This window comes from Aquabacterium sp., from assembly GCF_049317225.1.
Lineage (GTDB): Bacteria > Pseudomonadota > Gammaproteobacteria > Burkholderiales > Burkholderiaceae_C > Aquabacterium.
Window position 1 is genome coordinate 1 of record NZ_JBMOIR010000019.1, and the last position, 54,955, is coordinate 54,955.

Here is a 54,955-nt window from a genome sequence, read left to right on the forward strand (position 1 = left end):
CGTGAAGGCGGTCGTACCGTCGGCGCCGGCGTCGTTGCCAAGATCATCGAGTAATTGACATGACACGGCCTGCTGGGCTTCGGTCCGGCAGGCGTCATCGTTCTTTAATTTAAGGAAGTGTGTCATGGCACAACAAAAGATCCGCATCCGCCTGAAGGCTTTCGACTACAAGCTGATCGACCAATCGTCGGCTGAAATCGTCGAAACCGCCAAGCGCACCGGCGCCATCGTCAAGGGTCCCGTGCCCCTGCCGACCCGCCTGCAACGTTTCGACATCCTGCGTTCGCCGCACGTCAACAAGACTTCGCGCGACCAGTTCGAAATCCGTACGCACCAACGTCTGATGGACATCGTCGATCCTACCGACAAGACCGTTGACGCTCTGATGAAGCTGGACCTGCCTGCTGGCGTGGACGTCGAAATCAAGCTGCAATGAGATCGCTGAATCCGCAAGGATTCAACGTTTCCAGTGAAAACCGCCTTCGGGCGGTTTTTTCATGGGCGCACCACTTCGCGCTTGCGTTACCTGAGGTGCTTTGTTATGATCGCAGGCTTTCCCGCAATGGGAGGGTTTGTGCTTGCTTAATTTTTAAGCAGATCAAGCTTCTCGGAGTGGAAATCCCAAGGCAGTGGCTGGGACGTAAGTGTCAGCGGCTGCCGAAAGAGTCGGCCCGGCCAATCGTTGTCGGGCTTGTGTAAAAGGCCCCCAATTGTGGGGCTGGAGAAAAAACCATGAGTCTTAGCAATCGCCTCGGATTGCTGGGCCGCAAGGTTGGCATGATGCGCATCTACACAGACGACGGCGACGCCGTTCCTGTGACTGTGCTGGACGTGTCCAACAACCGCGTGTCCCAGGTCAAAACCGTTGAGACTGACGGCTACACTGCCCTCCAGGTGGTGTTCGGTGCGCGCAAAGCTTCGCGCGTGACCAAGCCTGAAGCCGGCCACATGGCCAAGGCTGGCGTGGAAGCGGGTGAAATCACCCGTGAATTCCGCGTGACGCCTGAAGTCGCCGCTGAATACGCAGCTGGTAGCGCCATCGCTCCTGCCGCTTTGTTCCAAGCTGGCCAACTGGTCGACGTGCAAGGCACCTCGATCGGTAAGGGCTACGCCGGCACCATCAAGCGCCACAACTTCGGTTCGCAGCGCGCTTCGCACGGTAACTCGCGTTCGCACAACGTTCCTGGCTCCATTTCGATGGCCCAGGATCCAGGTCGCGTGTTCCCAGGCAAGAAGATGACCGGTCACATGGGTGACGAGACCGTCACCACGCAGAACCTCGACATCGTGCGCGTTGACGAAGCTCGTCAACTGCTGCTGGTCAAGGGCGCTGTTCCGGGTTGCAAGGGTGGCTTCGTCACCGTGCGTCCGGCCGTGAAGGTCAAAGTCAAGAAAGGAGCCAACTGATGGCACAGCTCGAGCTCCTCAATGAGCAAGGTCAGGCTGCTTCCAAGGTTGAAGCTTCCGACACCGTGTTCGGCCGTGAGTACAACGAAGCTCTGATTCACCAGATCGTTGTCGCTTACCAAGCCAATGCTCGCCAAGGTACCCGCGCCCAGAAGGACCGCGAGACCGTCAAGCACACCACCAAGAAGCCCTGGCGCCAAAAGGGCACCGGCCGCGCTCGTGCTGGTATGTCTTCCTCGCCTCTGTGGCGTGGGGGTGGACGCATTTTCCCGAACAGCCCTGACGAAAACTTCACCCAGAAGATCAACAAGAAGATGTACCGCGCCGGTATGGCCGCCATCTTCTCGCAACTGGCTCGTGAAGGTCGCCTGGCCGTGGTGGATTCGATTGACGTCGAAGCCCCCAAGACCAAGCTGCTGGCTGCCAAGCTGAAGGCCATGAACCTGGACCACGTCCTGGTGATCGCTGACGAAGTCAACGAGAACCTGTTCCTGGCTGCACGCAACCTGCCCAACGTGCTGGTTGTTGAGCCCCGTTACGCCGATCCCCTGTCCCTGGTCTTCTACAAGAAGGTCGTGGTCACCAAGGGTGCGATCGCCAAGCTGCAGGAGATGTTCGCATGAGCACTCTGAAATTCGATGAAGCCCGCCTGCTGAAGGTGCTGGTCGCTCCGATCATTTCGGAAAAGGCCACCGCCGCTGCTGAAGAGCGTGGTCAAGTGATGTTCAAGGTGCTGCGCGACGCCACCAAGCCCGAGATCAAAGCCGCTGTTGAGCTGCTGTTCAAGGTTGAAGTGAAGTCTGTGCAAGTCCTGAACCAAAAGGGCAAAGTCAAGCGCTTCGGTGGCCGTCTGGGCCGTCGTGACCACGCCAAGAAGGCCTTCGTGGCTCTGAAGGACGGTCAAGAGCTGAACTTCTCTGGGGAGGCTGCGTAATCATGGCTGTCGTCAAACTGAAACCGACATCGCCTGGCCGTCGTGGCGTGGTGAAGGTCGTTCACAAACACCTGCACAAGGGCGCTCCTGAAGCTTCGCTGCTGGAACCCCAAAAGCAAAAAGCTGGCCGTAACAACAACGGTCACATCACGATGCGCCACAAGGGCGGTGGTCACAAGCACCACTACCGCGTGGTCGACTTCATCCGTAACAAGGATGGCATCCCTGCGAAGGTCGAGCGCATTGAATACGATCCGAACCGTACGGCTCACATCGCTCTGGTGTGCTATGCCGATGGCGAGCGTCGTTACATCATCGCTCCTCGTGGCCTGGAAGCTGGCGCAACCGTGATCAGCGGCTCCGAAGCCCCGATCAAGGCTGGTAACACGCTGCCCATCCGTAACATCCCCGTGGGCTCCACCATCCACAACATCGAACTGAAGCCTGGTAAGGGCGGTCAGATCGCTCGTTCGGCTGGTACGTCCGCTGTGCTGATGGCTCGCGAAGGCACCTACGCTCAGGTTCGCCTGCGCTCCGGTGAAGTCCGCAAAGTGCACATCGAATGCCGCGCCACCCTGGGTGAAGTGAGCAACGAAGAGCACAGCCTGCGTCAGTATGGTAAGGCCGGTGCAATCCGCTGGAAGGGCATTCGCCCAACCGTTCGTGGCGTGGCCATGAACCCTGTGGATCACCCGCACGGTGGTGGCGAAGGCCGCACTGGCGAAGGTCAAGTCCCTGTGTCGCCATGGAACACCATGACGAAGGGCTACCGTACCCGTAACAACAAGCGCACGCAGACCTTCATTGTGTCGCGTCGTAAAAAGTAAGAGGTAGGCTGAAATGGCTCGTTCTCTGAAAAAGGGTCCGTTCGTTGACCATCATCTGCTGGCCAAGGTTGAAAAGGCTGTCGAAACAAAAGACAAGAAGCCTGTCAAGACCTGGTCGCGTCGTTCCACCATCCTGCCTGAGTTCATCGGCCTGACCATTGCTGTGCACAACGGCAAGCAGCACGTGCCCGTGTACATCCAGGATCAGATGGTTGGCCACAAGCTCGGCGAGTTCGCCCTGACCCGTACGTTCAAGGGTCACCCAGGCGACAAGAAAGCCAAGAAATAAGGAGCAGCGACGATGGAAACCAAAGCAATCGTTCGCGGTGTTCGCCTGTCTGTCGACAAGGGTCGTCTGGTCGCTGACCTGATCCGCGGCAAGAAGGTGGACCAAGCCCTGAACATTCTGGAATTCACCCAGAAGAAGGCCGCTGGCATCATCAAGAAGGCTCTGGAGTCGGCAATCGCCAACGCCGAGCACAATGACGGTGCTGACATCGATGAACTGAAGGTCAAGACCATCTATGTGGAGCAAGGCACCACGTTGAAGCGTTTCACCGCCCGTGCTAAGGGCCGTGGCAACCGCATCAGCAAGCCGACCTGCCACATTTATGTGACCGTGGGCAACTAAGCGAGAGGCTGAAAATGGGACAGAAAATCCACCCAACCGGCTTCCGCCTGGCCGTCACCCGCAACTGGGCTTCGCGTTGGTACGCTACCAACCGTCAATTCGCCTCGATGCTGGCTGAAGACCTGGAAGTTCGTGAATTCCTGAAGAAGAAGCTCAAGAACGCGGCCGTGTCGCGCATCTTGATCGAGCGTCCCGCCAAGAGCGCACGCATCACCATCTTCTCGGCTCGTCCGGGCGTGGTGATCGGCAAGAAAGGCGAAGACATCGAAAACCTGAAGGCAGAACTGGCCAAGCGCCTGAACGTGCCTGTGTCGGTGAACATCGAAGAAGTGCGCAAGCCTGAAGTCGATGCTCAGCTGATCGCAGACTCGATCACGCAACAGCTGGAAAAGCGCATCATGTTCCGTCGCGCCATGAAGCGCGCGATGCAGAACGCCATGCGTCTGGGCGCTCAAGGTATCAAGATCATGTCGTCCGGTCGTCTGAACGGCATCGAAATCGCTCGTACCGAGTGGTATCGTGAAGGTCGCGTGCCTCTGCACACCCTGAAGGCCGACATCGACTACGGCACTTCCGAAGCTCACACCACCTACGGTGTGATCGGCGTGAAGGTGTGGGTCTACCGCGGTGACCGCCTGGCCAATGGCGAGGCTCCCGTGCTGAAGGGTGACGATCGCGAAGACGATCGTCGTAACCGTCGCGGTCCTCGCGGCGACCGTCCGAACGACCGTCGTGGTCCTCGTGGCGGCCGTGGCGCACCTGCTGATGGTAGCGACAAGTCCGCTGCTGTGGCTGCTGATGCCAAGCGCGTTCGCAAGGCTGCTCCCGCCGCCGAAGCGAAAGGAGAATAAACATGTTGCAACCTAATCGTCGCAAGTTCCGTAAGGAGCACAAAGGCCGTAACACGGGTGTTGCCACCCGCGGTGCCGATGTGTCCTTCGGCGATTTCGGCCTGAAGGCCACTGAGCGCGGTCGCATCACTGCTCGTCAGATCGAAGCTGCCCGCCGTGCGATTTCCCGTCACGTCAAGCGTGGTGGTCGCATCTTCATTCGCGTGTTCCCCGACAAGCCGATCTCTAACAAGCCGGCAGAAGTTCGTATGGGTAACGGTAAGGGTAACGTTGAGTACTACGTGGCTGAAATCACGCCCGGTAAGGTGCTCTACGAAATCCAAGGCGTGTCTGAAGAGCTCGCACGTGAAGCGTTCAAGCTGGCCGCTGCCAAGCTGCCACTGAGCACGACCTTCGTTGGCCGCCAGTTCGGCATCTAATTTAGGCGCTAAGGAGAAAGTTATGGCGAAAGCCTCTGAACTGCGCGCCAAAGATGTGGCCGCACTGGAAACTGAAATCAAGGACTTGCTGAAGTCGCACTTCAACCTGCGTATGCAGCGTGCCACCCAGCAGCTCAATGACCACTCGGCTCTGAAGAAGACTCGTCGCGACATCGCTCGCGCCAAGACGATTCTGACCGAGAAGAAAGGAGCCGCCCAATGACGGACGCTCAAACCAAAGTGACCCGTACCCTGGTGGGTAAGGTGGTCAGCGATGCCCGCGCCAAGACCGTGACGGTTCTGGTCGAGCGCCGCGTCAAGCACGAGCTCTACGGCAAGATCGTGGCCAAGTCCCGTAAGTATCACGCTCACGACGAGAACAACGAGTTCAAGATCGGTGACGTGGTCGAAATCACGGAAAGCCGCCCTCTGTCCAAGACCAAGAGCTGGGTTGTGACCCGTCTGGTCGAGAAGGCTCTGGCCGTCTGATTCTTGTGATCTGATTGCCATGCAGGCAGCGGGGTTTCGGCCCTGCCATCTGCTTCAAAAACCGGTTGTCCAGGATACTGGCAGCCGGTTTTTTTACGTCCCTACACAGGAGAGCTGCGCATGATCAAAGTTGGAGACAAGCTGCCCGCTTGCACGCTGTTTGAGTACATCGATGTCGAGACCGAGGGTTGCAGTCTGGGCCCGAATCCGGTGACCTTGCCGGATGCGCTCCAAGGCAAGACGATTGCGCTGTTTGGCTTGCCTGGTGCCTTCACACCCACTTGCTCAGCCCAGCATGCGCCAGGCTACATCGCTCAAGCCGAGGCTTTCAAGGCTGCCGGCGTGGATGAAATCTGGTGCGTGTCGGTCAACGACGCCTTCGTGATGGGTGCTTGGGGGCGTCAGTTGCAAGCAGCCGGTAAGGTTCGCATGCTGGCCGATGGCAGTGCGGATCTGGCCAAGGCCACCGGTCTGACGCTGGACCTGAGTGCAAAGGGCTTGGGGCTGCGCTCGGGCCGCTATGCCATGCTGGTCAAGGATGGTGTGGTCAAGATCTTGAACAACGAAGAGGGCGGCGGCTACGCGGTCAGCGACGCGGACACCCTGCTGAAACAGATCAAGGGATAAACGCGTCGCCGCTATCGATGTCGAGGGCGGCATCGATCACCGGGTGGATGCACGCAGGCGCACAGTTCATGAAGGGCTGTGCGCCTTTTTCATGCGTGATGCACATGGGCTGTGCGTGTCCGTGGGTGTCGAGGACCTTGGGGAGCCCGGGGGCCGGCCATTTCGACTTGGCACGATTTAAGCATGGCGAATCCCTGTAAACCTGACCGTTTGGTCAAGATTGCATTCAAGGAGATGCCGCGTGACCGAGAGCCCCACCCCCGATGTGCAAGCGGGACGTTTGCCCGCTGAGGCCTACGCCGAGCGATTCGGTGATGCCTGTCCACCCCTGACGCCTGGTCAGGCCGTGATCGAGGCCGAGCGATGCCTGTACTGCTACGACGCGCCCTGCCAGACTGCCTGCCCGACCGGGATCAATGTGCCCCAGTTCATCCGGCGGATCGCCGATGGCAACCTGAGGGGCGCCGCACGGACCATACTCGAGGCGAACCCCTTGGGCGGCATGTGCGCCCGCGTGTGCCCCACCGAAGAGCTGTGCGAAGCGGTGTGCGTGCGCCAGACCCATCAGGGCAAGGCGATCGAGATCGGGCGCTTGCAGCGCGTGGCGGTGGACGCGGTGATGCGTGAGGACGCCGCACCCTTGTTTCAGCGCGCCGCGCCCACGGGGCGAAAGGTGGCCGTGGTGGGGGCCGGTCCCGCAGGCCTGGCCTGTGCGTACACCTTGGCCCGTCAAGGTCACGGCGTGAGCTTGATGGACGCGCACGACAAGGCGGGGGGCCTCAATGAGTATGGCTTGGCGAGTTACAAGACCGCTGGTGGCTACGCGCAGCATGAGATTGACTGGCTGATGTCCATCGGCGGGATCACAGTCCAGACCAACTATGTGTTGCAGGACCCGGCCCAGTTGCAGGCCTTGCAGCACACACACGACGCAGTCTTTCTGGGCATCGGCTTGCGGGGCGTGCGCCAACTGGGGTTGCCAAAGGAGGCCCTGTTGGCGGGCGTGCATGACGCGGTGGCGTTCATTGCGGCCTTGCGTCAGTGCGACGACCTGTCGAAGTTGCCGGTGGGGCGACGGGTGGTGGTGATTGGGGGCGGCATGACGGCCGTGGATGCCGCGGTGCAGGCCAAATTGCTGGGCGCCGAGCAGGTCACGATGGTGTACCGCCGGGGGCCGGAGGCCATGTCGGCCTCGCAGGTGGAGCAAGCGTGGGCGCAGACGCATGGCGTGACCTTGCGCCACTGGATGGCGCCGACCGCGCTGCTGGGCGACACCCATGTGACCGGGGTGGCATTCGACGTGGCGACTCCTGGCCCGGACGGGCAGGTGCGAGCAACACGTACCGAGGTCATCGAGGCGGACATGGTGCTGAAAGCCATTGGCCAGCAATTGGAACCCTCGCCCTGGACCGCGTGCGGCCTGACCGTCGAAGGCGGACGCATCGTGACCGATGCCGCAGGCCGAACGGCCGTACCCGGTGTGTGGGCGGGGGGCGACTGCTGTGCGGGTGGTCGTGACCTCACGGTGGAGGCGGTGGAGGCAGGGAAACAAGCGGCCTTCTCCATTCATGCATTTTTGTCTTCGGAGTTCTGACCATGGCCGATCTGCGCAGCAATTTCGTGGGCATTCACAGCCCCAATCCCTTCTGGCTGGCATCGGCGCCACCCACCGACAAGGCCTACAACGTGGTGCGCGCCTTTGAGGCGGGCTGGGGCGGTGTGGTGTGGAAGACCTTGGGGGAAGACCCACCCGTGGTGAACGTGAGCGGGCCCCGATACAGCACCTTGATGAGCCCGGATCGCCGTGTCCTTGGCCTCAACAACATTGAGTTGATCACCGATCGGCCTTTGGATCTGAATCTGAAAGAGATCACCCAGGTGAAGAAGGACTGGCCGGACCGCGCCATGGTGGTGTCACTGATGGTGCCGTGTCAGGAAGCCTCATGGAAGCGGATTCTGCCCATGGTGGAGGACACCGGCGCCGATGGCATCGAGCTGAACTTCGGGTGTCCTCATGGCATGAGCGAGCGGGGCATGGGCGCCGCAGTGGGCCAGGTACCCGAGTACATCGAGATGGTGACCGCCTGGTGCAAGCACTACAGCAAGCTGCCGGTGATCGTGAAGCTGACGCCCAACATCACGGACATCCGCTTGCCCTCGCAGGCAGCCAAGCGGGGTGGTGCTGATGCGGTGTCCTTGATCAACACCATCAATTCGGTGATGGGCGTGGACCCGGACACTTTGACGATGATTCCGAGCACGGCCGGCATGGGATCGCACGGTGGCTACTGTGGTCCGGCGGTCAAACCGATCGCGTTGAACATGGTGGCCGAGATCGCTCGCACGGCGGAGACACGCGGGTTGCCGATCTCGGGCATTGGCGGGGTCACCACCTGGCGCGATGCGCTGGATTTCATGGCCTTGGGTGCGGGCACGGTGCAGGTGTGCACGGCTGCCATGGTCTACGGCTTCAAGATCGTGCAGGAGATGACCGACGGTTTGTCCAACTACATGGACGAGAAGGGCTTTACCTCGCTGGAACAGCTCATCGGCAAGGCCGTGCCCACGGTGACGGACTGGAAGTTCCTGAACCTCAACCATGTCAGCAAGGCCGTCATCGACCAGGACCAGTGCATCAGTTGCGGTCGTTGCCATGAAGTGTGTGAAGACACGTCGCACCAGGCCATCACGGCGACGAAGGATGGCGTGCGCCACTTCGAGGTCAAGGAAGACGAGTGCGTGGGGTGCAACCTGTGCGTGTCGGTCTGCCCGGTGGAGGGATGCATTTCGATGCGTGACTTGATGCCGGGTGAGATCGATCTGCGCACCGGAGAAGCGGTGAAGGCCGAGCCTTTGAACTGGACTGCGCACCCCAACAACCCCAGTGTGGCCGCATCGTGCGCCTGACGCCAACCGGAGCAAGCCATGTCAACGAGTGTCTGGATTCGAGGCGGTACGGTGGTCAATGCCGACCGCGAGCAGCGCGCCGATGTGCTGTGTGTGGATGGGCAGATTGCGGCAGTGGGCCATGAGCTGAGCGTGCCGGCGGGGGCCACTGTGATCGATGCGGGCGGGCAGTATGTGATGCCCGGCGGCATCGACCCGCACACTCACATGCAGCTGCCCTTCATGGGCACGGTGACGGCCGATGACTTCTTCACCGGGACGGCAGCGGGGCTGGCGGGCGGCACCACCAGCATCATCGACTTTGTGATTCCTGACCCGCAGCAGTCGCTGATCGAGGCATATCAGACCTGGCGGGGCTGGGCCGAGAAGGCCGCGGCCGACTACAGCTTCCACGTGGCCATAACGTGGTGGAGTGAGCAGGTCAAGGCGGACATGGCCACCTTGGTGCGCGAAGAGGGGGTCAACAGCTTCAAGCACTTCATGGCCTACAAGAACGCCATCATGGCCGATGACGAGACCCTGGTGAACAGCTTCCGTCAGGCGCTGGCTTTGGGCGCCATGCCCACGGTGCACGCCGAAAACGGTGAGTTGGTGTTCTTGCTGCAGCAGGAGATGAAGGCCCAAGGCCTGATGGGGCCGGAAGCGCACCCGCTGTCGCGCCCGCCAGCCGTGGAAGGCGAGGCAGCGCAACGCGCGATCGCGATCGCGGACGTGCTCAATGTGCCCATCTATGTGGTGCACGTGTCCTGCGCCGAGTCGGCGGAGGCCATTGCCCGCGCCCGTGCGAAGGGGCAACGGGTGTATGGCGAGGTGCTGGCCGGGCATCTGGTGGTGGACGACAGCGTCTACCGACACCCTGACTTTGCGGTGGCCGCGGCGCACGTGATGAGCCCCCCCTTCCGGTCGCCCGACCATCAGCAGGCGCTGTGGCGAGGGCTGCAAGCCGGCCACCTGCACACCACGGCCACGGATCACTGCACCTTCTGTGCGGCCCAGAAGGCAGCGGGGCGGCTGGACTTCAGCAAGATCCCGAATGGCACGGGCGGGGTGGAAGAGCGCCTCGCCGTCATCTGGGACGCGGGCGTGAACACGGGGCGGCTGACGCCGTCGGAGTTCGTGGCCATCACCTCGGCCAATGCGGCCAAGCTGTTCAATATCTATCCCCGCAAGGGATGCGTGGCCGTGGGGGGCGATGCGGACCTGGTGGTGTGGGACCCTGCAGCCACCAAGACCTTGTCGGTGAAGACGCAGCACTCGAAGGGCGACTACAACATCTTCGAAGGGCGTACGGTGACGGGCGTGCCCAGCCACACGCTCAGTGGGGGGCGGCTGGCCTATGTCTGCGGCGACTTGCGAGCGGAGCCCGGACAGGGCCGTTACGTCAAGCGCCCGGCCTTTGGCCCAGTGTTCGATGCCTTGTCACGCAAGGCCGCGATGCACGCACCTCAAGCGGTGTTGCGCTGAAGGGAGAGCCAACATGACCTTGTTGATCAATGAAGCACGCCTGTGGCAATCGCTGATGAGCCTGGCCGACATCGGGGGCACGCCCAAAGGCGGCGTCTGCCGCCTGGCCCTCACGGACCTTGACCGTCAGGGGCGTGACCTGGTGATTGGCTGGGCCCGTGAGGCAGGGATGAGCGTGACCATCGACCAGATCGGCAATGTCTTCATGCGCCGGCCAGGGCGCCGCGCCGACTTGCCGCCCATCATGACGGGCAGCCACATCGACACCCAGCCCACCGGGGGCAAGTTCGATGGCAACTATGGCGTGCTGGCGGGACTGGAGGTGGTGCGCACCCTCAATGATCACGGGATTGAAACCGAGGCCCCGATTGAGGTGGCGTTCTGGACCAATGAGGAGGGTTCACGCTTTGTGCCGGTGATGATGGGCTCGGGCGTGTTTGCCAAGGCGTTTTCATTGGAGACCGCCTATGCGGCACAGGACACAGAGGGCAAGACCGTTCGAGACGAACTGGCCCGCATCGGCTACATCGGGGACGAGGTGCCCGGCGAGCACCCGGTGGGCGCGTATTTCGAGGCGCACATCGAGCAAGGCCCGGTGCTGGAGGACCACGGCATCACCATCGGTGTGGTCGAGGCGGTGTTGGGCATCCGTTGGTACGACTGCACCGTGACGGGCATGGAGGCCCATGCCGGCCCCACCCCCATGGGCCTGCGGCGCGATGCCTTGCAGGTGGCCACACGCATCATGCAGGAGGTGGTGGCGGTGGCCATGCGCCATCAACCGCATGGGCGAGGCACCGTGGGCATGGTGCAGGTGCACCCCAACAGCCGCAATGTGATCCCTGGGCAGGTGAAGTTCTCGATGGACCTGCGCAACGTCAGCAACGAACTGTTGGGCCAGATGGATGCGGAGATCCGCGCCTACGCGGCCCAGGTGGCGCAGGACAGCGGCCTGACGGTGCAGGTGCAGGAGGTGTCGCACTATCCGGCGGTGCCGTTTGAGGCGGGCTGTGTGTCGGCGGTGCGCCAGGCGGCTCAGGCCTTGGGCTACTCGCACATGCCGTGCGTGTCTGGCGCTGGACATGATGCGGTGTATGTGGCGCGTCTGGCACCGGCCGGCATGATCTTTGTGCCGTGCAAGGACGGCATCAGCCACAACGAAATCGAATCGGCTGAGCCGGCCCACCTGGCTGCGGGATGCAATGTGCTCTTGCACGCCATGCTGGACCGGGCTGGCGTGGCGCGTGACTAGTCGTTGGGCAGACCGTAGGCCGCACGGGCCTTGAGGCACTGAGGGTCACCGGCCGTGACGAGCCGGCAAGGCTCGGGCCGGACCTCGTAGATGCCGCAGGCCACGTGCTGACCGACGTGACCTTGCAGCGCGGCGCAGTGAGGGTGCTTCGAGGAGGTGCCCTGCATGCAGCACAAATGCGCGTTGAGGGGTTCGGTCAGCTCGACCGGGATCGCGCCGCCACCATCTGTGGCTTCGGCCCAGTAAAAAGACACGCGGTAAGCCGCACAACAAGCGCCGCAGCGCTGACAGTCCAACATCAGAGAAGGCAGGTCGACAAGACAGAGCGCGAGTTTAGCGACTCAGGCCGCATCCGCGCAGGATCAGGCTGACGACGTGCTCGGTGGCCCGCTGGTGATCGACATCGCTCAGAGCCTCTTGTTGCATCACCGCCCGGATCTGGACGTCAAAGTCAGCGTAGGTTTGCGTGGCCGCCCAGATCGAAAAGAACAGGTGGGTGGTGTCCACGGTGGCCATGTGGCCGGCGGCAATCCAGCCGTCCAGCACACGGGCCTTGTCCATGACCTGCTGGCGCAGGTCGGTGCGCAGCAAATCGAGCACCACGGGTGCACCGTGCAAGAGCTCATTGGCAAAGACGCGCGAGGCATCGGGGCGGTCGTGTGCAAGCGCCATCTTCAACTCGATGTAATGCCGCAATGCCTGTGCGGGGTCGGCGTCGGGGGTGATGGCATCCAGCGGAGCCAGCCAGTCGTGCAGGACGGCATCCAGCACAGCGCGGTAGAGCTCACGCTTGTTGCCGAAGTAGTAGTGCAGATTGGCTTTGGGCAGGCCGGCTTCGTCGGCGATGTCGGCCATGGTGGCGCCTTCAAAGCCAGCCCGGGCAAAGACGCGTTCGGCAGCGCGCAGGATGGCCGCTTCGTTGAGTTGACGAATCTGCCGTTTGCTGGTGCCTGCGCTGCTGCTCATGCGCTCATTTTGCCGCTTGCTCCCACACGATGTGGGTCATGGCAGCCTTGCCGGGGTCCTTCTTGATGACCGGATCGCTGCCACCGGCCATCAGCACCTTGATCGTGCGCTCGTATGCGGCCGGATCCAGATAGCCCATCTTCGGCGTGTTGGCGTTGCTGATCAACTTGGCCACGTTTTCCATCTGGCGCTTTTGCACGGCAAGGCTGGCGCTGCCCGAGGTGTCATTGGCCACCACGATCTTGGCCGCTTCTTCAGGGTGCTTCACGGCCTCGTTCCAGCCCTTGAAGCTGGCCTTGAGGAACTTGGCCATCTTGGCGACAAAGGCTTTGTCACGCAGGTTGGGGGCCAGCACGTACAGGCCATCTTCCAGCGAGGCCACGCCCTGGTCCTGGTAGAAGAAGGTGACCAGATCGGATTCCTTCACCCCCGCGTCCACCACTTGCCAGTACTCGTTGTAGATCATGGTCGAGATGCAGGCCGCCTGGTTTTGCAGCAGCGGATCGACGTTGAAGCCTTGCTTGAGGATGGTGATGTCCTTGCCCGGTTTGTAGCCCAGTTTGCCCATCCAGCCCAGGAAGGGATATTCGTTGCCGCCGTACCAGACGCCCAGGGTCTTGCCCTTGAGATCCTTGGGACTGTGGACGCCACTGGCCTTCTTGCAGGTCAGCATCAGGCCGGACTTGTCGAAGACCTGCGCGATGTTGACCAGCGGCACGCCGTTTTCACGAGCGGCCAGGGCATCGGGCATCCAGTTCACGATGACGTCGGCCGACTTGCCGGCCAGCACCTGCACGGGCGACACATCGGTGCCACCGGGCTTGATGTTGACGTCCAGTCCAGCCTCCTTGTAGTAGCCCTTGGCCTGTGCCACGTAGTAGCCTGCGAATTGCGCCTGCGGCACCCATTTCAGTTGCAGGGTGACCTTTTCAGCGGCGTGCGCACCCACACTCAGTGCGGCAGCGGCCGACACCAGGGCCAGGCGGAAGGTGGAGGACAGCTTGCGGTTCATCGTGAGCTCCTGTGATCAAGGGTAGGACATGAACAAAAACATCGCCATCAGGCAGAACGCACCGAGGGGTGCCAGAAATTGACGCGTCGCTCCAGCCGACTCAGCGCGGCGTAGCCCAGCATGCCCACCGCACTGGCGACCACGATGGTGGCCCAGACCAGCGGCATGTTCATGCGGGAGGCCTCGGTCGAAATCCGAAAGCCCAGACCCACGGTGGGGGAGCCGAAGAACTCCGCCACGATGGCGCCAATCAAGGCCAGTGAGGCATTGACCTTCAGCGCATTGAAGATGAAAGGCAGGGCCACCGGCAGGCGCAGATCCAGCAAGGTGCGGCGGTAGCTGGCGGCGTAGGAGTACATGAGTTCGCGCTCCAGCTTGCCGGCGGCCTGCAGTCCGGCCAGGGTGTTGATCAAGGCCGGGAAGAAGGTCATCAGCACGATGACGGCGGCTTTGGAGGGCCAGTCAAAGCCGAACCACATCACGGCGATGGGGGCCACACCCACCAGCGGGATGGTGCTGGTGAGCGAGGCCACGGGCAGCAGCCCGCGCTGCAGGAAGGGCATCTTGTCGATGGCGATGCCCGTCAGGACGCCCAGGCCGCAGCCCAGCGTGTAGCCGATCAGCACGGACTTGCCCACGGTTTGCACGAGGTCGGCCCACAAGGTATCGGTCTGGGTCCACAGGGCGATGGCGATGGCAGAGGGTGGCGGCAGCAGCACGCGGGGCACGGCAAAGGCGGTGACGCCCAACTCCCACATCAGCAGGAGCCAGACCCCGAACAGGGCCGCGGTGAGGTGCGCGCTCCAGCGCAGCGATGACAGCGCGGCAAGACGCTGGATGGTGACCACGCACAGCAGCACCAAGGCCAAGGCACTCAGCCAGTAGCCTGCGCCCGGGACGGTGGTCTCGTCGTTCGGGGCCAGGGCAATGAGTCCGCCTGCGCCCATCAGTGCGACGATGATCAGGACACCGGTGATGCCGGTTGATCGGGTCGGCCACAAGGCCCGCAGTGCGGCGGCACTCAAGCACAGCCAGGTGCCTCCCTGCAGGGCCAGACCCCAGTCCGATGACGCTTGCCACCAGGCTTGTGGATGCCATTCGAAGTCGCCTGGATCGACCGACAGGATGGGGTAGGGCAGCGCCAGACAGAGCAAGGCCAGTGCGGCAACCGCCAACACGGCACCAGGAGCGGGAACGCGTGGGTTCATCACATGAGCCTCAACGGATGGACTGACGCTGACGCAAGGCCAGACGTTCCAGCGTGCTGACGGCGGCGGTCAGTGCCACGCCCAGCACGGCAGACATCAGCAGAGCCGACCAGATCTGAACGGTGTTGCCGTAATACGAGCTGGTCAACAGACGGGCGCCCAATCCCGCCTGGGCACCCGTGGGCAGTTCTGCCACGATGGCGCCGACCAGGCCCGCAGAGATGGCCACGCGCAGGGCCGGAAAGAGGAAGGGCAGCGACGCGGGAAAGCGCAGCATCCACAGCGTTTGCATGCGATTGGCTGCATAGGTGTAGAGCAACTCTTTCTCGATGCTTTGGGGCGCGCGTAGCCCCTGCACCATCGCCACGGTGACCGGGAAGAAGCACAGGTACATCGAGATCACGGCTTTGGGCAGGGTACCGGTCAGGCCCAAGCTGCCCAGCACCACCAGCACAATCGGTGCAATGGCCAGCACCGGCACGGTTTGCGATGCCACGATCCAGGGCATCACCGCCTTCTCCAACGTGGGGGCGTGCACGATCCCGATGGCGAGCAACAAGCCCAGCAGGGTGCCCATGCCGAAGCCGAGCAGTGTGGCTTCGGCCGTGGTGGCGGTGTGCATGAGCAGACTGCGTGGGCTGTCGGCTGGCCAGTCCCAGATGCTGTGCCACATGTCGGCGGCGATCTGATGCGGGGCGGGGAGAACCGGCCGCTGCATGGACCAGGTCGTACTGATCAAATCCTGCCAGCGCCAGGGAGCCGTCGGACCACCCAGCACACGCTCGATGGCGCCGGGTGCATTCAGTGCAACCGCGCCCAGGTACCAGCCGCCCAACAGTACGGCCAGCACCACGCCTACCGGCAGCACGTGGTGCCACACGGCCCGAATGTTGAATACAGAGGAGGATGAGGTCGATGACATGGCTCGCTCACCCCATCAGTGATGGCCGTCAGCCAAAGCTTCGCGCACCTCATGTGCCAACGCCATGAACTCGGGAGTGTCGCGCATGGACAGGTCGCGATCGGGTGGCAAGGTGGAGTCGATGACCTTGACGATGCGTCCGGGGCGAGGGGACATGACCACAATGCGGGACGACAGGTACACCGCTTCGGCGATCGAGTGGGTCACGAAAATGACCGTGCGTTGTTCGCGGCGCCACAACTGCTGGAGTTGGGCGTTGAGGTCATCGCGGGTGATCTCGTCAAGGGCCCCAAACGGCTCGTCCATCATCAGCAGCTTGGGCTCGAAGCCCAGCGCCCGGGCAATCGACACCCGTTGCTGCATCCCGCCTGACAGTTGCCAGGGGTACTTCTTTTCGAACTGAGACAGACCCACGCGAGCCAGTTGGGTGCGTGCGATCTCGCGAGCGGTCTCGGGCGGGGTGCCCTGAATCTCCAGGGGCAGCATCACGTTGGACAGCACCGTGCGCCACGGCAGCAAGGCCGCCGCCTGGAAGACGTAGCCGTAGGCACGCGCCAGGCGGGCATCGTGCGGCGTCAGCCCATTGACCAGCACGGTGCCGGAGGTGATGGGCTCCAGATCGGCGATCACCCGCAGCAAGGTGGTTTTGCCGCAGCCCGACGGGCCAATCAGCGAGATGAACTCGCCTTGACGGATATCGAGGTTGATCTCGTGCAGCGCGCGCACCGGCGCGTCCGGCGCCGGATAGATCACGCTGGCGTTCTGGACCTGAACGACAGGTTTGCCCAGAACCAGCGAGGACGGTGGTTCGGACAGATCGGCAAGCATCTCGGGTGCATTCATGGGGACAGCAGAAAGTTGACCGGCTGGTCAGGTTTGCTTGTCCACTCTCATGCGAGTTCTGTGCCAGATGCGTGAGTGCGACCCATCAGGGGCGTTGGCGCGCGGCACGCACCAGGAAATCTCTCAGACGTGGGTCATCGGCGTGCGCCACATTGAAGCGGAACCACTGGGTCGGTTGTTGATCCAGGCGGAAGTAATCGCCGGGGGCCAGCGCAATGCCCTCGGCCACCGCCGCTTGGGCGAGTGCGCGGGCATGGTGCGTGGTTTTGCTCGGACTTGGGGCATCCGGCCAGCCGGCGCACACATACAGACCACTGTCGGGCACGGCCAGGGGCTGCAGACCGATGTCCATGAGGGACTCGACCACGCGCTCGCGCGCGGCAGCCAGTCGGTGGCGGATGCGCTCCAGATAGCGCCGGTGGGCCGGATCGGCCAGCACGCGGGCGGCTGCGCGTTCGTTGATCTCGGATGTGGTCAGGCCGCACGTCATCTTCACACGGGCCAGCGGCTGCACCAGTGCAGGCGGGCAGGCCACATAGCCCACGCGAATGGCCGGGGCAATCGTTTTGGAAAACCCGCCCAGCACCAGCACGCGGTTCAGTCCGTCGAGACCGCCCAGTGAGGGTGCATGGGGGCCATCGAGGTCCCGGAAGATGTCGTCTTCAATCAGCCAGAAGTCGTGCCGTTCGGCCAGGGCCAGCAGCTTGTGCAATTGCTGCAGTCGCAAGGTGGTGGACAGCGGGTTCTGCCCCACCGTGGTCACGAACATGGCTTTGGGGCGATGCAGCGCCGCCAGTCTGGCCACCTCGGCCAGATCCAGTCCCTGCGCGGTGCGTGGAACGCCAATGGGGCGCAGACCATGACAGCGCAACTGGGCATGCAGATTCCAGTAGCCGGGGTCTTCCACCAGCACGGCGTCGCCGGGTTGCATCAGGCCCATCATCACCAGCTCGAAGCCGTGGGTGACCCCGTGGGTCAGGATGATCTGGTCGGCATGCACAGGGCCCAGCCGGTCGGACAGATCCTGGGCCAGCCACTGACGCAATCCGGCGTAACCCAAGGGGTGGCCATAGCTGGCGAGGTGCTCGCCGGCGATGCGGGTGGCCTGTCGCAGCGCGGCATGGAAGTCGTTTTCGGCATACCAGCTCAAAGGCAGCCAGCCACAGCCTGCCGCCAGCAAGTCACGTCCTTGCGCAAACATGTTCAGACTGAGCCAGTCGTCGCTGATGTGGGTGGGCAGTTGCAGGTCGGCCTGGGCGCGTTCCTTTGCCAGCCGGGAAGACTGAACGTAGTAGCCCGCCCCCTTGCGAGCGGACAGCACCTGTTTGCCCACCAGGGCCGTGTAAGCCTCGGCCACGGTGAAGGTGCTGATGCCCAGCCGGGTGGCCAGAACCCGGACGGACGGCAGGCGGGTGCCTGCGCGCAATTCGCCTTGTTGCACGGCCCGCTCCAGCGCCTGGGTGATGCGGGTGACGAGGCTGGCACTGCGCCGAGGGGCGTCGCCGCGGGTGGCCCGATCCTGCAACGCCAAGGTCAGTTGCTGAAGCCAGTCATGGCCGGAGGCCGCGGGGGCGGTCGAAGGGATGCGGGTGTGAGGCATGTTGAAACTGTACAGATGAAAGGCTCTGTACGGTTGGTGTAAACATGCAAGTCGTTTGCCAGCTTGCCGGTGTACCGTGTCGGTGCACGGGCCATCGGCCCCCTAGGATGAAAGCATGAGCTTCAATCCCGCCACCGAAACTGCTGATCCGGCCACACTGGCAGGCCTGCCTGCCGCCTGGTTGCCCTTCACCCCCAACCGCTATTTCAAGCAGCACCCCAAGATCGTGGTGGGCGCGCAAGGCGCGTACTACCAGACGGCCGATGGGCGCCAGTTGTTTGATGCCTTGTCAGGCTTGTGGTGTTGCCCCTTGGGGCACGGGCACCCCAAGATTGCGGAAGCCATGGCCAAGCAGGCCTCGACGTTGGACTACGCGCCAGCGTTCCAGTTGGCGCATCCGGGCTCGCTGGCGCTGGCGGGGCGCATTGCGGAGATGGCGCCCGCCGGGCTCAATCGGGTGTTCTTCGCCAACTCGGGTTCCGAGTCCGTGGACACCGCCTTGAAGATGGCCATTGGCTATCACCGGCTACGAGGTGAGGGCGGGCGCTACCGCATCATCGGGCGTGAGCGGGGCTATCACGGCGTGGGCTTTGGGGGCATCTCGGCGGGGGGCATGGTGGCCAACCGCAAGATGTTCGGCACCGTGATGCTGCCTGGCGTCGATCACCTGCCGCACACCTGGTCGCCCCAACACATGGCCTTTTCCAAAGGCCAGCCTCAATGGGGGGCTCATCTGGCCGATGAGCTGGAGCGCATGATCGCACTGCACGATGCCAGCACCATCGCGGCCGTCATCGTGGAACCGGTGCAAGGCTCCACCGGGGTGGTGGTGCCACCTGTGGGCTACCTGCAAAAGCTGCGCGACATCTGCACCCGCCACGGCATCTTGCTGATCTTTGACGAGGTCATCACCGGCTTTGGCCGATTGGGCACAGCTTTTGGCGCCCAGCGCTTTGACGTCACCCCCGATCTCATCACCTTTGCCAAGGCCATCACCAACGGCACGGTGCCCATGGGCGGCGTGATTGCCAAGCAAGAGATTTACGACACCTTCATGGGCGTGAACGCGCCGGACTATGCGGTCGAGTTCATGCACGGCTACACCTACTCCGGCCACCCCTTGGCTGCGGCCGTGGGGCACGCCGTGCTGGACATCATGCAGGCCGATGGCCTGATCGAGCGTGCGGCCAGTCTGTCGCCGGTGCTGGAAGAGGCCCTGCACAGCTTGAAGGGCGAGGCCGGCATCACCGACATCCGCAATTTCGGGTTCTGCGGCGCGATCGACCTCAGCCCGTGGGAAGGTCAGCCTGGCCGTCGAGCCATGACCGTGTTTGAAATGGCCATGCAGCAGGGCTTGCTGGTGCGCTTCACGGGGGACACCATTGCCATGGGCCCGCCCTTCATCGCCACGCCAGACGAGTTGGCCCGCATGGTCGATGTGCTGCGCGATGTGGTGCGTCGCACCGCCAGTCCCTTGTGAGTTTTTCAGGAAAGTCCTTGTTCATGTATCACGTACATCACCACATCTCGGGCCAGTCTCAGCCTTCTGCATCCGGCCGATCGGCCGAGATTTTCAATCCCGCGCAGGGGAAGGTTCAGGGGCGCGTGGACCTGGGGACGCCCGCCGAGCTGGATCAGGCGGTGGCGGCGGCACAGGCGGCCTTCCCTGCATGGTCAGCACAACCGGCCCTGGCGCGTGCCCGGGTCATGTTCCGCTTCCTGAGCATCGTGCAGCAACGATCCAAGGCACTGGCCGAGCTCATTGTCCAAGAGCACGGCAAGACCTTTCCCGATGCCATGGGCGAGGTGGCGCGCGCCATCGAGATCATCGAGTTCGCCACCGGCATCCCGCAACTGATGAAGGGCGAGTACACCGATCAGATCGCGCGCGGCATCGACGCGTGGTCCATGCGCCAGCCCTTGGGGGTGGTCGCCGGCATCACGCCGTTCAACTTCCCGGCCATGGTGCCCATGTGGATGTTCCCGATTGCGCTGGCCTGCGGCAACACCTTCATCCTCAAGCCCTCAGAGCGCGACCCCTCACCCTCTCTGTTGATGGCCGAGTGGCTGAAAGAGGCGGGGCTGCCGGACGGTGTGTTCAATGTGGTGCAGGGCGACAAGGCCATCGTGGACGCCATCCTGGCTCATCCTGTGATCCAGGCGGTCAGCTTCGTGGGGTCCACGCCTGTGGCCGAATACATCTATGCCGAAGGGGCGCGCCATGGCAAGCGGGTGCAGGCGCTGGGGGGTGCCAAGAACCACCTGGTGGTCATGCCGGACGCGGAGATCGGTCAGGCAGTGGATGCCTTGATTGGCGCGGCATACGGCTCGGCTGGCGAGCGCTGCATGGCCATTTCGGTGGCCGTGGCCGTGGGCGATGTGGCCGACACGCTGGTGGCGCAACTGGCGGAGCGTGTGCAGGCCTTGCGCGTGGGCGAGGGACATCAGGACGGTGCCGAAATGGGGCCGGTGGTCACACGCATGGCGCAGCAGCGCATCGAAGGCCTGATTGACCAGGGCATTGCCGAAGGTGCCGTGGCCGTGGTGGACGGCCGCGGTTTGCGTGTGCCGGGGTATGAGGACGGCTTCTTCGTCGGGGGCACGCTGCTGGATCGGGTCACGCCCGACATGATCGTTTACCGCGAGGAAATCTTCGGGCCGGTGCTGTGCGTGGTGCGGGTGCCCGACATCGCCGCAGCGGTGAAACTCATCAACGACCATGAATACGGCAACGGCGTGGCGGTGTACACCCGTGACGGCGGCATCGCCCGCGAATTCGTGCGCCACATCCAGGTGGGCATGGTGGGCGTGAACGTGCCCTTGCCGGTGCCCATGGCCTTCAACAGTTTTGGCGGCTGGAAGCGCAGCCTGTTTGGCGATCACCATGCCTACGGCCCCGAAGGCGTGCGCTTCTACACGCGCCACAAGGCCGTCATGCAGCGCTGGCCCGACAGCATTGCGCGCGGGCCGGAGTTTGCCTTTCCGCAGATGACCTGATGGCGTTCGGTCGGGGCGGCGCTCACCAGTAGCGCTGCACGCCGAGCAGGCACGCGCGCTGGGTGCCGGCCTGTGCGCGGCGCGCCCATTCGCACCGCGCTTGCAGATTGGTCTGGGCATTCAGCGCCCAGCGGTGCGTCAGGTTCAGACCGGTTTCGGCGGGTTGGCCCATCACGCCGACGCGCGCATACCCTTCGAGTTGCATGCGCCAGTGCGCGGAGGCATCCCACAGCAGGCCCGTGGCCAGACCGGTGGCGATGCTCCAGTCGCGCGCAGGCAAGGCGTGGTCCAGCCAGAACTGGTTGTCCATGAACACATAGCCCAACGCGTGACCCGTGGTGCCCAGTTCGGTGCTCAGACCGGGTCCGCCATTGGCTTCGAAGGCCAAGGGAGCCGCTGTGTACGGTTGCCGTGCATCGGGTCCCCAGCTGCGCCGCCAGCCTGCCTTGACCCGCCACGAGCGGGCATCCAGGATCCCGTCAATCGGGCTGAGCGACTGGATCTCCACGGGCGTGAATCGATCCAGCCGCAGTCCCCGTTGGGCGCTGTAGGCCAGCTCCAAGCGGCCAAACTGGATCGCGGCGCCGCGTTGGTAGCCGGGTTCGGGATCCAGCAGGTCGTGGTAAGCCGGTCGCCACATCACGGACCAGACTTGTTCACCGCCGCGTTGCCCCGTCAGCAGGTCGATCCGGCCGGTGGCGTGCCCCTCGGTGGGGGGCGTGGGACGCGGGGGCATCACCGGCTCGGGTGCGCTGGGCAAGGCCGAACGGGCGATGAGCAGGCTCATGCGGCGCGCCTGAATGGCGGCTTCGGTGCTTTCGTTTTTGCTGCCTTCGTAGGCCACATAGCGCTCGGCAGTTTCCAGAATCAGAGAGCGGCGCAAGGGATCGGGTTCGCGCTCGCTCAGTTGGGTCGGCGTCAGTCGCTGGCTGGCCAGTTGTTTGGCCTCGGCGGTGCCTTTGGGGCCCAGGCGATGCGCCCGCTCGCGCAGTTCGGTGCTGTTGGCCGGTCTATAGCGCACCTGCTTCAGCAAACCCGGCGCCTGCAGCACGGCGCGAACCGTGTCGACCGGAATGGCCCACCACGTGAAGCGATCGGTCAGGTGCAGTTCGGGGCGGGCGGCGTCCAGCAGGGACAGCAGGTGGTACGAGCAGTTCTCGTCAAAGAAAAAATAGTCAAAGCGCGTGCTGCCCAATTCCCAGGTGTGCGCGAGCAGTCGCTCCATCTCGGTCGGGCTCAGGTTCAGCTCGTACTCCCAGATGTCGCGGTTTTCCAGGTCGTTGTAGTCTCGAATCCGGAGGTAGTACGGCGAGTTGGTGAACTGGCCTGGGTACAGGCCTGTCAGCCCTTTGAGGGCAAAGGCGAGGCCTTCGGCTTCGTTGCCATCGGCCGCATAGCTGATGGCATAGGACAGGAGCGGGTTGAAGCCCCCTTCCGAGGCGGGCGGATCCAGCCTCAGAAACGTGTGCCCGTACATCGAGGCGGGGGCATTGAGGTAGGCCGCCGGGAACACCAGCGTGGCTTGCCCAGCCTGCAGGCCTGCCCGCCAGGTCTCATAACGGGGGCAGGTGGGTGTGGGCAGCAGCGTGGGGTCGAAATGCAGTTGCTCGCTCAGCCAGGCATGTCGGGCGATGAAGCGGCAGGCGGCAGGCTGATCCAGCGCGAAGCGAGGCCGCGGGTCGAAAAAGGCGGCCAGGGTGGCGTCCAGTTCGGCAGCGGGCTGGTGGGCCCCGTCGGGGGCCGTGAAAAAGCCCGGATCGTCAGCCAGACTGCGATCTCGTCCAGTGAGAGGGTGCACCCGCATGTGCAGCAAGGTCCGCCACATGGGGTGCTGCGCGAGATGCTGCGCACGTGCCTGCGCTTGCAAGGTGTGCAGATAGGCCTGTTGTGCGGGCGGCAGAGCCGGTGCGGGCCACGCGGTGTCCGAAGCGGACGCTGTGGCAGACAAAAGGGCGGTGGCCAGCGGCCACACGGCACGCCAGAGGCCTTGCGCCAGAGAGCGGACAAACTGCATGTCGGGCATGAGTGCGTATGCCCGACCAGGGCCGGGCATACGGGGGGAAGGGATAGCCGCATCCAGCGGCTAAGCCTGAACGACGCGGTGCGTCCTCAGATGCGTGTGGCGTACACGGCCAGACGGTCGTTGGCGGCCAGGACCGACTTCAGGTTGGCAGCCACGTGCTCGTCACCGAAGACCACGGCAAACTCGTTCTTCAGGGTTGCTGCGAACAGGGCGCGGTCGGCCTTGTCAACGCCCATCACCACGGCCAGCGCGTCCAGGTTTTCACCTTGGCCGGCGGCGGCGTCACGGGCCAGGGCCACGCGGTTGCCGTCGATGAACATGGCTGTCTTCCAGCTGGAGGACACCACGCCATCCTGGGTACAGCCCGAGGTGCCGAAAGTAATGCCGAAGGTCTGGTTGCCCGAGGTGCCGTTGGTGGTAGCAGCCAGCACTTGAGGGGCAATGCCCGATTGGCCCTGGAAGACCTTGGAACCCCAGCCGCAAGAGCCGACGTTGTTTTGAGCGGCCATCGAGGAGCCGGCGGCAGCCAGCAGTGCCAGCGCAAAGAACTTCTTCATGGAATCCTCCTGATTCGGAACCGATGCTGCGCCGACCGGTGCGCAATCAGGGCCGATATGGCCCATGGGTCGTTCGCATCGACTGGCTCATTCTAGGATCGGATGGGCATGTGATGCCAAGCGTGCCATGTCCGGTGTCGTGGTCCGGGAACACGCTTTCGGGTGACTTGACGTGAAACAGGGATCTTCGAGCTCGGGTTGATCCCTTCTCGTGCAACGTGCTAAAGTGGTCCCCATGCAGATGGTGAGCTTTTATTTTTGCTTCTTTCATCTCCCGCCCCAAACCGGCGCAGGAGTGGCAGTCGCTTAAGCGAACCACCCAGATCCTGAAAACCGCCGGTTGATCCCGGCGGTTTTTTTTCGACATCTCGACCGACCCGCAACAGGAAGCCTCATGACCGCCAAATCCAGCGCCGCAGCCGGCTGGGTCCAGCCCGCCGACCGTACCTCCGAGACCGACGATGCCCGCATCAAGAAGGTCACCACCCTGCCTGCGCCCGACGCACTGATCCGCTTCTTCCCGATCCGCGGCACCGCAGTCGAGTCGCTGGTGGCGGACACCCGCAAGGCCATTCGCAAGATCATCAACGGCAAGGATGACCGCCTGCTGGTCATCATCGGCCCCTGCTCCATCCACGATCCCGCTGCGGCCATCGAGTACGCCCGCAAGCTGCTGCCCCTGCGCGAGCAGTACAAGGACACGCTGGAAGTGGTCATGCGCGTGTACTTCGAAAAGCCCCGTACCACGGTGGGCTGGAAGGGTCTGATCAACGATCCGTACATGGACGAGTCGTACAAGATCGACGAAGGCCTGCGCATCGCGCGCCAGCTGCTGCTGGAAATCAACCGTCTGGGCATGCCTGCCGCCAGCGAGTTCCTCGACGTGATCTCGCCCCAGTACATCGGCGACCTGATTTCCTGGGGCGCCATTGGTGCGCGCACCACCGAAAGCCAGGTTCACCGTGAACTGGCCTCGGGCATCTCGGCGCCCATCGGCTTCAAGAATGGCACCGACGGCAACATCAAGATCGCGACCGACGCCATCCAGTCGGCTTCGCGTCCTCACCACTTCCTGTCTGTTCACAAGAATGGCCAGGTGGCCATCGTTGAAACAGCCGGCAACCCCGACTGTCACGTCATCCTGCGTGGTGGCAAGGCCCCCAACTATGACGCGGCCAGCGTGGAAGCCGCCTGTAAGGACCTGGAGGCCGCCAAGCTGCATCCTTCTCTGATGGTGGACTTCTCGCACGCCAACAGCTCCAAGCAACACGAGCGTCAGGTCGTGGTGGCCAAGGACATCGCCGAGCAGGTCTCGGGTGGTTCGGACAAGGTGTTCGGCGTGATGGTGGAAAGCCACCTGTGCGCAGGCGCCCAGAAGTTCACGCCGGGCAAGGACGATCCGGCCAAGCTGGCTTACGGTCTGTCGATCACCGATGCCTGCATCGGCTGGGACGACTCCGAGCAAGTGCTGGACATCCTGTCCAGCGCGGTGAAGGCCCGTCGCGCACGCTGAACGGCACGACCTCTTCGCGTTGAATGCCCCCTCTCATGGGGGAGTGAGGGCTGATCCGGATGGGTCGGCCCTTTATCTTGGGGGGTAGGCCGGGGATACTTGTGCCTGAATCTCACTGTCCCCCATGACTTCCTCTGCGCTTCGTTTCCTGTTGATTGATGACCACGCACTGTTTCGCACCGGCTTGTCGCTGATGCTGGCAGAGCGGTGGCCGCATGCGGCCTGTCAGCATGCAGGGACGTGGGCAGAGGTGCAGCGCCTGCTGGCGGATGAGGCGCAGCCGGCGCCAGATTTGGTTTTGCTGGATGTGAACCTGCCTGATGGCCGTGCCGTGGAGCATTTGCCGGAGCTCATCGCACGGTGGCCCCACTCGCCGGTGCTGCTCATGTCTGGTCAAGTGAACGAAGCCGATGTGGACACGGCGCGGGCGCATGGCGCCGCCGGGTTTCTCTCCAAGACGGCCTCGGCACACGAGATCGTCGCAGCGGTTCAGCGCGCCTGTGAAGGCAGTGGTGCGGTGTTTGATGCCTGGACGTCCCCGTACACCGCGCCCCACGTGTCGGGCCAAACTTTGTCGGTCGCCGAGGTGCGGCCGTCTTACGGAGACGACGGCTCGCTTCAACTGGATGCGCGTCAACTGGACATCTTGCGCTACTTGGGGCGTAACACCCCCAATAAAGCCATCGCACGGCAGCTGGGCTTGAGCGAGGATCAGGTCCGGGTCACGGTCTCGTGGCTCACGGAGGCTTTGAACGCCAGCAGCCGCTTGCAGGCGTATGAAATGGCCCTCGCACGCGGCCTGTTGCGTTCATGAACCGTCTGTCAGCGTTGTGGCGTGAGGCGTGGCGATTTGCACCGCCTCGCATGCTGACTGAGCAAATGGCCCTGCTCGATCGCAACATCACGACGGCATTGCTGGGCTCCATGTTGGCGGCCTTGATCACCGCCTTGGCATTTCGTTTTGCCGTCGGCAATGACGATGTGTGGTGGTGGGCGCTCGTGACCTGCGCGCTGGGGACGGCTGGTTTGTTGGCGCGGCGTGGCTTGCCACACCCGCGTGCAGCCAACGGGGCGCTGAAATATGCGCAAGCGATGCGTGTGGTGTGGCTCTTCAACGGGGGGGCCTGGGGCGTGGCGGCACTGCTGTTCATCAATGCCGCAGAGCCCTCGTCCATCAACATCCTGGTGGGGGTGACGGCGGGCATGGGGTCTGCTGCCGTCGCGGTGTTCGGGCCGAACTGGCCCATGGCCGTGGTGTATTGGCTCTCCTGTTTGCCCCCTCTGGTGTGGGCGCTGCTGCGCACGGGCGATCCCTTCGGCATCATGATGGGCTTGGCCGCCGCCCTCTACCTGGTCGTCATGCTGGTGTACGCGTATCACACGTCACGCATGGGGCGTCGGGCCATTGACCTGTACTTCGAAAACGAAGGACTGGTTCAGCGCTTGCGCGATCAGACCCAGCGCGCGCTCGAGGCACGGCAACTGGCGGAAGAGGCACAGTTGGAGGCCGAAGAGGCCAACCGGGCCAAGACGCTCTTTCTGGCTTCGGCCAGTCATGACCTGCGCCAGCCCTTGCATGCGGCCAGCCTGTTTCTGGGGTCGTTGGCGCGCTCGGGCCTGAATGCCCGGCAGATGCAGTTGCTGGACCACATTCAGTCGTCCACGGCAGCGGCCAGCGACATGCTCAACACCTTGATGAATTTCTCCAAGGTGGATGCCGGCGTGATCCAGTCGCACCCACAACGCTTTGCGCTCCAGCCTTTGTTCCACAAGCTGGAGCGTGAGTTGGCGCCCTGGGCCGCCCAAAAGGGGTTGGCGTTCCGGCTGCGGGATACCGGGCTGGTGCTGTTCGCCGATCCGGGCCTGGTGGAGCTCATCTTGCGCAACCTGCTGCTCAACGCCATTCGCTACACCGAGCGGGGCGGGGTCCTCCTCGGGTGCCGTGTCCGCGCGGGTCGCGCCGTGGTCGAGGTCTGGGATACCGGCATCGGCATTGCACCTGCGGCGCACCACGCCATCTTTCGAGAGTTTCACCAGTTGGGCAACCCGGAGCGCGATCGCCGCAAGGGGCTGGGCTTGGGGCTGGCCATCGTCGAGGGTCTGGCGCGCGCCATGAGTGTGGATGTGGATCTGGCATCCAGGCCTGGATACGGATCGGTTTTTCGGCTGACCTTGCCCATCAGCGAGGTGGTCACCGGGGCGGCCAAGGCCACCGATCCGACAGGGTCGGCCGCCAGTGGCTTGACGGGCTTCAGGGTGCTGCTGATCGAAGACGATACCGCGGTGCGCGAAGCCATGGTGGATCTGATGGCGCAATGGGGGGTATGTTGCGAGGCGGTCGGGACGCCGCAGGCCGCGCTGGACATGCTGGCTTGGTTCAACCCGGACGCCGTGTTGGCCGATTACCGCTTGTGTGGTCACTGGACGGGGCTGCGTGCCGTGCTGGCCATCCGTGAGCGACTGGATCGGAGTGTGCCGGCCGCATTGATCACGGGCGACACTTCTTTTGCACGCTTGCAAGAAGCCAGCGAGGCAGGCTTGGGGATCTTGCACAAGCCTGTGTCGGCCGATCGGCTGCAAGCCCTATTGCGTGACCTGGTGCATGCTGCGCGGTGTACCTGGACCGGTGGCGTGGCTGCGAACGAGCGCCTGTGAGGCTGTGTGACGTCAGTCAGCGAGGGGGGCGGGGCCGGATCGGCCACGCAGCATCCACAGCAGGCTGACAGCGAGGGCGGCCAACCAGAGACCCTGGCCGCGCACACCCAGATGATCCAGAGCCCAGCCACTCACGATGGGGCCCAGGGCGCCCCCGGCGGTGTAGCCTGCGATCATGGCGGACGTGCCGGCCAAGGCCGACGATTCGGCGAAATCGTGTGCCACACAGATCATGCTCAAGGTGTAGAGGGCGCCACCCACGGCACCCCACAGGCCTGCACACAGCCAGATGAGCGAGGGCCAGGTCGTTGCTTGCGTAAAGGCCAGCGCACTGAGCGTCAGCAACGCGGCGCCCGCCACAAACAGGCGCTTGACCGGGAAGTGATCGGCCAGCCATCCCAATGGGTATTGCAGCGCGAAGCTACCCAAGCCCAGTGCGCCGGCAATCGAGGTGGCCCCAGCCAGATCCAGCCCGATCTGCGAGCCGTACGCCGTGGTGATTGACCCGAGTCCCACCTCGTGAACGCCGCCCACCACCGCCGCCCAGGCCAGTACGGGACGGAAACGCCATGCTTGCCACAAGCCCATGTGCGCGCGGTCCTCGTGCATGGCCTTGAGGTGACTGACAGAACTGTGCATGGTCAAGACCAGTCCCAACGCCAAGCCCAGGCAGGCCAAGCCATTGGCCTGCCGGGAGTCCAGTGCCAGCAGGCTGGGTACAAAAGGCCCCAGGGCCATGCCGCCGCCGAGCAGGGCCTGATAGAAGCCTGTGAGCCGCCCACGGTGACTGGCGGGCACGTTGTGGGCGACCAGGGCTTCGGTGGCGTTCCATGCCGCACCTGCGCCCAAGCCGGCCATCAGGCCAAAGGCGCACCAGGCGAGATAGTGGTCCGTCAACAGGTAGCCCAGGCTGGCCATGATTTCCAGCAGCAGACCTGCACGGTAGGCCTGCCCGACGCCCACACTTGCGAACAGGCGAGGCACCCATGGCACCAGGATGGCGACACTGATGAACGGCAGCGTGGCGAAGAGGCCAATGGCCGTGTTGCTGGCGCCGGTCGTTTGCAACCGCACGGCCAACACCGGGTTGAGCAAGCTGAAACTCAGCACCACCATGGCGGTGCCCAGTATGACGCGCCACAGCCCGGGTGGCAAAGAAGGCAGGTGCGCGCGCGTCAACTCAGTTCAACCAGCCTTTGCGGCGGAAATACCAGAAGGGCGTCACGATGGACAACACCATCAGCCCGAGCGCGAACGGGTAGCCCCACTCCTGACTCAACTCGGGCATGTGCTGGAAGTTCATCCCATAGATGCTGGCGATCAGCGTGGGGGGCAGCAGGGCCACCGAGGCCACCGAGAAGATCTTGATGATCTTGTTCTGGTTGATGTTGATGAAACCGACGGTTGCATCCATCAGGAAGTTGATCTTGTCGAACAGGAAGGCCGTGTGGCTGTCGAGCGAGTCGATGTCGCGCAAGATCTGACGGGCTTCTTCAAACTGGTCAGCATTGAGCATGCGTGCCCGCATCATGAAGCTCACTGCACGGCGTGTGTCCATCACGTTGCGCCGAATGCGGCCGTTCAAGTCTTCCTGGCGGGCGATGGCGGCCAGGGCTTCGGCGGCGGCCTGGTCGTTGACCTCGTCTTTCAGCACGCGGTGGCTGACTTTTTCCAGGTCGTCGTAAATGCCTTCCAGCGTGTCGGCCGAGTATTCCGCATCGGCGTCATACAGCTTGAGCAGCACGTCCTTGGCATCTTCAATCAGCGCTGGAATGCGGCGTGCCCGCATGCGCAGCAGGCGGAACACGGGCAGGTCTTCCTTGTGCACCGAAAACAGCACGTTGTCATGCAGGATGAAGGCCACGCGGACGTTGCGCGGGGTTTCATCGTCGTCGATCAAGAAGTCGGAGCGGATGTGGATGGCGCCGTCTTCTTCATAGAAGCGAGCGGACTCTTCCAGGTCGTCGTCGATGATGTCGGCTGGGATGACCAGGCCGAACTTGACGGCGATCCAGCTCTTCTCCTCGGGGGTGGGATCTTCCAGATCGACCCAGACCGGACGCGCGGGCGTCAGTTCGTCGAGGCTGTCAATTTCTTCTTGAAACAGCCGGCCGTTGGCCAGCGTGAATACGTTGAGCATGGGCACTCCAGCATGCAGGCCCCCCGTCGCTCAAAGAACGGGTGCGCCCACAGTGTCAAGGGATGAGGTGGTAATGGTTGCCGCCCCCTCCCGCAGTGGCCCTGCTGAACCCGGTGCAATCAGGCAGACGGGTTGGGCCGCACGCTGCACCTTGCAAACCATGGTGGGCAAGGCGTCACGTGGCTGGAGTGGGCGGTCACCGATGGGGACTGTCCAAGGTGATGGCTCCAAAATGCCGACACAGGCCGGCGAATGCGCCATTATGGCGCGCCGACCCTGGGCGTGGCGTGACAAGGCTGTCAAAAAGTCGAGCTTTTTCAGGCCTGTCGCAACGGTGTATGGTTGCGGCCATGGCTATTCCTGCATCTCGTCTGGACCTCAATTTGTTTCGCGTGATGGATGCCGTGTACGAGCACGGCGGCATCTCGGGCGCAGCGCGGCATTTGCATCTCAGTCAGCCGGCTGTCAGTCATGCGCTGGCTCGCCTGCGTCGTCTGTGGGGTGACCCGCTGTTCATCCGTCAAGGTAACCAGATGGTGCCGACCGAGTTGACTCGGCGGGTGATTGGCGAGGTTCAGGCGCATTTGCGTGGCTTGCATGGCCTGATGGCGCAAGCCGATGTGTTTGATCCTGCCACGCTAGACATGACCTTGCGGGTCGGTTTGCGTGACGTGCTGGAAGCCATTGCCTTGCCGCCCTTGGTGGCGCGCTTGATGCAAGATGCCCCTAAGGTTCGACTGAGCAGCGTGCGGGTACCGCATGACGCGCTGGAGCGGTCGCTCACGTTGGGCGAGGTGGACCTGGTCATCGATCGCCAACGTCGCGTGGCGGGTCGGATTCAGGGCGTTCAACTGGCCGATGACGCCTTGGCGGTGTTGATGCGCGCGGATCATCCGCTGGCGCAACAGCCTTTGACCTTGGACGACTATTTTGCGCACCAGCACGTGATGGTGGCTTTGCAGCCCGACCGCCCGGATCCTTTGCAAGCGGTGTGGGCGAGGCTGGGGCGTGGCGAGCGTCGCGTCATCCTGCGGTGTCAGCATTACTACGCCGCGGCCCGCGTGGTCGCGGCCAGCGATGTGTTGTTGACCTTGCCGCGCACCTATGCCGAGGGGCTGACCCGCGCTTTACCCTTGACCTTGCATGAACTGCCGGCCGATGTGCCTCCCATGGGCATTTGGATGTATTGGCACGCGGACCGGACGGACGATCCCGTCCACCGCTGGATGCGTGAAGGGGTGGGGGCCGCGGCCCGTGAGGCTATGCATGCGGTACATAGCTTTTGATAAAAATTCATCATTTGATGCACAGCTTGCGCAGGCGTAGGATCCCTGTCATTCCTTCAGGAGACAACCATGGATTTCAAGCCCAGTGACCGTGCCGCCCAGACCGCCCAGCGCGTGCGTGCTTTCATCAAGGAGCATATTGAGCCGATTGAGGCCGACCACTGGTCCGGCATCCTGGCGCAACGCCACGGTGGTGACTGGACGCAATGGAAGATTCCTCCCCGTGTGGAAGAGCTGAAGGCCAAGGCCAAGGCCGAGGGCCTGTGGAACCTGTTCCTGCCGGATCCCGAACTGGGTGCAGGCCTGAGCGTGCTGGAGTACGCCTTCAGTGCCGAAGAAACGGGCCGTTCGATGATGGCCCCCGAGATCTTCAACTGCAACGCCCCCGACTCCGGCAACATGGAAGTGCTGTGGAAGTACGGCAATGCCGAGCAGAAGGAGCAGTGGCTCAAGCCTTTGTTGGCCGGCGACATTCGGTCGGTGTTCTTCATGACCGAGCCGGATGTGGCCTCGTCAGACGCCACGAACATGGCTGCCACGGCTGTGATCGACGGCGATCACATCGTGCTCAACGGCAAGAAGTGGTGGTCGTCTGGCGTGGGTGACCCGCGTTGCAAGGTCGGCATCTTCATGGCCCTGACCCCGGATGAAAGCAAGGACCGTCACCATCAGCACTCGATGGTGCTGGTGCCGATGGATGCGCCCGGCGTCGAGATCAAGCGCATGCTGCCCGTGTTCGGTGAGTATGACGAGCCGCACGGGCACGGTGAAGTGCACTTCCACAATGTGCGTGTGCCCATTGGCAACTTCATTTCGGGTCCGGGCCGCGGTTTCGAAATCGCGCAAGGTCGCTTGGGCCCGGGCCGCATTCACCATTGCATGCGCTGCATCGGCGCCGCAGAAAAGGCCTTGGAGTTGGCCATCAAGCGTGGTTTGGAGCGCACGGCGTTCCGCAAGCCCCTGATCGACTTGGGTGGTAACCGCGAGCGTCTGGCCGAGTGTCGCGTGGCCATCGACCAAGCCCGTTTGCTGACGCTGCAAGCGGCCTGGAAGATCGACACCCTGGGTGTCATGAGCGCCCTGACCGATGTGTCGGCCATCAAAGTGGTGGCGCCCACCATGTTGCAAAACGTGGTGGACTTTGCCATCCAGATTCACGGTGGTGCCGGGGTGTCGCACGACACCGCCTTGACCATGTTCTTCAATCAGGGCCGCTCGTTGCGTCTGGCCGATGGTCCGGATGAAGTGCACAAGGGCATGATCGCGCGCCTGGAACTGAAGAAGTACGGGGTCAAGCGCTGAGATGGGGGCCGTCTACCTTATTCGTCACGGCCAGGCTTCCTTCGGCAGCGAAAACTACGATGCCTTGTCCCCCGTTGGGCACGAGCAGGCCCGTGTGGTCGGGCGTGCCTTGTGGGCTCGGGGTGTGCAGCCCACGGCTGTGGTCAGCGGCACCATGCAGCGCCATCAGGAAACCGCTGCGGGCGCCTTGGCCGAGATGGGGGTGAATCTGCCGCTGCAGATTCATGCCGGGGTCAACGAGTTCGCACACGAGAACGTCATCGAAGTGGCCGAGCCCCGCTATGCGAGCAAGACCGTGATGATGAGCGAGATGGCTGCAGCGGGGGATCCCCGTCGCGCCTTTCAGAAGTTCTTCCAGGATGCTGTGACCCGCTGGGTGGGCGGCAACCATGATGATGAGTACGACGAGCCCTGGTCGGTTTTCAAGCTGCGATGTGTGTCAGCGCTGGAGGACCTGGTGGCCATGACGCCGGCCAAGGGGCACACTGTCGCGTTCACGTCGGGTGGCACCATCAGCGTGATGTGCGCGCACCTGCTGGGCTTGAGCGATGCACAAGCCTTCACGATCAACTGGACGCTGGCCAACGCCGGGGTGACGAAGATCGTGACCGGCCGGGACGGCCTGCATCTGGTTTCCATCAATGAACATGCTCACCTGGAAGGCGCAGAATCGTCCCTGCTGACCTTCCGCTGAACGTCGTGCCTGCTATAACGGCCGATGAACGCGGACTCGGTCCCGCTGAAATCGGCTGAAAGCATAAAACGACGGAGAGGCAGATGAGCAAACGCAGGTGGGCAGCTGGCGTGGTGCTGGCGCTGGTCGCGCTGGCTGGCTTGGGTGTGAGTCAGGCGTGGGCTCCGGATCGGTCGGTACAGGCGCTGTCGGCCCGTTGGGCGCCTGCGCCCTCGCGCTTCATCTCTGTGATGGACATGCAGGTGCACGTGCGTGACGAGGGCCCCCGCGATGACCCGCATCCTCTGGTCTTGCTGCATGGCACCTCCGCTTCGTTGCACACCTGGGATGGTTGGGTGAGTGCCTTGAAGGCGCAGCACCGTGTCATCCGCGTGGACATGCCGGGGTTTGGCTTGACGGGCCCCAATCCGACCAACGATTACCGCTTGCCCACGTATGCCGACTTCGTGATCGCCGTGCTGAATCAGTTGGGGGTGCAGCAGCCGGTGGTGCTAGGGGGCAACTCGTTTGGCGGTGAGGTGGCATGGAAGACGGCCGTGGATCACCCCACGCGCGTGAGCCGTCTGGTGTTGGTTGACTCTGCGGGGTATTACTTCGAGCCGCGCAGCATGCCCATTGGTTTCAAGCTCGCACGCATGCCTGCGCTCAAGCCCGTGATGGCGAAGCTGCTGCCTCGTGGCGCCATTGAATCCAGCGTCCGCAATGTGTATGGCGACCCCAGCAAGGTCACTACCGAGCTGGTCGACCGCTACTACGAGTTGACGTTGCGGGCGGGTAACCGTGCGGCCCTGTCTGAGCGTTTCACGCAAGCGCCGACGGGCCAGTATGCCGATCAGGTCAAAGAGGTGCGGCAGCCCACGCTGATTTTGTGGGGTGCGCAAGATCAACTGATTCCTCCTGACAATGCCCAGCGGTTCCAGCGCGACATTCCCGGCAGCCGACTGGTGATGTTCGAGGGCTTGGGCCACGTGCCCCACGAGGAAGATCCGGCGCGTACGGTCGCGGCCGTCCAGAGCTTTCTGGCGCAGCCGTGATGGCACCAAGGCCTCACTCGGGTTGAGGCTCGCTGTCGAAGTAGTACGTCGTGCGGGTGCGCGGCGACAGGTAGGCGTGCGCTTCCGGGCTCAACTGTTGCGGGCGCAAGGTCTTGCGAACCGACACGGCAGGCTCGTGCTCCAAGTCTAACAGCAGGGCTTCGGACTTCGGAATGGCCGGGTTGTAGACCAAGACCACCGGGCGCAGGGGCTTGCTGGTGTTCACCGATACCACCATGGCCAGACGGTCGTCGCTGAGTTCGACCACCGTGCCGGGTGGATACACGCCCATGCAGCGCACGAAGGTGCTCAAGGCCTTGCTGTCAAAGCGACTGCTCTGCTGCGAGAACAGCAGCGACAGGGCCTCATGCGGGGTCAAGGCCTGGTTCGGGTCGGCCGGGTTGCACAACTCATCGTAGGCGTTGACCAGGGCCACAATCCGTGAGGCGAGCGACATCTGTGCACCGGTCAGGCCAGACGGGTAGCCAGACCCATCCAGTCGCTCATGGTGTTGCAGGATGATGGGCAGGATGCCTGCAGGCAGTTCCAGTTTGCGGGCGATCTGAACACCGTACTCGCAGTGCATCTGCTTGAGCCGCAACTCAGCGCTGGTCAGGCCGTCATGTTTGCGCAGCAAAGCCGCGGGCAGTTCCAACTCGCCAATGTCATGGAACAGGGCGCCCAGGCCCACGGTACGGATCACCTCGGGCGGCGCCTGCATTTCCTTGGCCACCATCATGGACAGCAGGGTCACGTTCAATGCGTGGCTGTAGACCTCGTCACCACCAATGCGATCGGCCATCAGTTGAATGGACACGTCGGCGTCGACCAGCAGCAACTCCACCATGGAATACACCAGGTCGGTGGATGAGCGACGGACATCGCCCGGCATCGAAAACACATGCTGGTTGATGCTGCGAATGGTGCGGGTGGCGGCGACGAGCGCTTGCTCACAGGCGCTGGCCCGTGCGCGCTGCATGGCCAGCTTTTCCAGGTGCACACGGCGCATCAGCACATCCGCAGGGTCAACTCCAGTCTGGGATGTCGTGCTGGCTGCTGATGACTCTGTGACACTGGGCGGGGCTGCTTGCGGCACCGGCGGCAGCGGCTCCGTCTCGCTTTTATCGGGGGCGTAGCGGATGCGCGTCAACCCCAGGCTGCGGAGCGTGTCGATCTGACCTTGATTGCGGATGCGGAAGCTGGAGAAAGTGAACGGGTGCTGTGTCCAGGACAAATCCAGATGCACGTACAGCCCGATGCAGAGTTGCTCGGGCTGGATGTAAAGCGCATCGTTCAGTTCCTCAACGGCCATATTCAATTCAACGAAGGATTCAGTTCAGGTGTTTCGTGACCACTTCCAGCAACTGGCGTGGACTGAAAGGCTTGGTCAAGTATGCCTCGGCGCCCAATGATTGCCCCAACTGCCGGTCGCTTTCTTGCCCCTTTGCGCTCAGAAAGATCACTTTGGTCGAGGCCAGCTCAGGCGTGGACTTGATCTGTCGGCAGACCTCAAACCCATCGACATGTCCCGGCATCATGATGTCCAGCAGCAGCATGTCTGGTCGCAGTTGCTTGGCCATTTCCAGGCCGATGGTGCCGTTTTCCGCCTCGTGAATGTCCAGATCCTCGATCTCCAGCGTCATGCGAATCAGCTCTCGGATATCGAGTTGGTCTTCAACAATCAGAACACGCTTCATGGGCTGCAGGCTGTGGTGCAAGTCAAGGGCAGATGGGATATCGGTCCTTTTCTCAAGATTATGAGGGTGAACGCCGAAATTACCTCATGTCGAAAATACACGTTGGTGTCTTGCGCCTATTGGTGGAAAGCCTGGCCATCTTCCTGATTGCGGAAGCGGTGGTCATGCTGTCGCTACCCGTGTTGGCGCCCGGCTTGCACGGCTGGCAAGAGGCCCTGCTGGACTCTGCCATGCTGGCGGTGTTGTCGGGGCCCTTGTTGACGTGGCGTGCCTTTCGTTTCTGGCAGCGTCAGGCGGCTGCAGATAACAAACCCTCCATGGAGCGCTTGTTGTGGTCGGTGCCCTTCCAGCGCTCCCTGCCTTTTCCGCTGCTGGTCCTGATCGTCGGGGCCGCCTTGTCCGTGATGGTGGCCGTGAGCCTGCATCAGAAGTCCGCCGAAGCGGCCGACGCACAGTTTGACCGCGTCAGCGCCCAACTGCAGCGCACGCTGGAGGCCCGACTGGACAAGACCCTGGCAGGGCTCAAGGGGGTGCGAGGTGCCATGCTGGCGCATGGTGGCGAGTTGCCGCAGGCTGGATTTCGCACCTGGGTGGGGTCGCGGGATGTGGTCAGCGAATTTCCCGGTATCCGGGGAATGGGCTTCATCAAATACGTCAAGCGCGAGGACTTGGCGCATTTCATCCAGCAGGTTCGTGCGGACCATGCACCGGATTACACCGTGCATCCGACCACCGCTTCGTCAGACCTGTACGTGATCAAGAACATTGAGCCGCTGGAGTTCAACCGCCCGGCATGGGGCTTCGATCTGGGCTCGGACCCCCGCAGACGGCAGGCGCTGGACGAGGTGGTGGCGACGGGGCAGCCATCCCTGACGCCGCCCATTGTGTTGCTGCAGGACCAACACCATCGCCCAGGATTTTTATATTTGTTACCAGTGTTTCAGCCAGGTGTGGTGACCGACACACCGCAAACCCGGCGCGCGCATCTGCTCGGGATCATTTATGCGCCGATCGTGGCGGCGGAGCTGGTGGCTGGGTTGGACTCGGCGGCCGCGTCTTTGGTGCGGTTTTCGCTCTATGACGGCTATGAGCCCGAGCCTGCGCACTGGATGGCAGGCACCGACAGCACTCAGGAGCGGCAGGTGAGTGGCGGTGGTCAGTTCCGCCGACAGCATCATTTGCTGTTTGGTGGTCGTGCGCTCACCTTGGAGGTGCGTTCCACCGAAAGCTTTGAGCGTGACGTGGCGTTCGCCATGCCCACCTGGATTGGCCTGCTGGGCTTGTTGTTGAGCAGCATGATCGCTGCGGCTTTGTGGCTGCTGAGAACTGCGCGTGTCCGCGCCGAGGACTTGGCTCAAGCCATGACCCATGAAAGCAATGCACTGCTTCAGACGCTGGATCGCTTCGGGATGGTGTGTGTGACAGCCCCCGATGGCCGGATCATGGATGTGAACGAGGCCTTTTGCCATGCCTGTGGCTATGAGCGCAACGAATTGCTGGGGCAAAACCCGCGCATTCTGAATGGCGGCAGCCACGACGACCTGTTCTGGATCACGGCATGGCAGGCCTTGCTGCATGGGCGGACTTGGACAGGAGACATCTGCAACCGTCGCCGCAGTGGCGAGCAGTATTGGGTCCACTGCGTGATCTCTCCTGTGCTGGATCAGCGAGGGCAGGTTGAAAAGTACATCTCGATTTCGTACGACATCACCGAATCACGCCAGGCGCAGGACGCCATCAAGGCCAACGCCGAACGCTATAACCTGGCCATCGACGGCGGTAACGACGGCTTGTGGGACTGGATGAACATCCACTCTCAGGAAATGTGGTGGTCGCCACAGTTCTTCCGCTTGTTGGGTTACTCGCCCGGTGCGCTCAAACCGGATCTGGCCACGTTCGACAGCATGTTGCACCCGGAGGACCAGGAGCGCACGTTCGCGACGATCAATGCCGCCTTGACGCACGCCGAGCCTTACGACATGGAGTACCGCCTGTGCACGCGCGCCGGCGAATACCGGTGGTTCCGCTCTCGCGCCAAGGTGTATTTCGACGATCTGGGTCGTGCCACGCGGATGGCCGGCTCGATTCAGGACGTGCACGAGCGGCGTTTGGCGCAATCGCAACTGCAAGCGCACATCGAGCAAATGGCGGCGATCTTCAGTCTGACGCAGGATGCGTTCGTGTCCTTCGATGCCCAGGGGCGTGTCAGCTATGTCAGCCCCGCAACGCCCCGACTGACCGGGATGCTGCCGGGCGCCTTGCACGGCTTGGACGAAGCCACCTTCATCCGCACGATCTTGCGCACTGCAGTGGACGAGCCTGAGGTGTTTCCCACCACATTGGAAACCCTCCTGCATGAAGCCGGACACGCTGGCACCGGTCGTGTCATGCTCGAAATGAAGCCACCGGCCCGCCGCATGCTGGAGTTGCGCCTGAGTCAGGGGCAGGGGGTGGCCGTTTCACAGGTGCTGCATCTGCGCGATGTCACCCACGAGACCGAAGTGGACGAGATGAAGAGCGCCTTCTTGTCCGTGGCCGCCCATGAGTTGCGCACACCCATGGCCTCGATCTACGGCTTCACGGAATTGCTGTTGACCCGTGAACTCAAGCCGGAGAAGCAGCGTGAGTTGCTGGGCCGCATTTATCGCCAAAGTGAGGCCATGGCGGCCATCATCAACGAATTGCTGGACCTGTCTCGACTGGAGGCACGCCAAGGCAAAGACTTCGAGTTCACGGCCTGCAATCTGGAGTCGCTGGTCCAGGAGGTGATTCGAGACTTCAAGGCGCCTGAGGGGCGTGGTTTGCCCAACACCTGTTGGCCCGACGAGCCCGTCATGGTCTGGGTGGATCAACAGAAGATGCGGCAGGCCGTGTTGAACGTGCTGTCCAATGCCTACAAGTATTCGCCTGCTGGGGGCGATGTCTGGGTGTATCTCTTGCAGCGCGAGGAAAACGGCCGCCAAGTGGTGGGAGTGCAGATCCGAGATTTCGGCTTGGGCATGAATGCGGAGCAACTCAGCCGCGTGGGTGAGCGTTTTTATCGCGCGGACAAGTCCGGCAACATCCCGGGTACGGGCTTGGGCGTGGCCATCGTCAAGGAAATCATGGAATTGATGGGTGGGCGTGTGGTCATCGACAGCAAGGAGGGCGAAGGCACCACCGTGACCCTCGTGCTCAACTGTCAATCCGAGCCGCAAGTCCTGTCTCAGGCATGAAAAAAGGCGCCCCGCAGGGCGCCTTTCACTTTCCGGATGCGATCTCAGCGATCGATCAGGCCTTGGCTTCGGCCTTCTTCTTCTGACGCCAGGCGTGCAGCAGAGGCTCGGTGTAACCGGAAGGCTGCTCCTTGCCCTTGAACACCAGGTCCAGAGCGGCTTGGAAGGCACAACCGTTGGGGTTTGCGACCAGCGATTCGTACAGCTTGTCGCCAGCGTTTTGCTTGTCGACGATGGCGGCCATGCGGGTGAAGGTTTCACGCACTTGGGCTTCGGTCACCACGCCATGGTGCAGCCAGTTGGCCACGTGTTGGCTGGAGATACGCAGGGTGGCGCGGTCTTCCATCAGGCCGATGTCATGGATGTCAGGCACCTTCGAGCAACCGACACCTTGGTCAACCCAGCGAACCACATAACCCAGGATGCCCTGGATGTTGTTGTCCAGCTCTTGTTGCTTCTCGGCTTCGGTCCAGTTGGCTTCGGCGACCACGGGGATGGTCAGCAGCTTGTCCATCAGGGCCTGGGCGTCTTCGCCAGACTTCTCGATCTCGGTTTGCACCGCGGCGACGCTCACTTGGTGATAGTGCGTGGCGTGCAGGGTGGCGGCGGTCGGCGAAGGGGTCCAGGCGGTGTTGGCACCAGCCTTGGGATGACCGATCTTTTGCTTCAGCATTTCGGCCATCAGGTCGGGCATGGCCCACATGCCCTTGCCGATTTGCGCGCGGCCCTTCAGGCCACATTGCAGACCGATCAGCACGTTACGGCGCTCGTACGCAGCAATCCAGTCCGAACCCTTGATGTCGCCCTTGCGCATCATGGCGCCGGCCAGCATGGCGGTGTGCATTTCGTCGCCGGTGCGGTCCAGGAAGCCCGTGTTGATGAAGGCCACGCGGCTCTTGGCGGCAGCGATACAAGCCTTCAGGTTGGCCGAAGTGCGACGCTCTTCGTCCATGATGCCCAGCTTGACGGTGCTGTCAGCCAGACCCAGCAGTTGCTCCACGCGGCCGAACAGCTCGTTGGCGAAGCCCACTTCGGTCGGGCCGTGCATCTTGGGCTTCACGATGTAGATCGAGCCAGCGCGCGAGTTGCGGATGGCTTGGCCGTTGATCTTGCCGTGGCCTTGCAGGTCGTGCAGGGCGATGGCGGTGGTGATCACGGCGTCCATGATGCCTTCGGGGATTTCCTTGCCCTCGGCGCCCCACAGGATGGCGGGGTTGGTCATCAGGTGACCCACGTTACGCACGAACATCAGCGAACGGCCGTGCAGCTTGACTTCGCCACCGTTGGCGCCGGTGTAGACGCGGTCGCCGTTCAGCGTACGGGTGAAGGTCTTGCCACCCTTGGCCACTTCTTCGGCCAGCGTGCCTTGTTGAATGCCCAGCCAGTTGCTGTAGCCCAGCACCTTGTCTTCGGCATCCACGGCGGCGACGGAGTCTTCCAGGTCCAGGATGGTGGACAGGGCGGCTTCCAGAATCAGGTCGGACACGCCGGCCGGATCGGTCTTGCCGATGGCGGTTTCACGGTTGATCTGGATGTCGACGTGCAGGCCGTTGTTGACCAGCAGCACGCTCTTGGGGGCAGCGGCGTCGCCTTGGAAGCCCACGAACTGAGCGGGGTTGGCCAGACCAGTGGTCGAACCATTGGTCAGGGTCACGACCAGCTTGCCGCCTTCGACACGGTAGCCGGCGGCGTCCTTGTGCGATGCGCCTTCCAGCGGAGCGGATTGATCCAGGAAATTACGGGCCCAGGCGATGACCTTGGCACCACGGACAGGGTTGTAGCCCGTGCCCTTGTCGGCGCCGCCTTCTTCAGAGATGGCATCGGTGCCATACAGCGCGTCGTACAGGCTGCCCCAACGAGCGTTGGCAGCGTTCAGGGCGTAGCGGGCGTTCAGGATGGGCACCACCAGCTGAGGACCGGCTTGCAGTGCCAGTTCGGCGTCCACATTGGCGGTCGTGGCTTGCACGTCGGCTGGCACGGGCACCAGGTAGCCGATCTTTTCCAGGTGAGCCTTGTAGGCGGCCATGTCCTGGATCGGGCCGGGGTTGGCGGTGTGCCAGGCGTCCATCTCGGCCTGGATGCGGTCACGCTCGGCCAGCAGTGCAGCGTTCTTGGGGGCCAGGTCGTTGACGATCTGGTCAAAGCCAGCCCAGAACTTGGCGCTGTCGATGCCGGTGCCGGGCAACACCTTGTCTTCAACGAAACGGAAGAGTTCGGTGGCCACTTGCAGGCTGTGGACGGTGGTACGTGCGGTCATGAAAACCTCGTCAGGAGATGATCTTGGAGGAGAGGGGTGGGTGACCTCGGGCATGGCCGAAGCACTAGCTGAACATGGAAGTTTATTCGATACTTTCATGAACATTACTGCCCATAAAATTCATGGATTAATGACTTTTAAGCAAAAGTCAACCTGAAAAGTGTCCGCATTCCTGCGGATTTGGGTTGACCCCATCTTGTCGGGCGGGCCGGGTGCGTTCAGGATGTGACGCGCAGTTCTGTTCTGGCAGATGGCCGGGGGAGCAACAGACGTGGACCGACTCAAGCAGATCGAATCGTTCGTGGCCGTGTCCATGAAAGGCAGCCTGACGGCCGCCGCTGCCGCCGAAGGCGTGGCCCCTGCCGTGATCGGGCGTCGTATCGATGCCCTAGAAGAGCGTCTGGGCGTCAAGTTGCTGGTGCGTACCACGCGCCGCATCACCCTGACCCACGAAGGCAGTGCTTTTCTGGAGGACGCCCAGCGCGTGCTGGCCGAGTTGGCCAATGCCGAGGCCAGTGTGAGCGCCGGGGGGCTGAAAGCCAGTGGTCACTTGCGCATTACCGCGCCGGCGGGGTTCGGGCGTCGCCATGTGGCGCCCTTGGTGCCGCAATTCATCGCACGGCACCCGGAGGTGTCCTTGTCCCTGGATTTGTCAGACAGGCTGGTCGACCTCGTCAACGATGGCTATGACTGTGCGATCCGTGTGGGCGACTTGCCGGACTCGTCTCTGGTGAGCACCCGTTTGGCCGACAACCGTCGCCTGTGCGTGGCCAGTCCGGACTACCTGGCCGAGCGTGGTCGCCCGGAGCATCCTTCCGACATCACCCGACATGACTGCCTGACCTTGAGCTCCGAAGCCAGTCAGACGCGCGGGTGGGCGTTCACGCTGGACGGACAGTTGACCCGGGTGCGCCCTTCGACGCGGCTGGACTGCTCCGATGGGCAGGTCCTGCATGCCTGGTGTCTGGCGGGACTGGGGTTGGCCTGGCGTTCCTGGTGGGAGGTGTCGGCCGACGTGCAGGCCGGGAGACTGGTCAGCGTGCTGGACGCGTATGCGGCACCACCCAATGGCATTTACGCGGTGTTTGCCCAACGCAAGCACCTGCCTTTGCGGGTGCGCTTGTGGATCGACTTCATCAAGGAGGCCTACGCCGATGAGGTCTATTGGCAGCAAGCCGCCGTGACTGGGGCATGATGCAGGTCTTTCCCGATCCAGCTTGATCTGACCACCATGTTGCTTGAAGCCATCCTGGCTTATGCCCACTTTGCCGCCATCCTGGGTGTCGTGGTCTTTGTGACCAGCGAGGCTGCCCTGTGTCGGCCCGAGTGGCTCAATGCAGCGGTCATCCACCGATTGGTGCGCATCGACACCTTGTATCTGGCAGCTGCGGCGGTTGTGCTGCTCACCGGACTGGCGCGCACCTTCTGGGGCATCAAAGGCGTGGGGTGGTACTGGACGCAGCCCTTGCTGCACGCCAAGTTGACCATCTTCGCCTTCATCGGCGTTCTCTCGCTCAAGCCCACGTTCAGTTTTCTGCGGTGGCGCAAGCGTTGGGACGAACTGAACGTGTTGCCAGCGGCTGCCGAGGTGCTGGCTGTGCGGCGCATCATCATGTTTCAGGCGCATGTGATGCTGCTCATTCCGCTTGCCGCCACCTTGCTGGCGCGTGGTGTCTGGACCTTCTGAACACGGCCTTGCATCCACAAAAAAGGGCGCCCGAAGGCGCCCATGCGGTACAGAAGCCGGCTGGAAGGTTTACTTCGCCGCAGCGTCCTTTTCGCACTTCTTGATGAAGCTGGTCTTGGCTGCGCCCGCCAGGGCCTTGCCATTCTTGTCGACCGCCTTGGCCGCGCAAGCAGCGCCGGTATTGGCTGCCCCCGATTCCTTCTCGCACTTCTTGATGAAGCTGGTCTTGGCTGCGCCCGCCAGGGCCTTGCCATTCTTGTCAACCGCTTTGGCTTCGCAAGCAGCGTCACCCGCGTGAGCCACGGTGGCCAGCAGGGCCAGAGTCAGGGAAGCAATCAGTGCACGCATGTCGAGCTCCTAGTTTCAGATCAGGCATTCTGCGGAGGCGACCGTTCGCCATCCGTCTGTGCAGCTTAACGCGTGGTGCCGTCAACGCGATGACAGCGCCGGCAAATTGGGGTGCGGCTGCACCTCACATGATGCGGCGCGGGTGGGCCAGGGCCTCGTGGGCCGCATGCAGACGCCGCACCAGCACGCGGATGAAGGCTTCGTCAAACAGATGCCGACACGTTGGGCTGAGCTGCTGCATCGTGTCCGGGGTGAACGAAATGGTGGTCGCGGGCTCGGTTACCACCACGTCGGTGCTGTGACGTCGCAACTCGGGATTGGGCGCCAGATAGGCCATCTCGCCCACCGAGGTGCCGGCGCCCAGCAGCGCCACCCGCTTGCTGCTGCGGTACACCTCGACACTGCCTTGGGCAATGATGTGGAAAGTGCGCCCCTCTTCGCCGCGCCGGTACAAGGCATGACCAAACGAAAAGCGCTGCCACTTTGCCCGGTGCACCACTTCCCACAACTCGACATCGCCAAAGTTGGAGAAAAAGTCCAGCGTACGCAGCAGGTTGAACCGCTCAGAATCCAGCACGCCCTGCAGGTGGCCGCGGGGCACCTTGTGCTCGGCTATCAGGCCGGACAGGGCTTGTGCAAACGCATCCCAGCTGGGGTAGCGGTCGTCCCGGTTCTTGGCCAGGGCGCGCATCACCACTTCATCGACGGCCGTGTCCACGCCCGCGCGCATGCCTGACAGGGGCGCAGGCATCTGGTTGTAGATCTGGTTCATCAGCACCGCTTGCGACGATGCCTCAAAGGGTGGTCGCCCCGCGATGAGGTGGTACAGCACCGCGCCCAAGCCGTAAATGTCGGCACGGCAGTCGGGCGTCTCCCCATCCAGCTGTTCGGGTGCCATGTAGGCCAGCGACCCCACCTGGTGGATCTGAGTGGACTCGGCCGTCAGGTTGAGCACGCTGCCAAAGTCGCTGATCTTGACGTCCACCACCTGACCAGCTTCGTTGGTGATCGCCAGGATGTTGGCCGGCTTCACGTCACGATGGATCAGGCCCTGGCGGTACACATAGCCCAAGGCCATCGCGCACTTGAAACCCACTTCAATGATCTGATCCAGGGGCAGCAGCTGATCGGGGCGACAGAACGTGCGCAGTGTGGTGCCCGGCACGTACTCCATCACCACATACGGCGCTACCGGATCGGGCACCGCGTCGTAAATGTGCACGACGTTCGGGTGTTGCAGTCGGCCGACCAAAGCAGCCTCGGCCGCAAAGAAGCGCGCGTACACCGGGCCATCCACCGCGTCGATCAGCACCGACGAGCGCACGCGCTTGATGGCCACATCCCGGTCATGGAAATCATCCCGGCACAGGAACACCTCGCTGGTAGCGCCGTCGCCCAGCTTCTTGGTGATGCGGTACTTGCCGATCAGACCGTTGTCGAGGTCGATGTCGATGTCATCCATGCTGAGCCAATGATCTCCTTGTCCGGATCTTTCCACTGTGCGTGATTTCCCGTTGCGCGAAAAGACCCTGATGAAGTGTGCAATTCTCCTCTCTTGATCGACGTTGTACACCCACGGCGGCAGCCCTCGTAGAATTCCACCCATGATTCAAGCCAAGCGTGACCTTCTTTCTGCCCTCGGTGAGGCCCTGCGCCAAGCGGCGCCTGACGCCCCTGCGTCCTTCTCTCCGGTTTTCGAAGCCCCCAAGCAAGCTGCCCACGGTGATCTGGCCGTGACGGCTGCCATGCAGTTGGCCAAGCCGCTGAAGAAGAACCCCCGCGAGTTGGCCACGGCCCTGGTGGCCGCCCTGGAAGCCCAGCCTGCCGTGCAGCAATGGGTGCAGTTGCCCATCGAAATCGCGGGTCCCGGTTTCATCAACCTGCGACTCAAGCCCGCCGCCAAGCAAGCCATCGTGACCGACGTGCTGGCCGCAGGCGAGCAATTCGGCTGGCAACCCAAGACCGGCAAGAAAGTGCTGGTCGAGTTCGTGTCGGCCAACCCCACCGGTCCGCTGCACGTAGGCCACGGCCGTCAAGGCGCTTTGGGCGATGCCCTGTGCAACCTGTTCGAGACGCAAGGCCAGTCGGTCACCCGCGAGTTCTATTACAACGACGCCGGCGTGCAGATCAGCACCCTGGCCTGGTCCACCCACGCGCGCATCAAGGGCTACAAGCCCGGTGACGAGCACTGGCCCGAGTCGGCCTACAACGGCGACTACATCGCCGAGATCGCTGCCGATTTCCTGGCCAAGAAGACCGTCAAGGCCGATGACCGTGAATTCACCGCCTCGGGCGACCCGGAAGACCTCGACGGTATCCGTCAGTTCGCCGTGGCCTACCTGCGCCATGAGCAAGATCTCGACTTGAAGGCCTTCGGCGTCCGCTTCGACAACTACTACCTCGAGTCCAGCCTGTACACCGATGGCCGCGTCGAGAACGCCGTCCAACGTCTGGTCGATGCGGGCAAGACGTATGAAGAGGGTGGCGCCCTGTGGCTGCGCTCCACCGATTACGGTGACGACAAAGACCGCGTCATGCGCAAGACCGACGGCGGCTACACCTACTTCGTGCCCGACGTGGCCTATCACATCGCCAAGTGGGAGCGTGGCTTCGAGCAGTGCGTCAACATCCAGGGCTCCGACCACCACGGCACCATCGCCCGCGTGCGCGCCGGTCTGCAAGCCGCAGGTGTCGGCATCCCTCAAGGCTGGCCTGACTACGTCCTGCACAAGATGGTCACCGTGATGAAGAACGGCGAGGAGGTCAAGATCTCCAAGCGCGCCGGCTCTTACGTCACCCTGCGCGACCTCATCGAGTGGACCAGCAAGGACGCCGTGCGCTTCTTCCTGATCAGCCGCAAGGCCGATACCGAGTTCACCTTTGATGTGGACCTGGCCCTCAAGCAGAACGACGAGAACCCCGTGTTCTACGTCCAGTATGCCCACGCCCGCATTCACTCGGTGCGTGCCCAGTATGCCGAGAAGGGCGGTGACCTGCCATCCATCCACGGGGCCGACCTGTCTTTGCTGACGGCGGACACCGAGCTGGCGCTGATGACCAAGCTGGCCGAGTTCCCCGGCATGTTGACGGCGGCCGCCCAAGGCTTGGCCCCGCACGACGTGGCCTTCTACCTGCGTGATCTGGCCAGCGCGTTCCATAGCTACTACGCGGCGGAACGTTTCCTGGTCGACGAGGTCGAACTCAGCCGCGCCCGTGTGGCGTTGCTGACGGCCACCGCCCAGGTGCTGCGCAACGGTCTCGCCCTCCTGGGCGTGAGCGCACCCGAAAAGATGTAATTCACCCTTGATCGACAGGACTCCACGCATGACAACCCAGCGCGGCTCGCAACGCGGCGGCTTTTTCCTCGGCATGATCGTTGGCCTGTTGATTGGGCTGGCGCTGGCGCTGGGTGTGGCCCTCTACATCACCAAAGTGCCGCTGCCTTTCATCGACAAGGTGCCTCAGCGCACTGCCGAGCAGGACGCGGCCGAAGCCGAGCACAACAAGAACTGGGACCCCAACAGCCCGCTGTATGGCAAGAACCCGGCCAAGCCGCATGCGGTGGAGGCCGCGCCTTCTGCCGCTGCGTCGGGGGCCAGTGCCACCGCACCGGTGCGTGAGGCGCCGTTGGCCCCTGTACCGGCTCCTGCGGCGTCCGCCACAGTGCCGTCCAAGGGCGCCTCGGCGGCCAAGCCAGCGGCCGCACCCGCCTCCAGTGCGCGCAATCCGGCGGCCATCCTCTCCGGTGAGCCTGTGTCAGCCGCACCAGCCTCGGATGCGTTGACCTATCAGGTGCAAGCTGGCGCCTATGGCAGCCAAGCCGAAGCCGAGACCCAGCGCGCCAAGTTGGCCATGATGGGCCTCGAGCCGCGCATTCAAGAGCGCGAAGTCAACGGGCGCAACATGTTCCGTGTGCGCATCGGCCCGTTCGCCCAGCGTGAGCAGGCCGAAGAGGTGCGCGTCAAACTGCAAAACGCCGGCGTGGAGTCGGCCTTGGTTCGCATTCAGAAGTGATGCCGCATTGGGCGGCTTCGAAAGGACAAGACATGAATCGTCGTGAGTTTTCGATCCAAACCCTGGGCGCCTTGGGCTTGGGGGCGGGCGCGGGCCTGCCCGGTTTGGCCATGGCACAGGGTGGTCCGATCGAGGGCACGAACTATGTCAAGCTGAACCAGTACGCTCCCGTGACCGCACCGGCTGGCAAGGTCGAAGTGGTCGAGTTCTTCTGGTACGGCTGCCCCCACTGTTTCCATTTCGAGCCCGCGTTGAGTGCGTGGGTCAGTCGTTTGCCGGCCGATGTGGTGTTCCGCCGGATTCCCGTGGTGTTCCGCGAAAATCCGTTTGCCCTTCACCAAAAGCTGTACTTCGCGGTCGAAACCTTGGGCTTGAGTGCGACGCTCCACGCCAAGATCTTCCATGCCATGCATGAGCAAGGTCAGCGCCTGGACAAACCAGAACTGATCGCCGACTTTGTGGCCAAGCAAGGTGTGGATGCGCCCCGCTTCATGGCTACCATGGAATCGTTCGGCGTGCAGGCCAAGTGCAAGCAAGCCCGCGCCCTGACCGATGCGTACAAGATCGACGGCGTGCCCACCCTGGGCATTGGCGGCCGCTTCACCACCTCTGTCAGCCTCAATGCCTCGCCCGAAAAGACCCTGGCCACCACCGACTTCCTCATCAACTTGGTGCGTAAGGCGCGCTGAAGCACCACGACGTCCGTGCACAACAAGCATGTGTACGGACGTGTGTCAACCTCCGCAGTATTTCGCGGGGTCTCGCCGGCAAGGTCGGCACTTCATGGCTAGAATTTCTGCAACTTTCATGCCGAAGATGCAGAACCAATCTTTCCCATCGCCTTTGACCTCCCTTGTGCAACTCCTGCTGGGCGGGCTGTTGGTGCTTGGCGCGTCGGGAGCGCATGCCGAAAAGGCTGACCGTTTTCAGCCGCTCAACTTCGCCGCTGACGCCGCGCGCGTGGAAGACAAGCAACGCCTGAACATCCTGTCGGGCAATGTCGAAATCTCCAAAGGCAGCATGGTGGTGCGCTCCGACCGCGTGGAAGTGCGCCAAAACGCCGACGGAACGCAAACCGCCACGGCCACAGGCGGGCCCGGTGGGCGAGCCTACTTCCGTCAGAAGCGCGATGGTGCAGACGAGTTCATCGAAGGCGAAGCCGAGCGCATCGTGTACGACGGCAAGACCGAAATCGTGCGTTTCACGGGGCGCGCGCTGATGCGCCGCCTGCAGGGGCAATCGGTCAACGATCAGGTCACGGGGCCGGTCATCGTCTACGACAACAAAACCTCTGTGTTCCAGGTGGAGGGTGCCCCAGATGGCGCCGCATCGTCCGGTCGCGTTCGTGGCGTCATCACCCCTCGCAGCAGCGAACCGCGTGCTGCGACAGAAGGGGGGCGCTGAGATGCGTGACGACGTCGCCGCTACCGGCCCTGTCAGCCAGCTGCGTGCCGAGCAACTCAAAAAACGTTACGGGGCTCGTACGGTTGTGCACGATGTCCACGTAGCGGTGAGCGCTGGTGAAGTGGTCGGCCTGTTGGGCCCCAACGGCGCCGGCAAAACCACCAGCTTTTACATGATCGTGGGCTTGGTGCCGGCCGATGCAGGTCAGATCACCATTGATGGTGAGCGTGTCGAAAAGTTGCCCATCCACCAGCGCTCGCGCCTGGGGCTGAGCTATCTGCCGCAAGAGGCGTCCATCTTCCGCCAGCTCAATGTCGAAGAAAACATTCGCGCGGTGCTCGAGTTGCAAGTCGACGAGCAGGGCAAGCGCCTGAGCAAGTCCGCCATCGAGCAGCGGTTGGATGCCTTGCTGCACGATCTGAGCATTGAAAAGCTGCGCACCAGTCCGGCGCTGGCGCTGTCCGGTGGCGAACGTCGTCGGGTCGAAATTGCCCGTGCGCTGGCCACGCAGCCCCGTTTCATCTTGCTGGACGAGCCCTTTGCGGGCGTCGACCCCATCGCGGTCATCGAAATTCAGCGCATCATCAGTTTCCTCAAAGAGCGTGGTATCGGGGTGCTCATCACCGATCACAACGTGCGTGAAACGTTGGGGATCTGTGATCGGGCCTACATCATCAGTGAAGGCCGCGTGCTGGCCGAAGGCCGTCCGGGCGACATCGTCAACAACGCTGAGGTCCGCAAGGTCTACCTGGGCGAACACTTCCGCATGTAAGCGCCCCCATGAAGCCATCCCTGCAGTTCCGGCTTTCACAACATCTGGCGTTGACGCCCCAGTTGCAGCAATCCATCCGTTTGCTGCAACTGTCCACGCTGGAACTGCACCAGGAAATCGAGCAGATGCTCGAGCAGAACCCCTTCCTCGAACCCGAGGAAGACTTCAGCGCGATTGAAACCCTGGCCACAATGGAGTTCGAGCGCCAACGCAACGACCGCAACAGCGTCGAAGACGGGGGAGCCGACCGCGACGGGGGCCAAGGCGATGCCGAGCCCGCCGGACTGGATACCGCCGATCTGGGCGCAGGTGCTACCGAGCGAGACGACTGGGAAAACGGCACCGAGCGGGATGACTTCGATGGCATCAGCGAAGCCCCGGCCCGCCACTCCAGCGGAGACGACGATGACTTCGACCCGTTGGAGCGCAACACCTCGGCCATCAGCCTGCAAGACCACCTGCGTCAGCAATTGCTTGGAACGCGCCTGAGTCAGCAGGACATGGCTGCGGTCGAGATCCTGATCGAATCGCTCAACGAGGACGGCTACCTGGCCGACCCCATCGAAGAGATCGCCGAAAGCCTCACCCCCGAATCGGCCGATGAAGACCTGCGTGACGAGATCCTGTCCCGCCTGCGCTGTGCCTTGGGGTGGCTGCAAAACCTCGAGCCTGTCGGCGTGGGGGCAGCCAATCTGTCCGATTGCCTGATCCTGCAGTTGCGTGCGCAGCCCAGCAGCGAGGCCCGGCAAATCGCCATCCTGATCTGCCGACATCATCTCGAGTTGCTGGCGCGGCGTGATTTCAAGAAGCTCATGGCGGCCACGGGCGCCGATGAGAGCCTGCTCAAGGAAGCGCAGGCCTTGATCGTGGCGCTGGAGCCCAAGCCGGGTCGTGCCTTCACGCGTGCCGAGGCCAACATCATCGTGCCGGATGTCATCGTGCAGAAATCCGGGCGCAACTGGAAGGTTGTGCTCAACCCCGACGTCATGCCGCGGTTGCGCATCAACGATTACTACGCCCAGGCTTTGCGCGCCACCCGTGCGCCGCGCGGCGGCACAGCCTCCGAAGGCCACACCAACCTCAATGCGCGCCTGCAGGAGGCGCGCTGGTTCGTCAAGAACATCCAGCAGCGATTCGACACCATCTTGCGCGTGTCGCAAGCCATCGTCGACCGTCAGCGTAACTTCTTCACCCACGGCGAAATCGCCATGAAGCCGCTGGTCCTGCGCGAAATCGCGGATGAACTGGGCCTGCACGAATCCACCATCTCGCGTGTGACCACGGCGAAGTACATGCTCACGCCTTTTGGCACCTTCGAGCTCAAATACTTCTTCGGTTCGTCGCTCAACACCGAGGCCGGCGGCAATGCTTCCAGCACCGCGGTGCGCGCCCTGATCAAGCAACTGGTCGCCGCCGAAGATCCCAAAAAGCCACTGTCTGACAGCGCGTTGGCCAACATGCTGGAAGAGCAGGGCATCCAGGTCGCTCGCCGCACCGTGGCCAAGTACCGAGAAGCCCTCAAGATTGCGCCGGCCAACCTGCGCAAGGTACTCTAAAGCGCATCCCTCTTTGGGGGCAGCCTGGCCGAGGTACCCCGGCCCCATCGTCATCTGCGTTCAGATCATGCCCACCTCCCTCGAACACCTCCTCAGCGTTCTGCCCTGGCAGGACTGGACCGCACTGGCGCTCTTTTTCATCAGCTGGATTGGCTATGTGCTGTTTGCCAAGCGTCGCGCCAAAGCCGAGCGCACCTTGCTGTCCAGCACCAACCACTATCGCCGCCTCTGGATGCTGCAGGTCACCCACCGCGACCAGCGCATCGTCGATGCTGCTGTCACCCAAAATCTGGCCAGCAGTCCCAGTTTTTGGGCGTCGACCACCATCCTGGTGCTTGGTGGCTTGCTCGCCGTGCTGGGCACCAATGACAAGGCCTCCGAGTTGGTGAAGGACCTGCCTTTCGCGGCGCGAACCTCCATGCTGGTGTTCGACGTCAAGATCCTGGTCCTGCTCACGGTCTTCATCTACGCCTTCTTCCGCTTCACCTGGTCGATGCGGGTTTACTCCTTCGGTGCGATCATGGTGGGGTCAGCTCCCAACGTCGATGTGTTCACGCGCGGTGAGGCTGACCGCAAGGAATTCGCCGACCGCGCTGGCAAGCTGATGGGCATGGCGGCCGAAAGCTTCAATGACGGCTTGCGTGCGTATTACCTGTCTTTCGCCGTCATTGGCTGGTTCATGTCACCTTTTGCCTTTGTGCTGGGTACCCTGGCGGTTCTGTGGGTGCTCTATCGGCGAGAATTCCATTCCGACGTTCTGGCCATTTTGCGCGCCTGAACGGGTCTCCCCTTTTTTGCGCCCTGCTTACCATGCCGATCAAGCCCCCCCGTCGTCCCGTTGTGTCCGCTTCCACGGGGCGTCCGTCTGGCGAGTCGGCTGACCGTCCCGCGCGATCCCATCCAGCCGGCCCCCGTGGGCCGGGCCCGCAAGCCGGTCGTGCGCCCATTCGTGTGCGACCTGAGCATCAATCGCGCACCCAGGGGCCCGTCCTGAACGCGGACCGACCCGCTGCCCTGTACCTCTCGTGTCCTTCGGGCGTCGAGACCCTGTTGGCCGACGAAGCCCGGCGCATCCTGGGCGGTGACGCGCAGATCACCGAGTCCCGTGGCGGCATCGAAGTCCAGGCCGCCCCCGCCACACGCGATCCCGCTGCCAAGCACCGCGAGCTGATCGGGCACGCCATGCGCCTCAACCTCGAAAGCCGCCTGGCCCAGCGTGTTCTCTGGCGGGTGTCATCGCGCGTCTATCGCCATGAGGACGATATCTATCTCCTGGCCCGTTGCGTCAACTGGGCGGACTGGATCACGCCCCGGCAAACCTTGCGCGTGGATGTCACGGCGCGCCGCAGCCACTTGCAAAGCCTGAATTTCGCCGCCCTGCGCGTCAAAGACGCCGTGTGCGACGACCTGCGCGAGCGCTTCGGTGAGCGGCCCAATGTGGACACCCGCTTCCCCGACCTCAGCCTGGTCCTGTACATGGATGACCTGGAGGCCACCCTGTATGTGGACACCTCTGGCGAGGCCCTGTTCAAACGTGGCTGGCGCGAAGATACCGGCGAGGCTCCGCTCAAGGAAACCCTTGCAGCCGCCATGCTGGCCGCTGCAGGCTGGCAAGGCCGACCGGAAGATGGCGCCTTGCTGGATCCCTGTTGTGGCGCCGGCACCATTCCCATCGAAGCCGCTCAGATTGCGTGCGACATGGCGCCGGGTCTGCACCGTCGCTTTGCCTTTGAGAAGCTGTTGCCCTTCAAGCCGCATCTGCCCGAGTGGCAGCGCCTGAAGCAAGCCGCCAAAGACCGCCAGCACCCCCCGCGCGTGGCCATCTACGCGGGCGACGTCGCTTTCCGCATGACCGACTTCGCCACCCGCAACGCCGAACGCGCTGGTGTGCGTCAGTACATCGAATTCAAGACGGCAGATGCTTTGCAGCGTCCAGTGCCCTGTGAACGCGGCGTCTTGATGTTCAACCCGCCTTATGGCGAGCGCATTGACACCAAAGGTTCCGTGCGCAATGCCTACCAACAGCGCGCCGAGTTCGATGACGAGGTGCCCGTGGCACGTGCTGGCCGCGAGCAGTTCCAGGACGACGAAGCCGCCACCTTCTTCCAGCGGCTCTCGTCACACTGGAAAAAGCACTACACGGGCTGGACCGCGTGGATCTTGAGTCCGGACATGAAGTTGCCCGGCGCCATGCGCTTGAAGGAAAGCCGCCGCGTTGTCATGTACAACGGTCCCATCGAGTGCCGACTGTTCCGTTTTGACCTGATTGCCGGCAGCCTGCGCACACCCAAACCGACGGGCGACGCAGATCAAGCTGGCGCCCCGCAAGACTGATCCAGCAACCCTGACCTGCCCCCCACCGCAGGCGAGAGACTCGGTCAGCCCTCGTAATGCGCCGCCATCACACTGAGCGCGGCCAGCGGGGCCGTGTCGGCACGCAAGGTGCGCGCGCCCAGCGTCACAGCTTGCCACCCGGCTTTCAGCGCGCTGGTTTCCTCTTCCTCGTTCAGGCCGCCCTCCGGGCCATTCAGAAACACCCAGCGCACCCCCTGTTGTGATGCCGTGGCGGTGGCGGCCTGCAGCACCGAGCGAATGGACCGAGCCTCCCGCAAACTCAGCACCGCGCGGTGCTCGAACTGCGCGCTCGAGGCCGCTTCCGAGTGCAGCCACGTGTTCAGGCTTTGCACGGGATGCACCACTGGCACGACGGCGCGCCCGCATTGCTCGCTGGCCGCCACAGCGACACCCTGCCAGTGCGCCACCTTCTTGGCCGCACGGTCCCCCTCAAGCCTGAGCACCGACCGTTGACTCATCAGAGGCTGAATGGCGTGTGCGCCCAACTCGGTGGCCTTCTCGATCACGGCGTCCATGCGGTCGTTGGCCGGCATGCCCACCGCCAGGGTGATGCGCACGGGCAGTTCTCGATGATTGGGGACGGGGCTTTGAAGTCGCACGGCCACATGCTTGCGCCCCATCTCTCCGATTTCGGCCACCCACTCATGGCCAGCACCATCAAAGATCTGGATGCACTGGCCAGGCTGCATGCGCAACACCTGCACGTGGCGCGCTGCACCATCCGGCAACTGCAACTCATGATCAGGCAAGGCGCTCGGCAAAGCGCCGACAAAAAAACGAGGCAACACTCGCAACCCTCATTCAAGACAAGTGATCCCTGCGGTCCGGACGAGATCTCCCTCAGACATCACCCGCCGCAAACGCCATTGTCCGCCAACGAAAACGAAGCAACACTGACACCGTCAAAGCCCTCCGCCAGAGGGGCGCGCATCTTTTTCAACTTTTTTGCAAAAAGACTTGCGCACTCATGAAAAACAGTGCCATAATTGCATTCTCCGCTGATCGCGACAACAAACAAGCGATCGATGCAAGCGACAAGTTCTTTAAAAATTAACAGCCGATAAGCGTGGGTGTTTGGATGAAAGAAGCC

The 54,955-nt window shown here is 63.0% G+C and carries 54 protein-coding genes; 36 read left to right on the forward strand and 18 right to left on the reverse strand.

All coding sequences use genetic code 11. The features are described 5' to 3' along the window. Nucleotides 1-124 precede the first annotated feature (124 nt). The 16 genes from rpsJ to ACOYNB_RS11605 all read left to right on the forward strand — a co-directional run bounded on the left by rpsJ (nucleotide 125) and on the right by ACOYNB_RS11605 (nucleotide 11,808). The gene (gene rpsJ / locus ACOYNB_RS11530) at nucleotides 125-436 is read left to right on the forward strand and encodes a 30S ribosomal protein S10 (RefSeq protein WP_035037922.1); all 312 of its coding nucleotides are present in this window, start codon (nucleotides 125-127) and stop codon (nucleotides 434-436) included. Between the two features lie 296 nt (nucleotides 437-732). Beyond that, nucleotides 733-1,407 (forward strand): 50S ribosomal protein L3, encoded by a 675-nt coding sequence (rplC, locus tag ACOYNB_RS11535; RefSeq protein WP_374256984.1) that lies wholly within the window; start codon nucleotides 733-735, stop codon nucleotides 1,405-1,407. Continuing rightward, entirely contained in the window at nucleotides 1,407-2,030 is a 624-nt protein-coding gene (gene rplD / locus ACOYNB_RS11540) for a 50S ribosomal protein L4 (protein ID WP_374256985.1), read from the forward strand. Before rplC ends, rplD begins: the two co-directional genes overlap by 1 nt. After that, nucleotides 2,027-2,341 carry a 50S ribosomal protein L23 gene (gene rplW, locus ACOYNB_RS11545; protein WP_374256986.1) on the forward strand — a complete coding sequence of 105 codons (315 nt, stop codon included), beginning with the start codon at nucleotides 2,027-2,029 and terminating at the stop codon, nucleotides 2,339-2,341. Before rplD ends, rplW begins: the two co-directional genes overlap by 4 nt. A 2-nt stretch (nucleotides 2,342-2,343) precedes the next feature. Beyond that, the gene (rplB, locus tag ACOYNB_RS11550) at nucleotides 2,344-3,168 is read left to right on the forward strand and encodes a 50S ribosomal protein L2 (protein ID WP_374256987.1); all 825 of its coding nucleotides are present in this window, start codon (nucleotides 2,344-2,346) and stop codon (nucleotides 3,166-3,168) included. 13 nt (nucleotides 3,169-3,181) lie between these two features. After that, complete coding sequence (rpsS, locus tag ACOYNB_RS11555) at nucleotides 3,182-3,457, forward strand: 30S ribosomal protein S19 (protein WP_290728966.1); 276 nt, start codon at nucleotides 3,182-3,184, stop codon at nucleotides 3,455-3,457. Between the two features lie 12 nt (nucleotides 3,458-3,469). Then, entirely contained in the window at nucleotides 3,470-3,799 is a 330-nt protein-coding gene (rplV, locus tag ACOYNB_RS11560) for a 50S ribosomal protein L22 (protein WP_290728964.1), read from the forward strand. A gap of 14 nt (nucleotides 3,800-3,813) precedes the next feature. After that, nucleotides 3,814-4,650: a 30S ribosomal protein S3 gene (gene rpsC, locus ACOYNB_RS11565; protein WP_422839212.1), complete on the forward strand. Its 837-nt coding sequence runs from the start codon at nucleotides 3,814-3,816 to the stop codon at nucleotides 4,648-4,650. Nucleotides 4,651-4,652: 2 nt separating this feature from the next. Beyond that, nucleotides 4,653-5,069 (forward strand): 50S ribosomal protein L16, encoded by a 417-nt coding sequence (gene rplP, locus ACOYNB_RS11570; protein ID WP_422839213.1) that lies wholly within the window; start codon nucleotides 4,653-4,655, stop codon nucleotides 5,067-5,069. A 22-nt stretch (nucleotides 5,070-5,091) separates the two neighbouring features. Continuing rightward, nucleotides 5,092-5,292: a 50S ribosomal protein L29 gene (rpmC, locus tag ACOYNB_RS11575; protein ID WP_035037939.1), complete on the forward strand. Its 201-nt coding sequence runs from the start codon at nucleotides 5,092-5,094 to the stop codon at nucleotides 5,290-5,292. Next, nucleotides 5,289-5,558, forward strand: a complete 270-nt coding sequence (gene rpsQ, locus ACOYNB_RS11580; RefSeq protein WP_374256992.1) for a 30S ribosomal protein S17 — start codon at nucleotides 5,289-5,291, stop codon at nucleotides 5,556-5,558. The genes rpmC and rpsQ overlap by 4 nt, the downstream gene beginning before the upstream one ends. Nucleotides 5,559-5,678: 120 nt before the next feature. Next, nucleotides 5,679-6,185, forward strand: coding sequence for a peroxiredoxin (locus ACOYNB_RS11585; protein WP_422839214.1), 507 nt, complete (start codon nucleotides 5,679-5,681; stop codon nucleotides 6,183-6,185). 241 nt (nucleotides 6,186-6,426) lie between these two features. Continuing rightward, complete coding sequence (locus ACOYNB_RS11590) at nucleotides 6,427-7,779, forward strand: NAD(P)-dependent oxidoreductase (protein ID WP_422839215.1); 1,353 nt, start codon at nucleotides 6,427-6,429, stop codon at nucleotides 7,777-7,779. 2 nt (nucleotides 7,780-7,781) lie between these two features. Beyond that, the gene (gene preA, locus ACOYNB_RS11595; RefSeq protein ID WP_422839216.1) at nucleotides 7,782-9,092 is read left to right on the forward strand and encodes an NAD-dependent dihydropyrimidine dehydrogenase subunit PreA; all 1,311 of its coding nucleotides are present in this window, start codon (nucleotides 7,782-7,784) and stop codon (nucleotides 9,090-9,092) included. A gap of 18 nt (nucleotides 9,093-9,110) precedes the next feature. Beyond that, nucleotides 9,111-10,556 carry a dihydropyrimidinase gene (gene hydA / locus ACOYNB_RS11600; RefSeq protein ID WP_422839217.1) on the forward strand — a complete coding sequence of 482 codons (1,446 nt, stop codon included), beginning with the start codon at nucleotides 9,111-9,113 and terminating at the stop codon, nucleotides 10,554-10,556. Between the two features lie 13 nt (nucleotides 10,557-10,569). After that, on the forward strand, nucleotides 10,570-11,808 hold the full coding sequence (locus ACOYNB_RS11605; RefSeq protein WP_422839218.1) for a Zn-dependent hydrolase: 1,239 nt from the start codon (nucleotides 10,570-10,572) through the stop codon (nucleotides 11,806-11,808). Here the strand turns inward: ACOYNB_RS11605 and ACOYNB_RS11610 are convergent. The 7 genes from ACOYNB_RS11610 to ACOYNB_RS11640 all read right to left on the reverse strand — a co-directional run bounded on the left by ACOYNB_RS11610 (nucleotide 11,805) and on the right by ACOYNB_RS11640 (nucleotide 18,359). Beyond that, nucleotides 11,805-12,107: a YkgJ family cysteine cluster protein gene (locus ACOYNB_RS11610; protein WP_422839219.1), complete on the reverse strand. Its 303-nt coding sequence runs from the start codon at nucleotides 12,105-12,107 to the stop codon at nucleotides 11,805-11,807. The two genes, ACOYNB_RS11605 and ACOYNB_RS11610, sit on opposite strands and share 4 nt — an antisense overlap. Nucleotides 12,108-12,141: 34 nt before the next feature. Further along, nucleotides 12,142-12,774: a TetR/AcrR family transcriptional regulator gene (locus ACOYNB_RS11615; protein WP_422839220.1), complete on the reverse strand. Its 633-nt coding sequence runs from the start codon at nucleotides 12,772-12,774 to the stop codon at nucleotides 12,142-12,144. Nucleotides 12,775-12,778: 4 nt separating this feature from the next. Beyond that, nucleotides 12,779-13,786, reverse strand: coding sequence for an ABC transporter substrate-binding protein (locus ACOYNB_RS11620; RefSeq protein WP_422839221.1), 1,008 nt, complete (start codon nucleotides 13,784-13,786; stop codon nucleotides 12,779-12,781). Between the two features lie 47 nt (nucleotides 13,787-13,833). Next, nucleotides 13,834-14,994: an ABC transporter permease gene (locus tag ACOYNB_RS11625; RefSeq protein ID WP_422839222.1), complete on the reverse strand. Its 1,161-nt coding sequence runs from the start codon at nucleotides 14,992-14,994 to the stop codon at nucleotides 13,834-13,836. 10 nt (nucleotides 14,995-15,004) lie between these two features. Next, nucleotides 15,005-15,916, reverse strand: a complete 912-nt coding sequence (locus ACOYNB_RS11630) for an ABC transporter permease (RefSeq protein ID WP_422839223.1) — start codon at nucleotides 15,914-15,916, stop codon at nucleotides 15,005-15,007. Nucleotides 15,917-15,931: 15 nt separating this feature from the next. Beyond that, a complete protein-coding gene (locus tag ACOYNB_RS11635; protein WP_422839224.1) occupies nucleotides 15,932-16,759 on the reverse strand; it encodes an ABC transporter ATP-binding protein in 828 nt (275 codons plus the stop codon). Between the two features lie 85 nt (nucleotides 16,760-16,844). Then, nucleotides 16,845-18,359, reverse strand: coding sequence for a PLP-dependent aminotransferase family protein (locus ACOYNB_RS11640; RefSeq protein ID WP_422839225.1), 1,515 nt, complete (start codon nucleotides 18,357-18,359; stop codon nucleotides 16,845-16,847). Nucleotides 18,360-18,474: 115 nt separating this feature from the next. Here ACOYNB_RS11640 and ACOYNB_RS11645 point away from each other — a divergent pair, with 115 nt between their 5' ends. Further along, on the forward strand, nucleotides 18,475-19,839 hold the full coding sequence (locus ACOYNB_RS11645) for an aspartate aminotransferase family protein (protein ID WP_422839226.1): 1,365 nt from the start codon (nucleotides 18,475-18,477) through the stop codon (nucleotides 19,837-19,839). Nucleotides 19,840-19,862: 23 nt separating this feature from the next. Next, nucleotides 19,863-21,356, forward strand: coding sequence for a CoA-acylating methylmalonate-semialdehyde dehydrogenase (locus tag ACOYNB_RS11650; RefSeq protein ID WP_422839227.1), 1,494 nt, complete (start codon nucleotides 19,863-19,865; stop codon nucleotides 21,354-21,356). Nucleotides 21,357-21,378: 22 nt separating this feature from the next. Here the strand turns inward: ACOYNB_RS11650 and ACOYNB_RS11655 are convergent, their stop codons facing one another. After that, nucleotides 21,379-23,379 carry a DUF4105 domain-containing protein gene (locus ACOYNB_RS11655; RefSeq protein ID WP_422839228.1) on the reverse strand — a complete coding sequence of 667 codons (2,001 nt, stop codon included), beginning with the start codon at nucleotides 23,377-23,379 and terminating at the stop codon, nucleotides 21,379-21,381. Between the two features lie 86 nt (nucleotides 23,380-23,465). Beyond that, nucleotides 23,466-23,936 carry a DUF3015 family protein gene (locus ACOYNB_RS11660; protein ID WP_422839229.1) on the reverse strand — a complete coding sequence of 157 codons (471 nt, stop codon included), beginning with the start codon at nucleotides 23,934-23,936 and terminating at the stop codon, nucleotides 23,466-23,468. Between the two features lie 394 nt (nucleotides 23,937-24,330). On the opposite strand from ACOYNB_RS11660, the gene ACOYNB_RS11665 reads away from it, so the two are divergent. The 3 genes from ACOYNB_RS11665 to ACOYNB_RS11675 all read left to right on the forward strand — a co-directional run bounded on the left by ACOYNB_RS11665 (nucleotide 24,331) and on the right by ACOYNB_RS11675 (nucleotide 28,104). Beyond that, nucleotides 24,331-25,449 (forward strand): 3-deoxy-7-phosphoheptulonate synthase, encoded by a 1,119-nt coding sequence (locus tag ACOYNB_RS11665; RefSeq protein WP_422839230.1) that lies wholly within the window; start codon nucleotides 24,331-24,333, stop codon nucleotides 25,447-25,449. Between the two features lie 124 nt (nucleotides 25,450-25,573). Next, nucleotides 25,574-26,263, forward strand: coding sequence for a response regulator (locus ACOYNB_RS11670; protein ID WP_422839231.1), 690 nt, complete (start codon nucleotides 25,574-25,576; stop codon nucleotides 26,261-26,263). After that, nucleotides 26,260-28,104, forward strand: a complete 1,845-nt coding sequence (locus ACOYNB_RS11675) for a hybrid sensor histidine kinase/response regulator (protein ID WP_422839232.1) — start codon at nucleotides 26,260-26,262, stop codon at nucleotides 28,102-28,104. The genes ACOYNB_RS11670 and ACOYNB_RS11675 overlap by 4 nt, the downstream gene beginning before the upstream one ends. A gap of 12 nt (nucleotides 28,105-28,116) precedes the next feature. Here the strand turns inward: ACOYNB_RS11675 and ACOYNB_RS11680 are convergent, their stop codons facing one another. Beyond that, nucleotides 28,117-29,283: an MFS transporter gene (locus ACOYNB_RS11680; RefSeq protein WP_422839233.1), complete on the reverse strand. Its 1,167-nt coding sequence runs from the start codon at nucleotides 29,281-29,283 to the stop codon at nucleotides 28,117-28,119. Between the two features lies 1 nt (nucleotide 29,284). Next, nucleotides 29,285-30,244 carry a magnesium/cobalt transporter CorA gene (corA, locus tag ACOYNB_RS11685; RefSeq protein WP_374257021.1) on the reverse strand — a complete coding sequence of 320 codons (960 nt, stop codon included), beginning with the start codon at nucleotides 30,242-30,244 and terminating at the stop codon, nucleotides 29,285-29,287. A gap of 356 nt (nucleotides 30,245-30,600) precedes the next feature. Between corA and ACOYNB_RS11690 the strand changes: the two genes are divergently transcribed. The 4 genes from ACOYNB_RS11690 (at nucleotide 30,601) to ACOYNB_RS11705 (ending at nucleotide 34,560) form a co-directional block, all read left to right on the forward strand. Then, nucleotides 30,601-31,530 (forward strand): LysR family transcriptional regulator, encoded by a 930-nt coding sequence (locus tag ACOYNB_RS11690; RefSeq protein WP_422839253.1) that lies wholly within the window; start codon nucleotides 30,601-30,603, stop codon nucleotides 31,528-31,530. A gap of 69 nt (nucleotides 31,531-31,599) precedes the next feature. Further along, nucleotides 31,600-32,832 carry an acyl-CoA dehydrogenase family protein gene (locus tag ACOYNB_RS11695; RefSeq protein WP_422839234.1) on the forward strand — a complete coding sequence of 411 codons (1,233 nt, stop codon included), beginning with the start codon at nucleotides 31,600-31,602 and terminating at the stop codon, nucleotides 32,830-32,832. A 1-nt stretch (nucleotide 32,833) separates the two neighbouring features. Beyond that, entirely contained in the window at nucleotides 32,834-33,526 is a 693-nt protein-coding gene (locus tag ACOYNB_RS11700) for a histidine phosphatase family protein (RefSeq protein WP_422839235.1), read from the forward strand. 83 nt (nucleotides 33,527-33,609) lie between these two features. Then, a complete protein-coding gene (locus ACOYNB_RS11705) occupies nucleotides 33,610-34,560 on the forward strand; it encodes an alpha/beta fold hydrolase (protein ID WP_422839236.1) in 951 nt (316 codons plus the stop codon). Nucleotides 34,561-34,573: 13 nt separating this feature from the next. Here the strand turns inward: ACOYNB_RS11705 and ACOYNB_RS11710 are convergent, their stop codons facing one another. Both ACOYNB_RS11710 and ACOYNB_RS11715 read right to left on the reverse strand, forming a co-directional pair. Then, entirely contained in the window at nucleotides 34,574-35,872 is a 1,299-nt protein-coding gene (locus ACOYNB_RS11710) for an HD-GYP domain-containing protein (protein ID WP_422839237.1), read from the reverse strand. Between the two features lie 19 nt (nucleotides 35,873-35,891). Beyond that, nucleotides 35,892-36,257 carry a response regulator transcription factor gene (locus tag ACOYNB_RS11715; RefSeq protein ID WP_422839238.1) on the reverse strand — a complete coding sequence of 122 codons (366 nt, stop codon included), beginning with the start codon at nucleotides 36,255-36,257 and terminating at the stop codon, nucleotides 35,892-35,894. An 86-nt stretch (nucleotides 36,258-36,343) separates the two neighbouring features. Between ACOYNB_RS11715 and ACOYNB_RS11720 the strand changes: the two genes are divergently transcribed. Further along, on the forward strand, nucleotides 36,344-39,472 hold the full coding sequence (locus ACOYNB_RS11720; RefSeq protein ID WP_422839239.1) for a CHASE domain-containing protein: 3,129 nt from the start codon (nucleotides 36,344-36,346) through the stop codon (nucleotides 39,470-39,472). Between the two features lie 55 nt (nucleotides 39,473-39,527). On the opposite strand, the gene ACOYNB_RS11725 is transcribed toward ACOYNB_RS11720, so the two are convergent. Beyond that, nucleotides 39,528-41,729: a malate synthase G gene (locus ACOYNB_RS11725; protein WP_422839240.1), complete on the reverse strand. Its 2,202-nt coding sequence runs from the start codon at nucleotides 41,727-41,729 to the stop codon at nucleotides 39,528-39,530. Between the two features lie 271 nt (nucleotides 41,730-42,000). Here ACOYNB_RS11725 and ACOYNB_RS11730 point away from each other — a divergent pair, with 271 nt between their 5' ends. Both ACOYNB_RS11730 and ACOYNB_RS11735 read left to right on the forward strand, forming a co-directional pair. After that, entirely contained in the window at nucleotides 42,001-42,924 is a 924-nt protein-coding gene (locus tag ACOYNB_RS11730) for a LysR substrate-binding domain-containing protein (RefSeq protein WP_422839241.1), read from the forward strand. Between the two features lie 36 nt (nucleotides 42,925-42,960). Continuing rightward, a complete protein-coding gene (locus ACOYNB_RS11735; RefSeq protein WP_422839242.1) occupies nucleotides 42,961-43,416 on the forward strand; it encodes a DUF2214 family protein in 456 nt (151 codons plus the stop codon). Nucleotides 43,417-43,485: 69 nt separating this feature from the next. On the opposite strand, the gene ACOYNB_RS11740 is transcribed toward ACOYNB_RS11735, so the two are convergent. Beyond that, on the reverse strand, nucleotides 43,486-43,764 hold the full coding sequence (locus tag ACOYNB_RS11740) for a hypothetical protein (protein ID WP_422839243.1): 279 nt from the start codon (nucleotides 43,762-43,764) through the stop codon (nucleotides 43,486-43,488). A gap of 124 nt (nucleotides 43,765-43,888) precedes the next feature. After that, nucleotides 43,889-45,226, reverse strand: coding sequence for a serine/threonine-protein kinase (locus ACOYNB_RS11745; protein WP_422839244.1), 1,338 nt, complete (start codon nucleotides 45,224-45,226; stop codon nucleotides 43,889-43,891). A 142-nt stretch (nucleotides 45,227-45,368) separates the two neighbouring features. Between ACOYNB_RS11745 and argS the strand changes: the two genes are divergently transcribed. From argS to ACOYNB_RS11785, 8 genes are all read left to right on the forward strand, one after another. Further along, nucleotides 45,369-47,060 carry an arginine--tRNA ligase gene (gene argS, locus ACOYNB_RS11750; RefSeq protein ID WP_422839245.1) on the forward strand — a complete coding sequence of 564 codons (1,692 nt, stop codon included), beginning with the start codon at nucleotides 45,369-45,371 and terminating at the stop codon, nucleotides 47,058-47,060. A gap of 28 nt (nucleotides 47,061-47,088) precedes the next feature. Then, a complete protein-coding gene (locus tag ACOYNB_RS11755) occupies nucleotides 47,089-47,778 on the forward strand; it encodes an SPOR domain-containing protein (protein ID WP_422839246.1) in 690 nt (229 codons plus the stop codon). A gap of 32 nt (nucleotides 47,779-47,810) precedes the next feature. Further along, nucleotides 47,811-48,467, forward strand: a complete 657-nt coding sequence (locus ACOYNB_RS11760) for a thiol:disulfide interchange protein DsbA/DsbL (RefSeq protein ID WP_422839247.1) — start codon at nucleotides 47,811-47,813, stop codon at nucleotides 48,465-48,467. Nucleotides 48,468-48,633: 166 nt separating this feature from the next. Continuing rightward, the gene (gene lptA, locus ACOYNB_RS11765) at nucleotides 48,634-49,182 is read left to right on the forward strand and encodes a lipopolysaccharide transport periplasmic protein LptA (RefSeq protein ID WP_422839248.1); all 549 of its coding nucleotides are present in this window, start codon (nucleotides 48,634-48,636) and stop codon (nucleotides 49,180-49,182) included. Between the two features lies 1 nt (nucleotide 49,183). Further along, complete coding sequence (gene lptB, locus ACOYNB_RS11770) at nucleotides 49,184-49,954, forward strand: LPS export ABC transporter ATP-binding protein (protein WP_422839249.1); 771 nt, start codon at nucleotides 49,184-49,186, stop codon at nucleotides 49,952-49,954. Nucleotides 49,955-49,962: 8 nt separating this feature from the next. Continuing rightward, nucleotides 49,963-51,510 (forward strand): RNA polymerase factor sigma-54, encoded by a 1,548-nt coding sequence (locus ACOYNB_RS11775; RefSeq protein WP_422839250.1) that lies wholly within the window; start codon nucleotides 49,963-49,965, stop codon nucleotides 51,508-51,510. A gap of 67 nt (nucleotides 51,511-51,577) precedes the next feature. Then, nucleotides 51,578-52,288 (forward strand): DUF599 domain-containing protein, encoded by a 711-nt coding sequence (locus ACOYNB_RS11780; protein ID WP_374257049.1) that lies wholly within the window; start codon nucleotides 51,578-51,580, stop codon nucleotides 52,286-52,288. Between the two features lie 32 nt (nucleotides 52,289-52,320). Continuing rightward, nucleotides 52,321-53,844, forward strand: coding sequence for a THUMP domain-containing class I SAM-dependent RNA methyltransferase (locus ACOYNB_RS11785; RefSeq protein WP_422839251.1), 1,524 nt, complete (start codon nucleotides 52,321-52,323; stop codon nucleotides 53,842-53,844). Between the two features lie 44 nt (nucleotides 53,845-53,888). Here ACOYNB_RS11785 and ACOYNB_RS11790 read toward each other — a convergent pair whose 3' ends face one another. Together ACOYNB_RS11790 and ACOYNB_RS11795 are read right to left on the reverse strand one after the other, a co-directional pair. Continuing rightward, nucleotides 53,889-54,650 carry a 16S rRNA (uracil(1498)-N(3))-methyltransferase gene (locus tag ACOYNB_RS11790; RefSeq protein ID WP_422839254.1) on the reverse strand — a complete coding sequence of 254 codons (762 nt, stop codon included), beginning with the start codon at nucleotides 54,648-54,650 and terminating at the stop codon, nucleotides 53,889-53,891. Nucleotides 54,651-54,712: 62 nt separating this feature from the next. After that, nucleotides 54,713-54,955 (reverse strand): hypothetical protein (locus ACOYNB_RS11795; RefSeq protein ID WP_422839252.1); only part of this gene is annotated, 243 nt, incomplete at its 5' end.

Excerpts from the sequence above, each read along its gene's own strand:
- rpsJ (WP_035037922.1), top strand. The coding sequence starts at position 125 with ATGGCACAACAAAAGATCCGCATCCGCCTGAAGGCTTTCGACTACAAG.
- rplC (WP_374256984.1), top strand. The coding sequence starts at position 733 with ATGAGTCTTAGCAATCGCCTCGGATTGCTGGGCCGCAAGGTTGGCATG.
- rplD (WP_374256985.1), top strand. The coding sequence starts at position 1,407 with ATGGCACAGCTCGAGCTCCTCAATGAGCAAGGTCAGGCTGCTTCCAAG.
- rplW (WP_374256986.1), top strand. The coding sequence starts at position 2,027 with ATGAGCACTCTGAAATTCGATGAAGCCCGCCTGCTGAAGGTGCTGGTC.
- rplB (WP_374256987.1), top strand. The coding sequence starts at position 2,344 with ATGGCTGTCGTCAAACTGAAACCGACATCGCCTGGCCGTCGTGGCGTG.
- rpsS (WP_290728966.1), top strand. The coding sequence starts at position 3,182 with ATGGCTCGTTCTCTGAAAAAGGGTCCGTTCGTTGACCATCATCTGCTG.
- rplV (WP_290728964.1), top strand. The coding sequence starts at position 3,470 with ATGGAAACCAAAGCAATCGTTCGCGGTGTTCGCCTGTCTGTCGACAAG.
- rpsC (WP_422839212.1), top strand. The coding sequence starts at position 3,814 with ATGGGACAGAAAATCCACCCAACCGGCTTCCGCCTGGCCGTCACCCGC.
- rplP (WP_422839213.1), top strand. The coding sequence starts at position 4,653 with ATGTTGCAACCTAATCGTCGCAAGTTCCGTAAGGAGCACAAAGGCCGT.
- rpmC (WP_035037939.1), top strand. The coding sequence starts at position 5,092 with ATGGCGAAAGCCTCTGAACTGCGCGCCAAAGATGTGGCCGCACTGGAA.
- rpsQ (WP_374256992.1), top strand. The coding sequence starts at position 5,289 with ATGACGGACGCTCAAACCAAAGTGACCCGTACCCTGGTGGGTAAGGTG.
- ACOYNB_RS11585 (WP_422839214.1), top strand. The coding sequence starts at position 5,679 with ATGATCAAAGTTGGAGACAAGCTGCCCGCTTGCACGCTGTTTGAGTAC.
- preA (WP_422839216.1), top strand. The coding sequence starts at position 7,782 with ATGGCCGATCTGCGCAGCAATTTCGTGGGCATTCACAGCCCCAATCCC.
- hydA (WP_422839217.1), top strand. The coding sequence starts at position 9,111 with ATGTCAACGAGTGTCTGGATTCGAGGCGGTACGGTGGTCAATGCCGAC.
- ACOYNB_RS11605 (WP_422839218.1), top strand. The coding sequence starts at position 10,570 with ATGACCTTGTTGATCAATGAAGCACGCCTGTGGCAATCGCTGATGAGC.
- ACOYNB_RS11610 (WP_422839219.1), bottom strand. The coding sequence starts at position 12,107 with ATGTTGGACTGTCAGCGCTGCGGCGCTTGTTGTGCGGCTTACCGCGTG.
- ACOYNB_RS11615 (WP_422839220.1), bottom strand. The coding sequence starts at position 12,774 with ATGAGCAGCAGCGCAGGCACCAGCAAACGGCAGATTCGTCAACTCAAC.
- ACOYNB_RS11620 (WP_422839221.1), bottom strand. The coding sequence starts at position 13,786 with ATGAACCGCAAGCTGTCCTCCACCTTCCGCCTGGCCCTGGTGTCGGCC.
- ACOYNB_RS11625 (WP_422839222.1), bottom strand. The coding sequence starts at position 14,994 with ATGAACCCACGCGTTCCCGCTCCTGGTGCCGTGTTGGCGGTTGCCGCA.
- ACOYNB_RS11630 (WP_422839223.1), bottom strand. The coding sequence starts at position 15,916 with ATGTCATCGACCTCATCCTCCTCTGTATTCAACATTCGGGCCGTGTGG.
- ACOYNB_RS11635 (WP_422839224.1), bottom strand. The coding sequence starts at position 16,759 with ATGAATGCACCCGAGATGCTTGCCGATCTGTCCGAACCACCGTCCTCG.
- ACOYNB_RS11640 (WP_422839225.1), bottom strand. The coding sequence starts at position 18,359 with ATGCCTCACACCCGCATCCCTTCGACCGCCCCCGCGGCCTCCGGCCAT.
- ACOYNB_RS11645 (WP_422839226.1), top strand. The coding sequence starts at position 18,475 with ATGAGCTTCAATCCCGCCACCGAAACTGCTGATCCGGCCACACTGGCA.
- ACOYNB_RS11650 (WP_422839227.1), top strand. The coding sequence starts at position 19,863 with ATGTATCACGTACATCACCACATCTCGGGCCAGTCTCAGCCTTCTGCA.
- ACOYNB_RS11655 (WP_422839228.1), bottom strand. The coding sequence starts at position 23,379 with ATGCCCGACATGCAGTTTGTCCGCTCTCTGGCGCAAGGCCTCTGGCGT.
- ACOYNB_RS11660 (WP_422839229.1), bottom strand. The coding sequence starts at position 23,936 with ATGAAGAAGTTCTTTGCGCTGGCACTGCTGGCTGCCGCCGGCTCCTCG.
- ACOYNB_RS11665 (WP_422839230.1), top strand. The coding sequence starts at position 24,331 with ATGACCGCCAAATCCAGCGCCGCAGCCGGCTGGGTCCAGCCCGCCGAC.
- ACOYNB_RS11670 (WP_422839231.1), top strand. The coding sequence starts at position 25,574 with ATGACTTCCTCTGCGCTTCGTTTCCTGTTGATTGATGACCACGCACTG.
- ACOYNB_RS11675 (WP_422839232.1), top strand. The coding sequence starts at position 26,260 with ATGAACCGTCTGTCAGCGTTGTGGCGTGAGGCGTGGCGATTTGCACCG.
- corA (WP_374257021.1), bottom strand. The coding sequence starts at position 30,244 with ATGCTCAACGTATTCACGCTGGCCAACGGCCGGCTGTTTCAAGAAGAA.
- ACOYNB_RS11695 (WP_422839234.1), top strand. The coding sequence starts at position 31,600 with ATGGATTTCAAGCCCAGTGACCGTGCCGCCCAGACCGCCCAGCGCGTG.
- ACOYNB_RS11700 (WP_422839235.1), top strand. The coding sequence starts at position 32,834 with ATGGGGGCCGTCTACCTTATTCGTCACGGCCAGGCTTCCTTCGGCAGC.
- ACOYNB_RS11705 (WP_422839236.1), top strand. The coding sequence starts at position 33,610 with ATGAGCAAACGCAGGTGGGCAGCTGGCGTGGTGCTGGCGCTGGTCGCG.
- ACOYNB_RS11710 (WP_422839237.1), bottom strand. The coding sequence starts at position 35,872 with ATGGCCGTTGAGGAACTGAACGATGCGCTTTACATCCAGCCCGAGCAA.
- ACOYNB_RS11715 (WP_422839238.1), bottom strand. The coding sequence starts at position 36,257 with ATGAAGCGTGTTCTGATTGTTGAAGACCAACTCGATATCCGAGAGCTG.
- ACOYNB_RS11720 (WP_422839239.1), top strand. The coding sequence starts at position 36,344 with ATGTCGAAAATACACGTTGGTGTCTTGCGCCTATTGGTGGAAAGCCTG.
- ACOYNB_RS11725 (WP_422839240.1), bottom strand. The coding sequence starts at position 41,729 with ATGACCGCACGTACCACCGTCCACAGCCTGCAAGTGGCCACCGAACTC.
- ACOYNB_RS11735 (WP_422839242.1), top strand. The coding sequence starts at position 42,961 with ATGTTGCTTGAAGCCATCCTGGCTTATGCCCACTTTGCCGCCATCCTG.
- ACOYNB_RS11740 (WP_422839243.1), bottom strand. The coding sequence starts at position 43,764 with ATGCGTGCACTGATTGCTTCCCTGACTCTGGCCCTGCTGGCCACCGTG.
- ACOYNB_RS11745 (WP_422839244.1), bottom strand. The coding sequence starts at position 45,226 with ATGGATGACATCGACATCGACCTCGACAACGGTCTGATCGGCAAGTAC.
- argS (WP_422839245.1), top strand. The coding sequence starts at position 45,369 with ATGATTCAAGCCAAGCGTGACCTTCTTTCTGCCCTCGGTGAGGCCCTG.
- ACOYNB_RS11755 (WP_422839246.1), top strand. The coding sequence starts at position 47,089 with ATGACAACCCAGCGCGGCTCGCAACGCGGCGGCTTTTTCCTCGGCATG.
- ACOYNB_RS11760 (WP_422839247.1), top strand. The coding sequence starts at position 47,811 with ATGAATCGTCGTGAGTTTTCGATCCAAACCCTGGGCGCCTTGGGCTTG.
- lptB (WP_422839249.1), top strand. The coding sequence starts at position 49,184 with ATGCGTGACGACGTCGCCGCTACCGGCCCTGTCAGCCAGCTGCGTGCC.
- ACOYNB_RS11775 (WP_422839250.1), top strand. The coding sequence starts at position 49,963 with ATGAAGCCATCCCTGCAGTTCCGGCTTTCACAACATCTGGCGTTGACG.
- ACOYNB_RS11780 (WP_374257049.1), top strand. The coding sequence starts at position 51,578 with ATGCCCACCTCCCTCGAACACCTCCTCAGCGTTCTGCCCTGGCAGGAC.
- ACOYNB_RS11785 (WP_422839251.1), top strand. The coding sequence starts at position 52,321 with ATGCCGATCAAGCCCCCCCGTCGTCCCGTTGTGTCCGCTTCCACGGGG.